Origin of the sequence: Streptococcus sp. KCJ4932 (assembly GCF_004352745.1) — a bacterium.
In the GTDB taxonomy this organism is placed as follows: Bacteria; Bacillota; Bacilli; order Lactobacillales; family Streptococcaceae; genus Streptococcus; species Streptococcus ruminicola.
Window position 1 is genome coordinate 1 of record NZ_SJWW01000017.1, and the last position, 47680, is coordinate 47680.

Annotated in this window: 43 protein-coding genes and 1 pseudogene; 16 read left to right on the forward strand and 28 right to left on the reverse strand. The window is 36.6% G+C overall.

Annotated elements, in window-relative coordinates:
• From E0E02_RS07850 to ffh, 4 genes and pseudogenes are all read left to right on the forward strand, one after another.
• Positions 1-398, forward strand: a pseudogene (locus E0E02_RS07850) (DNA-binding protein); the annotation flags it as partial.
• A gap of 159 nt (positions 399-557) precedes the next feature.
• A complete protein-coding gene (locus E0E02_RS07855; RefSeq protein WP_074964666.1) occupies positions 558-1256 on the forward strand; it encodes a GntR family transcriptional regulator in 699 nt (232 codons plus the stop codon).
• Positions 1257-1392: 136 nt separating this feature from the next.
• Positions 1393-1725: a putative DNA-binding protein gene (locus tag E0E02_RS07860; protein ID WP_004231629.1), complete on the forward strand. Its 333-nt coding sequence runs from the start codon at positions 1393-1395 to the stop codon at positions 1723-1725.
• 45 nt (positions 1726-1770) lie between these two features.
• Positions 1771-3336: a signal recognition particle protein gene (gene ffh / locus E0E02_RS07865; RefSeq protein WP_133018282.1), complete on the forward strand. Its 1566-nt coding sequence runs from the start codon at positions 1771-1773 to the stop codon at positions 3334-3336.
• Positions 3337-3381: 45 nt separating this feature from the next.
• On the opposite strand, the gene E0E02_RS07870 is transcribed toward ffh, so the two are convergent.
• Positions 3382-4404, reverse strand: coding sequence for an AraC family transcriptional regulator (locus E0E02_RS07870; protein ID WP_133018283.1), 1023 nt, complete (start codon positions 4402-4404; stop codon positions 3382-3384).
• Positions 4405-4575: 171 nt separating this feature from the next.
• Here E0E02_RS07870 and E0E02_RS07875 point away from each other — a divergent pair, with 171 nt between their 5' ends.
• The 6 genes from E0E02_RS07875 (at position 4576) to xerS (ending at position 12339) form a co-directional block, all read left to right on the forward strand.
• The gene (locus E0E02_RS07875; protein WP_206282024.1) at positions 4576-6312 is read left to right on the forward strand and encodes an ABC transporter ATP-binding protein; all 1737 of its coding nucleotides are present in this window, start codon (positions 4576-4578) and stop codon (positions 6310-6312) included.
• A complete protein-coding gene (locus E0E02_RS07880) occupies positions 6309-8042 on the forward strand; it encodes an ABC transporter ATP-binding protein (protein ID WP_133018285.1) in 1734 nt (577 codons plus the stop codon). The genes E0E02_RS07875 and E0E02_RS07880 overlap by 4 nt, the downstream gene beginning before the upstream one ends.
• Positions 8043-8051: 9 nt before the next feature.
• A complete protein-coding gene (locus E0E02_RS07885) occupies positions 8052-8639 on the forward strand; it encodes an MptD family putative ECF transporter S component (RefSeq protein WP_133018286.1) in 588 nt (195 codons plus the stop codon).
• A 66-nt stretch (positions 8640-8705) separates the two neighbouring features.
• Complete coding sequence (locus E0E02_RS07890) at positions 8706-9395, forward strand: energy-coupling factor transporter transmembrane component T (RefSeq protein WP_133018287.1); 690 nt, start codon at positions 8706-8708, stop codon at positions 9393-9395.
• A 4-nt stretch (positions 9396-9399) separates the two neighbouring features.
• Positions 9400-10782, forward strand: a complete 1383-nt coding sequence (locus E0E02_RS07895; RefSeq protein WP_133018288.1) for an ABC transporter ATP-binding protein — start codon at positions 9400-9402, stop codon at positions 10780-10782.
• 486 nt (positions 10783-11268) lie between these two features.
• Positions 11269-12339, forward strand: a complete 1071-nt coding sequence (gene xerS / locus E0E02_RS07900) for a tyrosine recombinase XerS (RefSeq protein WP_133018289.1) — start codon at positions 11269-11271, stop codon at positions 12337-12339.
• A gap of 100 nt (positions 12340-12439) precedes the next feature.
• Here xerS and E0E02_RS07905 read toward each other — a convergent pair whose 3' ends face one another.
• The 14 genes from E0E02_RS07905 to ylqF form a co-directional block, all read right to left on the reverse strand.
• Entirely contained in the window at positions 12440-13120 is a 681-nt protein-coding gene (locus E0E02_RS07905) for an XRE family transcriptional regulator (protein WP_133018290.1), read from the reverse strand.
• Positions 13121-13202: 82 nt separating this feature from the next.
• On the reverse strand, positions 13203-14150 hold the full coding sequence (locus E0E02_RS07910; RefSeq protein ID WP_133018291.1) for a sensor histidine kinase: 948 nt from the start codon (positions 14148-14150) through the stop codon (positions 13203-13205).
• Positions 14147-14809 carry a response regulator transcription factor gene (locus tag E0E02_RS07915; protein ID WP_074563669.1) on the reverse strand — a complete coding sequence of 221 codons (663 nt, stop codon included), beginning with the start codon at positions 14807-14809 and terminating at the stop codon, positions 14147-14149. Before E0E02_RS07915 ends, E0E02_RS07910 begins: the two co-directional genes overlap by 4 nt.
• A gap of 99 nt (positions 14810-14908) precedes the next feature.
• Positions 14909-16894: an ABC transporter permease gene (locus E0E02_RS07920; protein ID WP_074563671.1), complete on the reverse strand. Its 1986-nt coding sequence runs from the start codon at positions 16892-16894 to the stop codon at positions 14909-14911.
• 1 nt (position 16895) lies between these two features.
• Positions 16896-17648 carry an ABC transporter ATP-binding protein gene (locus E0E02_RS07925; RefSeq protein WP_133018292.1) on the reverse strand — a complete coding sequence of 251 codons (753 nt, stop codon included), beginning with the start codon at positions 17646-17648 and terminating at the stop codon, positions 16896-16898.
• Between the two features lie 447 nt (positions 17649-18095).
• Positions 18096-18917, reverse strand: coding sequence for a TIM barrel protein (locus tag E0E02_RS07930; RefSeq protein ID WP_133018293.1), 822 nt, complete (start codon positions 18915-18917; stop codon positions 18096-18098).
• 27 nt (positions 18918-18944) lie between these two features.
• Positions 18945-20282 carry a methylenetetrahydrofolate--tRNA-(uracil(54)-C(5))-methyltransferase (FADH(2)-oxidizing) TrmFO gene (trmFO, locus tag E0E02_RS07935; RefSeq protein WP_133018294.1) on the reverse strand — a complete coding sequence of 446 codons (1338 nt, stop codon included), beginning with the start codon at positions 20280-20282 and terminating at the stop codon, positions 18945-18947.
• A 199-nt stretch (positions 20283-20481) separates the two neighbouring features.
• The gene (locus tag E0E02_RS07940) at positions 20482-21204 is read right to left on the reverse strand and encodes a DUF3307 domain-containing protein (RefSeq protein ID WP_133018295.1); all 723 of its coding nucleotides are present in this window, start codon (positions 21202-21204) and stop codon (positions 20482-20484) included.
• Positions 21204-21869, reverse strand: a complete 666-nt coding sequence (locus E0E02_RS07945; RefSeq protein WP_133018296.1) for a SatD family protein — start codon at positions 21867-21869, stop codon at positions 21204-21206. Before E0E02_RS07945 ends, E0E02_RS07940 begins: the two co-directional genes overlap by 1 nt.
• A 144-nt stretch (positions 21870-22013) precedes the next feature.
• Positions 22014-24152, reverse strand: a complete 2139-nt coding sequence (gene topA, locus E0E02_RS07950; RefSeq protein ID WP_074601924.1) for a type I DNA topoisomerase — start codon at positions 24150-24152, stop codon at positions 22014-22016.
• 94 nt (positions 24153-24246) lie between these two features.
• Positions 24247-25089: a DNA-processing protein DprA gene (gene dprA, locus E0E02_RS07955; RefSeq protein ID WP_133018297.1), complete on the reverse strand. Its 843-nt coding sequence runs from the start codon at positions 25087-25089 to the stop codon at positions 24247-24249.
• 70 nt (positions 25090-25159) lie between these two features.
• Positions 25160-25711: a sugar O-acetyltransferase gene (locus E0E02_RS07960; RefSeq protein WP_133018298.1), complete on the reverse strand. Its 552-nt coding sequence runs from the start codon at positions 25709-25711 to the stop codon at positions 25160-25162.
• Complete coding sequence (locus E0E02_RS07965; RefSeq protein WP_133018299.1) at positions 25712-26491, reverse strand: ribonuclease HII; 780 nt, start codon at positions 26489-26491, stop codon at positions 25712-25714.
• Positions 26478-27332, reverse strand: a complete 855-nt coding sequence (ylqF, locus tag E0E02_RS07970; protein WP_074563685.1) for a ribosome biogenesis GTPase YlqF — start codon at positions 27330-27332, stop codon at positions 26478-26480. The genes E0E02_RS07965 and ylqF overlap by 14 nt, the downstream gene beginning before the upstream one ends.
• Before the next feature lie 189 nt (positions 27333-27521).
• On the opposite strand from ylqF, the gene E0E02_RS07975 reads away from it, so the two are divergent.
• On the forward strand, positions 27522-27929 hold the full coding sequence (locus E0E02_RS07975; RefSeq protein WP_133018300.1) for a DUF4231 domain-containing protein: 408 nt from the start codon (positions 27522-27524) through the stop codon (positions 27927-27929).
• Positions 27930-28147: 218 nt separating this feature from the next.
• Here E0E02_RS07975 and E0E02_RS07980 read toward each other — a convergent pair whose 3' ends face one another.
• From E0E02_RS07980 to E0E02_RS08020, 9 genes are all read right to left on the reverse strand, one after another.
• Positions 28148-28465 carry a hypothetical protein gene (locus tag E0E02_RS07980; protein WP_133018301.1) on the reverse strand — a complete coding sequence of 106 codons (318 nt, stop codon included), beginning with the start codon at positions 28463-28465 and terminating at the stop codon, positions 28148-28150.
• A gap of 293 nt (positions 28466-28758) precedes the next feature.
• A complete protein-coding gene (locus E0E02_RS07985; RefSeq protein ID WP_133018302.1) occupies positions 28759-30096 on the reverse strand; it encodes a HAMP domain-containing sensor histidine kinase in 1338 nt (445 codons plus the stop codon).
• Entirely contained in the window at positions 30089-30775 is a 687-nt protein-coding gene (locus tag E0E02_RS07990) for a response regulator transcription factor (RefSeq protein WP_074601937.1), read from the reverse strand. Before E0E02_RS07990 ends, E0E02_RS07985 begins: the two co-directional genes overlap by 8 nt.
• Positions 30776-30826: 51 nt before the next feature.
• Positions 30827-31495, reverse strand: coding sequence for an ABC transporter permease (locus tag E0E02_RS07995; RefSeq protein ID WP_133018303.1), 669 nt, complete (start codon positions 31493-31495; stop codon positions 30827-30829).
• Positions 31488-32207, reverse strand: a complete 720-nt coding sequence (locus E0E02_RS08000) for a lantibiotic ABC transporter permease (RefSeq protein ID WP_133018304.1) — start codon at positions 32205-32207, stop codon at positions 31488-31490. Before E0E02_RS08000 ends, E0E02_RS07995 begins: the two co-directional genes overlap by 8 nt.
• Entirely contained in the window at positions 32204-32899 is a 696-nt protein-coding gene (locus E0E02_RS08005; RefSeq protein ID WP_133018305.1) for an ABC transporter ATP-binding protein, read from the reverse strand. The genes E0E02_RS08000 and E0E02_RS08005 overlap by 4 nt, the downstream gene beginning before the upstream one ends.
• 93 nt (positions 32900-32992) lie before the next feature.
• Positions 32993-34531 carry an ABC-F family ATP-binding cassette domain-containing protein gene (locus tag E0E02_RS08010; protein WP_133018306.1) on the reverse strand — a complete coding sequence of 513 codons (1539 nt, stop codon included), beginning with the start codon at positions 34529-34531 and terminating at the stop codon, positions 32993-32995.
• Positions 34532-34689: 158 nt separating this feature from the next.
• A complete protein-coding gene (locus E0E02_RS08015) occupies positions 34690-35247 on the reverse strand; it encodes an ECF transporter S component (RefSeq protein ID WP_133018307.1) in 558 nt (185 codons plus the stop codon).
• Positions 35244-36104 (reverse strand): pyridoxamine kinase, encoded by an 861-nt coding sequence (locus tag E0E02_RS08020; RefSeq protein ID WP_133018308.1) that lies wholly within the window; start codon positions 36102-36104, stop codon positions 35244-35246. Before E0E02_RS08020 ends, E0E02_RS08015 begins: the two co-directional genes overlap by 4 nt.
• A gap of 138 nt (positions 36105-36242) precedes the next feature.
• On the opposite strand from E0E02_RS08020, the gene E0E02_RS08025 reads away from it, so the two are divergent.
• Entirely contained in the window at positions 36243-37508 is a 1266-nt protein-coding gene (locus tag E0E02_RS08025) for a PLP-dependent aminotransferase family protein (RefSeq protein ID WP_133018309.1), read from the forward strand.
• A 54-nt stretch (positions 37509-37562) separates the two neighbouring features.
• Here E0E02_RS08025 and dapA read toward each other — a convergent pair whose 3' ends face one another.
• The 4 genes from dapA to E0E02_RS08045 form a co-directional block, all read right to left on the reverse strand.
• Positions 37563-38498 carry a 4-hydroxy-tetrahydrodipicolinate synthase gene (dapA, locus tag E0E02_RS08030; protein WP_014334769.1) on the reverse strand — a complete coding sequence of 312 codons (936 nt, stop codon included), beginning with the start codon at positions 38496-38498 and terminating at the stop codon, positions 37563-37565.
• Positions 38499-38585: 87 nt separating this feature from the next.
• On the reverse strand, positions 38586-39662 hold the full coding sequence (locus tag E0E02_RS08035) for an aspartate-semialdehyde dehydrogenase (protein WP_133018310.1): 1077 nt from the start codon (positions 39660-39662) through the stop codon (positions 38586-38588).
• A 343-nt stretch (positions 39663-40005) separates the two neighbouring features.
• Positions 40006-41595: a cardiolipin synthase gene (gene cls / locus E0E02_RS08040; RefSeq protein ID WP_133018311.1), complete on the reverse strand. Its 1590-nt coding sequence runs from the start codon at positions 41593-41595 to the stop codon at positions 40006-40008.
• 114 nt (positions 41596-41709) lie between these two features.
• Positions 41710-43380, reverse strand: a complete 1671-nt coding sequence (locus tag E0E02_RS08045) for a formate--tetrahydrofolate ligase (protein WP_133018312.1) — start codon at positions 43378-43380, stop codon at positions 41710-41712.
• A gap of 367 nt (positions 43381-43747) precedes the next feature.
• Here E0E02_RS08045 and E0E02_RS08050 point away from each other — a divergent pair, with 367 nt between their 5' ends.
• From E0E02_RS08050 to E0E02_RS08065, 4 genes are all read left to right on the forward strand, one after another.
• Positions 43748-44434: a phosphopantothenate--cysteine ligase gene (locus tag E0E02_RS08050; protein ID WP_133018313.1), complete on the forward strand. Its 687-nt coding sequence runs from the start codon at positions 43748-43750 to the stop codon at positions 44432-44434.
• Entirely contained in the window at positions 44427-44966 is a 540-nt protein-coding gene (gene coaC / locus E0E02_RS08055) for a phosphopantothenoylcysteine decarboxylase (RefSeq protein ID WP_133018314.1), read from the forward strand. Before E0E02_RS08050 ends, coaC begins: the two co-directional genes overlap by 8 nt.
• Before the next feature lie 89 nt (positions 44967-45055).
• On the forward strand, positions 45056-45628 hold the full coding sequence (locus tag E0E02_RS08060) for an ECF transporter S component (RefSeq protein WP_014334774.1): 573 nt from the start codon (positions 45056-45058) through the stop codon (positions 45626-45628).
• Between the two features lie 217 nt (positions 45629-45845).
• The gene (locus E0E02_RS08065) at positions 45846-47561 is read left to right on the forward strand and encodes a phospho-sugar mutase (protein ID WP_074625722.1); all 1716 of its coding nucleotides are present in this window, start codon (positions 45846-45848) and stop codon (positions 47559-47561) included.
• Positions 47562-47680: the final 119 nt, after the last annotated feature.

Genomic DNA, 47680 nt, shown 5'->3' on the forward strand with positions numbered 1-47680 from the left:
ATCTTTTAGCGAATTATGATAATTTGGACGAGCCAACTAAACGAATCACAGAAAGTATTTTTTCAGAGTGGTATGAAACAGTATTAACTGAAAAGTATCCAATAAACAAACATTTACTATATGCAGCATTAAATAACGAAGAAGTAAATGTTGAGAAAAGAAAATTGATTTTATCTGAATTTTTATCTGAATTTACTGATTCTGAAGTTGTTGATTTACTTAAAGTTGTTGGATTAGATACAATAATTATTGCCATTAACGGAAATGGTAAAAGACCTAGGATTCAAAAAATGCGTTATAATAAAAAAATTCTTGATTATTTAGATAAAAATAACAAAATTTCTACATATAGCGAACATGGTGAGTACTATCAAATCAATTCATATAAGAACAACTAATCTTCTCAGCACTCATAAAAAATTCAAACAAACATTGTTCTCTGAAAATCATCTATACAGCCCCGCCATTTTCCAAAAGAAATAATACCGTGACTAAAAACTTCCTTGATTTTATGCTAAAATAGAGCTAAGTTATTTAGAACAGAATGGGAGTAGGGTATGGTTCCAGCGTATATTAGAATTCATGATGCGATTAAGAAAGAGATTGATGGGGGCGTTTGGGAGATTGGTCAGCGTTTGCCAAGTGAGCGTGATTTGGCAGATGACTATGAGGTGAGTCGTATGACGCTTCGTCAGGCGATTACGCTTTTGGTGGAAGAAGGGATTCTTGAGCGTCGTGTGGGTAGTGGGACTTATGTGGCTAGTCATCGTGTGCAAGAGAAGATGCGCGGGACAACGAGTTTTACAGAGATTGTGCGTTCGCAAGGTAAGACGCCATCTTCACAGTTGATTTCTTATCAACGTAAGCCAGCTAATGACACTGAGATTCAGCAGTTACAGCTTAAGGCTAGCGATTATGTGGTGCGTATGGAGCGCGTGCGTTATGCGGATAATGTGCCTTTAGTTTTTGAGGTGGCATCAATTCCTGAGAAGTTGATTCAGTCGTTTAATCGCGAAGACATTACAGAGCATTTCTTCCAGACTTTGACGGATAATGGCTATGAGATTGGTAAGAGCCAGCAAACCATTTATGCTAAAAATGCGAGTGAGCGCGTGGCTAATTATCTTAAAGTGCCTAAAAATCACGCGGTGCTTGCCTTGACTCAGGTGTCATATTTCTCAGATGGACGTCCATTCGAGTATGTTCACAGTCAGTATGTTGGCGACCGCTTTGAATTTTATTTGGAGAATAATTAAAAGTTGGACACTTGTCCAGCTTTTTTTGGTTAAATGATGGTATCGCTTACCATTTTTTTGAAATAATCTGCCATATCTAGTGTGATTAACCAATTCTGACTATTAAAATCAGTCAAAATATGGTAAAATAAAGGCTATGGAAATTGAAAAAACCAATCGTATGAATGCTCTTTTTGAGTTCTATGCTGCTTTGTTAACGGACAAACAGATGAATTATATTGAACTGTATTATGCGGATGACTATAGCTTGGCTGAGATTGCTGAGGAATTTGGTGTTAGCCGTCAAGCGGTTTATGACAATATCAAACGAACTGAAAAGATTTTAGAAGCTTATGAGATGAAGCTACACATGTATTCGGACTATATTGTTCGTAGTCAGATTTTTGATGAGATTTTGGATAAATACCCATCAGATGACTTTTTAAAAGAAAAAATTGCGATTTTGAGCAGTATTGATAACCGAGATTAGACAAGACAATCGAGAAATTAATAGATTTAGTAGGAGAATAATATTATGGCTTTTGAAAGTTTGACAGAACGCCTACAAGGGGTTTTTAAAAATATTCGCGGAAAGAAAAAGCTATCTGAAAAAGATGTTCAGGAAGTAACCAAAGAGATTCGTTTGGCTTTGCTTGAAGCCGACGTTGCTTTGCCAGTTGTTAAAACATTTATCAAACGCGTTCGCGAACGTGCAGTTGGTCATGAAATCATTGATACACTTGACCCAACTCAACAAATCGTTAAAATCGTTAACGAAGAATTAACAGAAATCCTTGGTTCTGAAACAGCTGAGCTTGAAAAATCACCTAAAATTCCTACAATCATTATGATGGTCGGTCTTCAAGGTGCTGGTAAAACGACATTTGCTGGTAAATTGGCTAACAAGCTGATTAAAGAAGAAAAAGCTCGTCCAATGATGATTGCGGCTGATATTTACCGTCCAGCAGCCATCGACCAATTGAAAACTCTTGGTAGCCAAATCAATGTTCCAGTTTTTGACATGGGAACTGACCATTCAGCCGTTGAAATCGTGACAAATGGTTTGGCAAAAGCTAAAGAAAACCACAACGATTACGTTATCATCGATACAGCTGGTCGTCTGCAAATCGATGAAGCTTTGATGCAAGAACTTCGTGATGTCAAAGCTCTCGCTAAACCAAATGAAATTCTTTTGGTTGTTGATAGCATGATTGGTCAAGAAGCTGCCAATGTCGCTGACGAATTCAACAAACAATTGGATATCACAGGGGTTGTCTTAACTAAGATTGATGGTGATACACGTGGTGGTGCGGCGCTTTCTATCCGCGAAATCACTGGTAAACCAATCAAATTCACTGGTACTGGTGAAAAAATCACTGATATCGAAACATTCCACCCAGACCGTATGTCAAGCCGTATCCTCGGCATGGGTGATTTGCTCACATTGATTGAAAAAGCAAGTCAAGAATACGATGAAAAACGTTCAATGGAACTCGCTGAAAAAATGCGTGAAAACACCTTTGACTTTAACGATTTCATCGAACAACTTGACCAAGTGCAAAATATGGGACCAATGGAAGATCTTCTTAAGATGATTCCTGGTATGGCTAATAACCCTGCACTTAAAAACTTTAAAGTTGATGAAAAAGCTGTCGCTCGTAAACGTGCTATCGTGTCATCAATGACACCTGAAGAACGTGAAAATCCTGATTTGCTAACACCTAGCCGCCGTCGTCGTATTGCAGCTGGTTCAGGTAACAGCTTTGTTGATGTCAACAAATTTATCAAAGATTTCAACCAAGCAAAACAAATGATGCAAGGTGTCATGTCTGGTGACATGGAAAAAATGATGAAGAAAATGGGTATCAATCCAAATAACCTTCCTAAAAATATGCCAAACGGTATGGATATGTCATCACTTGAAGGCATGATGGGTGGAAATGGTATGCCAGACCTATCAGCGCTTGGTGGAGACATGGATCTTAGCCAAATGATGGGTGGCGGATTCAAAGGTAAAATCGGCGAATTTGCCATGAAACAATCAATGAAACGCATGGCAAACAAAATGAAAAAAGCTAAGAAAAAACGCAATAAAAAATAATTGTTAAAAAACCGAGAAGTAGTTCTCGGTTTTTTTGTGCTTGATTTAGTTATTTCTTTCTACCTTTGCTTCACAAAACTTGTTAAGGCAATCATGGCATGGGCGTTTTTCTTTGTTAGGAGTAGTTTGTTTCTTGATATCATGCGGGTAAACACCGATATACTTTTTAAATAGGCTAGCAAAACGGCTGTGAGAGGTATAGCCGACCGCAATAGCCACTTCCTTAATTTCTAGTTGGGTTGTCATTAATAAGTGCTCTGCTAGCGCCATACGACGTCGTTGGATGTATTCGGTAATTGTCATATGATACTTGATCTTAAAGGCTGTTTTGAGCTTGGTTTTACTCATCATAGCAATTTTAGCCAGTAAATCTTGTGGAATTGTTGCCATCAGATGATCATTGATATAATGGCGGACATTATCCAAAGCGAGGCTATCTTCTTGACTCATTTCTTGTTCATCTTGTGCGGCATAATAGTTATTAATAATGACGCTTAGCCATTCTTTAGCCTTGATTTCATAGAAAAGTTCGCTGGCAGAAGATCCCAACTTATAGTGTAAAATATCATCAGCAATTTTTCCAAGTCCTGCTCCCAGAAAGTGATTGGCTTCTTTGAAAATATGACATAAATCATCAGGGTTTAATTGGTAGCGTCCGACAAGGCAGTCATCGATGATTTTTTGTTTAAAGTCAAAGCAAACGGCTTGAAAATTAGTGTGCTCATGTAGTAAAGTCTGAAGAATTTGATGTTGATTGCAAATCACAAAGCTATCGTTACTTGAGAGTTGCTGGTAAGGTGGCAAGATTTCACCATTAGCAGAAATGACATGGGCTGAAAAGAGGGCAGTATCAGGAAAAGCCGACAAATCGCAACAATAGATAGTTTCCTTTTTTAGAGTAAAATCAAAAATACTAACTCGGAAGTATTCAGTCTCATAGGTCCAATAAAATCCTTCTAAATCATCACATGACAAGTAATAGCTTTGACCGTGTGGAGCGAAGCGGCTGCAATTAGGGAGTAAAATAGCTTTTTGCTTGATGTTATCATTGAAAAAGATGGCTGACATGAAATCTCCTTTTTAAAATAACACGATTGGACGAATAGCACAATTCGCCAATATTGCTGAATATGCATTGAATACATAATTATTACATGCTAGAATGTATGTCAAATCCATTATAATGTTTAAATGCCTATTTATCAATATTTTGGATAAAAATAAGAAGGAGCTCATATGATTAAGGTTTATAAAAAGTTATTTTCTTATGTGCCTGAGTTTAAGTATTTGGCTTATCTTGCTATTTTACTAGCAGCTTTGTCAACTGTTTTTACGATTGGTGCTTTTTATGACATGTATCTCTTTTTAAACCATCTAATTGTTCAGAATAATGCGACAAATATTGCCCATTATGCAAAAACGGTTGTTGGTTTTATGATGACTGGGATTGGTATTTACCTCATTTCAGGGCTATTAACCCACATAGTAGCTTTTCGTTTGGAAACTAATCTTAGAAAAAAAGGGATTGACGCTTTGAGTCAATCAAATTTTGCTTATTTTGATACTCATACATCAGGATACATTCGTAAAACCATTGATGATAATGCTGCAGAAACACATACGATTGTTGCTCATTTGATTCCTGATAATACAACAAGTGTCATGACTTTGCTATTACTGGTCCTTGCAACTTTTGCAGTTAATGTTTATCTGGGACTTGCTTTAATTCTGTTAGCAGTCGTTGCTTTGTTGCAGATTAAACAGATGATGGGAGACGCTGAGTTCATGGATGCTTATATGAAAGCTTTGGAAAAAATGAATAGTGAAACCGTTGAATATGTTCGCGGGATGCAAGTTATCAAGATTTTCAAAACTTCTGTACAATCCTTTAAAGCTCTTTACACAGCTATTAAATCTTATTCAGATTATGCTCTCAATTATAGCTTTTCTTGTCGTACAGCCTTCATTATCTTTCAAGTAATGTTTGCGACTTACGCAACTTTGATTGTGCCAATTTACTTATATTTCGTATCGAAATCACAACAATTAACTTTGCTACCAAAATTTATTTTCTTCTATTTTGCGGTTGGTTTGCTTTATGTTACCTTTATGAGAATCATGTATGTTTTCATGTATCAGTATAAAGGAAGTGTCTCGGCAGAAAAGATTGAAACTTTGTACAATGATATGACTAGCCAGCGTGTAGCTCTTGGAGATGAAGAACTTCTTGAAAATGGTAATATCATCTTTGATCACGTAAGTTTTGGTTATGAAGATCAAAAAGTTATTGACAATCTGTCATTTGAATTGGAAGAAAACAAGGTCTATGCCTTTGTTGGAAGTAGCGGTAGTGGGAAATCAACAATTGCCAAATTGATTGCTGGACATTATCGAGTTGATAGCGGAAGTATCAAATTAGGTGGAAAACCCATTGAATCCTATAGTCAGGATGCTTTGATGAGACAGATTGCATTTGTCTTTCAACAATCAAAACTTTTTAAAATGTCTATTTTTGACAATGTCAAAATCGGTAATCCAAATGCAAGCGATGAAGAGGTTATGAAAGCCTTGGAATTAGCCTCATGTGAAGAAATTCTTGATAAATTCCCTGAACGTGAACAAACGATGATTGGTTCCAAAGGTGTTTATCTTTCAGGTGGTGAAAAACAACGCATTGCTATCGCACGCGCCATTCTAAAAGATGCTAAAATCGTTATTTTAGATGAAGCATCAGCTTCTACAGACGTTAATAACGAATACCAAATTCAAAAAGCTTTTGCTAATTTAATTGCTCATAAAATGGTTATTATCATTGCACACCGTTTGTCATCAATTAAAGGTGTTGATGATATTTTAGTGATTGATAAAGGTCAAATTATTGAACGTGGTAACAGTAATGAATTACTGGAAAAAGGTGGTAAATATAAAGCCTTTAGCGATCTTTACGCATTAGCAAATGAATGGAGGGTGTCATGAAAAAGAAATTACAAGAACTTTTTGCCTTGACTGAACACGGTGCAAGTCGTTTATTATATGCTTGCGTCACGGGATTATTTGTATCAGCAGCAGAATTAACACCGATTATCTTGATGATGTACTACATCAAGCATATCTTGGCACAGGAAACTCTTTCTTTTTGGACAGTTATTCTAGGTTTAGTTTTAGTTGCTGCAGAGACTTATGGCTTTTTCTACATCGATTATAATGCGACTTATACGGCTACTTATCAAGAAAGTGCTGATCTTCGGATCGATATTGCTGATACTTTACAAAAAATGCCTTTATCGTATTTCTCACAACGTGATTTGACAGATTTGTCACAAACCTTGATGAGTGATGTGGAACGTCTTGAACATGCTCTTAGCCATGCGATTTCTAAAACTATTGGCTTTGTCCTTTACTTTATTTTATTAACGATTACGCTTTTTTTCATCAATCTTCCTTTAGCTTTGTGTATTTTTGTCCCCATTTTTCTAGCTTTTTTAGCACTTATTTTGTCAAAAAATATGCAAAAGAAAGCTGTTAAGAAATACTGGAAACAGCTCCGCGAAAACTCTGATAGTTTCCAAGAAGCCATTGAATTACAGGAAGAAATAAAAGCTTACAATTTAAGACAAACCATCCATGATAAGCTTTATCAGCAAATGGAAAAAAGTGAAAAAATCCATATTATCTCTGAAGTTCTTCAAGGTATTCCAATTAATATATCCAACTCAATTATCAGATTGACAATTGGATTGGTGATTTTGGTTGGAACAAATCTTTATTTCCAAGGTCAAGTGAGTCTTCTGGTTTTGCTGATGTTTATTCTACTTGCTATCAAAGTTTCTGACAGTACTGAAAACATTGTTTTAAATGTCGGTGAAATTCTCTACATTGACTCAGCTGTTAAAAATATTAAAGAACTTCGTGCAGTCAAACAACAAAGTGGACAAGATGTTACTCTCAAGCATTTTGACATCGAACTCAAAAAAGTTGGCTTTGCTTATAAAGATGGACAAAAGATCATCGACGGTGTATCTTTTGTTGCCAAACAAAATGAAATCACAGCACTTGTTGGACCATCAGGATGTGGTAAAACAACCCTATTAAGACTTTTATCTCGCTTATATGATTATCAAGAAGGGCAAATCACTATTGACGGCAAGAACATCCAAGACATTAGCACCAATAGTTTATTTGATAACATCTCAATTGTCTTTCAAGACGTTACGTTGTTTGATAATACGATTTTGGAAAATATTCGCCTTGGTCGACCAGATGCAACAGATGAAGAAGTAAAAGAAGCTGCTCGTCTTGCAAATTGTCAACATTTTGTTGAAAAATTACCAGAAGGTTATGAAACAAGAATTGGTGAAAATGGTGCAAAATTATCTGGCGGAGAACGTCAACGTATATCTATTGCACGTGCCATTTTGAAACAGGCACCAATTGTTATCCTTGATGAAATCACTTCATCACTCGATATTGAAAATGAAAAAATGATTCAAGAAAGTTTGAATTATCTTTTGAAAGATAAGACCGTGATTATCATCTCACACCGTCTTAAATCCATTGAAAATGCTGATAAGATTGTTGTGATGAAAGATGGTCAGGTTGACGGTATTGGTAAGCATCGTGATTTGCTTGAAAAATCAGCTGTTTACCGTGATCTCATTGAAACATCGCAAAAAATTGAAGAGTTCAAATATCAAAAGAATGCTTAGGAGAAAAAGATGAAAACAAATTCCTTCACTGTTAAAGATTTGATTAATGCTGGTTTATTTTCACTCTTAGTTTTTATAGCTATTTTTGCTAGTGGGATGTTTGGGTTGATTCCGATTTTTATGCCATTCATTCCTTTTCTATGCGGGCTTTTTGCTGGTCCTGTCTTTATGCTTTACAGCACCAAGATTCACCGTTTTGGTATGGTTTTAATTATGGGAGTCATTATCGGACTTGTTTTTACTGTCACAGGTCACGGAATTTATATCCTACCAGGAATGACTCTCTTGTCTTTAGTAGCTGAATACATTTTGAAAAAAGGTAGCTATGCTAGCGTAAATCACACGAAGTGGGCTTTTACCGTCTATTGTTTATCATTTGGTTTCAATATGATTCCGATTTATGTTTCTAGGGTTGCTTATGTGCAACGTTTGGTCGAAGAAGGCTATGGTCAAGCTTACGCTGATAAAATGATGAGTATCTTACCTTATTGGTCATTCTTCCCAGTTCTTGCCCTAGGAGCAGTAGGTGGTTACCTAGGATCAACAATTGGTGTCAAGATGCTGAAAAAACATTTCCAAAAACTTGAAATGGCGTAAAATACAAAAAAATGAATACAAGCTTGGTCGCCTGATGCGGCCAAGATGCATTTGAGAGTGAATGAGATGAAGTTAGATTTTCGAACAAAATTACTAATGACAGTTGTCATTTCCTTTGTTTTGCTATTTGGCAATTTGCAAAGAAGCTACCCGATTATTGGTTTGATTGTAACCTTTTTGCCTTATGCTTTTTTACTGCTAGAAAGAAAAGTAAGCAAAGCCCTTAAGGGAGCAAGTTTAATGATTTTTGCTTTAGTATTGCAATACTATGCAGGATTGCATGCGTTTAGCGGCATTGGAGCGTCTGTTGTGTTATTCTTTTCTATTATCGTTTTACGGATGGGACCAGGGCTTGCCATGGGAGAATACAGTCTTTTAACGACAACCATGAGCGACTTAGTAGCTTCTTTAAAGAAAATGAAGTGTCCAGATAGTTTAATTATTCCTTTATCAGTCATGTTTCGCTTTTTTTATACGGTAAAAGAAGATTATCGCCAAATCAAGGAAGCTATGTACTTGCAGGGTTTGGTGACTAGTCAATTCTTCCGTCAACCTTTACGCATGATTGAATACCGATTTGTTCCGCTTTTGATGTGTTTGTCCCGCACGGCAGATGATGTGGCTATTTCGGCAACAACCAGAGGGATGGCAGTCGGTCAGGAACGTTCAAGTATTTCAAAGAGTCGCTTGAGATTACTTGATTATTTTTGGATGTTTGCCATGTTGACCATTTTAATCTTAATGATTTGGAGTTAAAACTATGCTAAAACTCAACCATTTTTCACTAACTTATGACCAGCCAATCTTAGAAGATATCAATTTAAGTTTTAAACCAGGTGAGATTACTGTTTTAACAGGGAGTTCAGGTTGCGGAAAGAGTAGTCTTTTGAAGGCGATTAATGGGGTAATTCCTTATTTTCAGCCTGCTAAGTTATCTGGTGATATGACTTATGATGGAGAAAGTTTGCTTGATTTGGATATGGCTGAAAGAAGTCAAGTAGTGGCTAGTGTTTTTCAAAATCCTAAAACGCAATTTTATGCCGTTAATTCAACGGATGAAATGGCTTTTGCGCTTGAAAATCGCAATATTCCTGCCAAAGACATTTTTGATCGTATCAACTATTATACGGATTTATTAGAAATGCAGGATTTGTTTGACCGTGATATTTTTACTTTATCAGGTGGTGAGAAGCAATTGCTTGCTATTACTAGCGTTGCTTGCATGGATAATGACATTTATCTCTTTGATGAACCGTCGTCATCGTTGGACCGTGAGGCAATTTCTCGCTTTAAACGCGTTTTGATAAAGCTTAAAGAGCTTGGAAAAATCATTATCATTGCTGAACATCGACTTTATTATCTGAAAGACTTGATGGACCAGTTTGTCCTTATTTCTGACAATAAAGCGCATGTTTATCCCATTTCAGCGGTTAATGATGACTTGATTCAAGCGAAAAATTTGCGCGCATTGACAGAAATCAGCAAATCTGAGCTCATCAAGATTTGCTCGTACCAAAAACAATCAAAATACTCTTCAAATCAGGCAAATGGCAAGTTGATTTGTCAACGTTATAGCTATCAACACGACGACCAGCCAAAGAAAATTTTTGATTTCAATCTAGGTATCGATCAAGGCATTAACTTTATCATCGGGAAAAATGGTATCGGGAAAACAACTTTTTTAAGATGCCTATCGGGGTTAAATAAGAAATTCAAAGGAAAAACATACTACGATAAGAAACTCGTCAAACCAAGCTATAAATGGCTAAGTGAGGTCGTTCAAGATGTGAATTATCAGCTTTTTACCGAGTCTGTTTGGTCAGAAATTTCGCTGGTTAGTGACAGTGACCAAGCTAAAAAAGATGCTCTAACGCAGTTTGGTTTAATCAGCAAGCTAAATAGACATCCGCAAAGCTTATCTGGAGGCGAAAAACAACGTTTATTACTAGCTATGGCAAAAGCTTCCAATAAACCAATTATTGTCTTAGATGAGCCAACAAGCGGCTTATGTCATGGTCAAATGAACAAAATGATTGAAGACTTACAAGAAATGGCGAAAAACGGAAAAACGATTATCGTCGTGACGCACGATTATGAGTTAATTAAGCATTGCAAAGGAAGAATCATAGAATTCGTCGAATAAAAAAATTCCCGCAGTTAAAAGCTGTGGGATTCTTTAATGTGTGAAAAAACAATGAATTCGCTTACAAATACTAAAAATCAAGTCTAAAAAGCCAAAATAGAAGGTATTTTTAACAAATTTCATGATCAATGACACGAAGAAAAGCCAAAAAAACGCATAAAAACGGCATTTTAAAAGCTAAAAATGCGAAAAAAACGATAAAAAAACTTAAAGTAGGTAAGCTATAAAACCTAAAAAACAGATAACCAGTGAAAATTTTTTCGAAAAAAATTTTGAGCATGAGAATAGGAAGAATAAGTAGTCAATAAAAACTAATGAGCAGAAAAACGCATAAAATCAAGTGTTTTTGACGATAATATAAATTTAATATAAATCAGCTCTTTCTAAAATTTTCTATAACATCTTTCCGAAAAACTGTAATTTTCTTGAAAAACAAATCAGTCTATGATAAACTACTATTATAAAGACATCTAGGGAGATTTTTAGATGAAACGTGAAAAATTACTCGAAAAAATTGATGAACTCAAAACAATCATGCCTTGGTATGTCCTAGACTATTACCAATCAAAACTTTCTGTGCCATACAGCTTTACAACCTTGTACGAATACCTCAAAGAATATAGACGATTTTTCGAATGGATTCTCGAATCTGGTATTTCAAATGCTAATCAGATTGCTGACATTGATTTAAGCACTTTGGAGCATTTATCCAAAAAAGATATGGAATCCTTTGTTCTTTATCTTCGTGAACGACCTTCTTTAAATACCTATTCAACCAAGCAAGGGGTTTCACAAACCACTATCAATCGTACCTTATCAGCACTTTCAAGCTTATTTAAGTACCTGACAGAAGAGGTCGAGGATGAAAATGGTGACCCCTACTTCTATCGAAATGTCATGAAAAAGATATCAACGAAGAAAAAGAAAGAAACCCTTGCTGCTCGCGCTGAAAACATTAAAGGAAAGCTCTTCTTAGGTGATGAAACAATGGCCTTTATCGAGTATATCGATAAAGAGTACCAAAATAAGCTCTCTCACCGTGCCCTCTCCTCCTTCCAGAAAAACAAGGAGCGAGATTTGGCAATTATCGCCCTTCTTCTTGCCTCTGGTGTTCGTCTTTCTGAGGCTGTTAATCTTGATTTGAAGGATTTACATCTGAACATGATGGTTATCGAAGTCACTCGTAAAGGCGGCAAACGCGATTCTGTGAATGTTGCTGCTTTTGCCAAACCTTACCTTGAGGAGTATTTAAAAATTCGAGCGCCACGCTATAAAGCAGAAAAACAAGATCAGGCATTATTTTTAACGGAATACCGTGGTGTTCCAAATCGTATCGATGCATCAAGTATCGAAAAATTAGTAGCCAAATACTCACAAGATTTCAAAGTACGTGTAACTCCCCATAAACTTCGCCACACCTTAGCAACCAGATTGTATGGCGCCACTAAATCTCAAGTTTTGGTCAGCCACCAATTGGGACATGCAAGTACTCAGGTAACTGACCTATATACCCATATCGTTAACGATGAACAAAAGAATGCTCTTGATAAATTGTAAAAAGTAATCTGGACTGTAATGAGTCCAGATATTTTTATATATAAGCTTATTTTCAAAGTCCTTAAAATCTTTGTTTTACATAAATATTATTATGTATTATTTAGATTTCTAAGGGTTTGAAGTTACCAACGATTTTTCCGATGATTCTTGGGTTTTCATCATAAGGTGCAAATTTGTCAGCATAATGTTTATTGAGAGAGACTAAACGCAATCCCTTTTCTTCACGGTAAACTTTTTTGATATAGGTTTGCCCATCCCAATCAACCGCATAAATGGCACCATCGTAATCAAATCCTGTTTGTTTGATGAGAACGACTTCTCCATTAAGATAAGTTGGTTCCATTGAATCACCAAATACCCAAGAGGCAAAGTCATGATCTAGTTGTTCATCGTAAAAGACGGTATCGTAATTGCCATCCCCAAAATAAGAATAACCAGTACCTGCAGATAATTTTTCAAAGACCTTGTAGGCGTAAAGTTTTGGTAAAGGTTTGACAGCTTCTTGCTTGTGTAGCAAATCTTGCGCGTAATTTTCTAACTTAGTCTGGTTATCAGGTGTTAATTTTAAATAGGTATTGACAATATCGTATTCTGAGAGGAAATATGTTGTATCAACCTTAAAAATCTGGCTTAGTTGTTCTAAGTTTTTTTGGTTAGGTTTAGTTTTTCCATTCTCCCAATTAAAATAGGAAGCTCTTGATAACTGTAATAACTTTGCTAAATCAGCTTGCGAATAGCCTTTTTCTTGACGTAGTTTTCTTAACTTTTCTCCAGAAAACATGAGCTCCTCCTTTGTGTTAGTTTATAAACTAACACTATTATAAAAAATAATCAGCAAAAAAGCAAGATGTAAGAATCTTGCTTTAACGTTTTTTGGGAGTGATAAACACATGAGTTCCTTGATCGATTTGGCTTTGAATGCTGATGTCGAGATTAAGGCTATCTAGAACTTGTTTTGTCATGTAAAGCCCCAATCCTGTAGCTTTTTGGTGTTCGTGCCCGTTAAAACCAGTAAAGCCTTCTTCAAAAATCCGTGGCAAATCCTCTTCTAGTATTCCGATACCATTATCTGATATTTCAATACTAGCCTGAGAAATGCGGATGCTGATTTTACCACCATCTTTTGAATACTTAATAGCATTATCAATTACTTGTGTCAGTGCGAAGGTCACCCATTTTTTATCAGACTTGAGCTGCCAATCACCTGTCACCTCAACAGAGAGATGTTTTAATAAACAAGGAATGCGGTATTTTTTGATGATTGAGGTTGTAATCTCTTTGACGGATAGTCTTTCAAAACGAAAATCATCTTTATTTTGACTGAATTTTAAATAATTTAATAGGGTGTCTAAATAGTTTTGAAGACGATTTAGTTGTTGTTCGACTTCTTTTGATTCAAGTTGATTAGTCTGTGCCATCAATGATAGAGCTGACAGAGGAACTTTCATTTGGTGAGACCACATTTTGATGAGATTCTGAGTATCTTCCATCTGTGTCTGAATGGCTAGAACATCACTGGCATGCGCTTCTTTTTGCTTACAAATAATAGCTTTAAAGGCTTTTTCTGATGGAAGATTGAAGTCGTCTAATTCTTTTACATAAATAAATTGTTGTAAAATATCCTGTTTCTTTTTAAATTTGAAGTACTGCCAAATGCTAATGAAAATTAGTATTGTGATACTAATGCTAAAGCTTACTCTGAAGTAAGTTACTGGCAAGTGAAATAACATAAAGGTCAGGAAAAATGAAATGGTCAATATAGCATAGGTAAGGTACCAAATGCCGTATTCTTTAAAAAACTGTCGAATCATTTTAACAGATAACCTACTCCTCTCACGGTATGAATGCGGTCAAATCCTAGTGGCTGTACTTTTTTACGCAAGCGAGTCATGTTGACACTTAGGGTATTTTGGTCAATAAAGCTCTCATTTTCCCACAGTTTTTCTAGCAAATCTTCTTTTGGCACCACTTGATTTTGGTGCTCAAATAAAATGCTAAGAATTTTGTTTTCTGTTGGCGAGAGATTAATTTGTTTGCTCCCATTTGAGAGAATGCCCTCGCGAGATAATGAAAATTCGTCAAGTTGATAATTATCAGAGGTGAATTGGTGGGCTCTGCGTAAGAATGCTGCAATCTTAGCATCTAAAATGGTTAAGGAGAATGGTTTTGAAATAAAATCATCTCCTCCCATATTTAACGCCATAACGGTATCCATCTCGTCATCACTTGAGGAAATAAAAATGATTGGTAAAGTCATGGTTTTACGAATCTCAGTTGTCCAATAAAAGCCATTAAAATAGGGCAAAGTAATGTCCATTAGAATCAAATCGGGTTTTATTTCTTCGATTTCTTGTTTAATGGCACGAAAATTATTAACGCTAAATACGTCGTATGCTTTGTTTAAATGTTGTTTTAGTAAGTTGACGATGGTTTTATCATCTTCAACGATGTAAATCTTTCCTTGTTTCATAGGTTCATTTTAGCAAAAAATGGCCTTTACGACCATTTTCAGCTGGAGTTTCTTATCAAAATTTTTTTGGAGTTTTTATTTAAAAGAGTAATTTTATGATTAGCGCTCGATTGCTTTGTAGTATGTTCGACTAGTAAATTTATAGATTAAGAAGTAAATGATAATGAGGCCTAGTATTGTAATACCACTCACAATAATCATACTTGAGCCAGTTACACCAAAGAGTAAGAGCATTTGTTTTAACATTGTTAATGCAAAAATAAAGTGTACAATTGCAACTCCAAGTGGCATGAAGAAAACAAGTAAGGTTTGTGAATTGATGGCTTTTTTCACAGCTTCTTTACTCATACCGACTTCTTGTAAAATCTTGTATGATTTTTTATCTTCGATTCCTTCTGTTAATTGTTTATAGTAGATGATTAGGGCGGCGCCAAGTAAGAAGCTAAGGCCAAGTAAGAATCCTGTAAAGAGGAATCCTCCAGTAATAGCATACATTTCATTTCTGAAGTTTTCTTTCGTTTCAACGATACCTTGAACTTCTTGATGAACATCATCGTCAGGCAATACCATATTTTTAGAGATTTGGTTAACTTCATTTTTTGTCAAATTACCATAGGCAATTAAGTTCTCTTGCATTGGCATACGATGCGCCTTAAAAAGGTTCTCAACTTCTGTTAATTCTGAATCACTACTAAAGATGATGACACATGGATTGTAAGAATTTCCGAATTCTGGGAATGTTGCTGACTTGAAGTTTTTAACATTTTTAAATGTCTTATCAAATAAAGTTAATCTCTCAAGTTGGCTATCTCCTTTTTGTTTGAAAAAAGCGATTTGACCGTCTTTTAGTATTGGAGTATCATTCCCTAGTGCTCTGAAATCATCTTGTGTTGTCATATAAACAGATCCAAATGCATTGACATTAGGGTGTTTAACATCATTATCTGTAAGTTTCATTGACTTTTCTGTCGGAACAGAGAAAGCTGCCATATCGGATTGATAAGTTAGAAAATCATCATTTGATTTTCCGAGTTTATCACTAACTTGTCTTTTGAGAATATCAGTGAAATCACCTTCAGTGAGCGTTTTTGAATCGTCATTTGAGTTAATATAATTAGTCAACGTAATCTGTGTATGTTCAGGAAACAAGGTATCAAGTTGATTTTGTCCACTGACGTACAATGACGTTGTTGTCGCAATCGCTACAAAAGACATGATGGCAAGTAACGTGATATTAGCAAGACCAACTGCATTTTGTTTCATTCTGAAAATCATTTGTGAAGTTGTTACAAAATGTTCGGGCGTGTAAAAATATTTTTTATTTTTGCGACGATGTTTTAGGTACCATGCCATAAAACTAATGTAAAAGAGATAGGTACCAATAATAACTAAAACTACCGCGATAAAGAAACGATATACGACTACTAGCGCAGCTATTTTTTCAGAAGTTACTGATAGATAATAACCAGAACCGAGGCAGATAAGACTGAGTAATGCAAAAATGATATTGCCTCGGGGTTCTTTTTCACCTTTTTCTTGGCGTTTAAACAAACTAAGAGGTGATGAATGATGAATGGTGATGAGGTTTACGATTTCTAGTAGGGCAAAAATTACCGCAAATGCAACGATATTTAGGATAAATGCTACAGGTGATAAAGACAAAATGAGCTTATCATAATGTAACAGGTTGACAAAGATGAGGTAGAAAAGCTGAGAAAAAATTGCGGACAGCACACTACCTAGTATGATAATACCAATGAATGACAGAATTAATTCAATCGTTGATACTAAGCTAACCTGCTTACGATTCATCCCTAAGATATTATATAGACCAAATTCTTTACTTCTCTGCTTCAGCAAGAAATTGTAACTATAAATTTCCATGATGATTGTGAAAATCATTAGGACAATAATTGCAAGACCAAGAACGGAATTGCTATACTGCATGTCATCAGAGATTGGACTGTAAAGAATCAATAGTGTAGAACAATCTAGGATAAACAGTACAATACTTGCTAGTAAGAATGGGGCAAAGATGTTGAATGATTTTTTAAGGTTTGACCAAGCTAATTTAGCATAGAACATCTTACTCACCTCCTAGAAGGGCTGTCATCGCAAGTGAAATGTCTTTACTGAATTCTTGATTGGTTTTATTTCCACGGTAAATTTGGTGGAAAATACGCCCATCTTTGATAAAGAGCACACGTTTGGCATGACTTGCTGCATTTGCGGAGTGAGTTACCATAAGAAGTGTTTGACCATCGTTATTGATTTCTTCAAAAAGATTTAGAATATCTTCTGAATTTTTGTAGTCTAGTGCTGCTGTTGGTTCATCAGCTAAAAGAAGTTGCGGATTGGTTATCAAACTACGAGCGATAGCAACACGTTGTTTTTGACCACCAGAAAGTTCAAAAGGACGTTTTTCAAGCAGCTCTTCAATGTGCAATTTTGGAGCTAGCCTTGTGATACGTTTTTCCATTTCTTGATAAGGAAGGCGCCCAAGTACTAATGGTAAGAAAATGTTATCCTTGACTGATAAGGTATCTAGCAAGTTAAAATCTTGAAAGACAAAGCCGAGATTTTTCAAACGGAATTCAGCAAGTTTACTTTCTTTGATTTTAGTGATTTCTTCTCCGTTTAAAATAACTGACCCATTGGTTGGCTTTTCTAGTGTTGCTAAGATGTTTAGCAAGGTTGTTTTACCTGATCCTGATTCTCCCATAATGGCGATGAACTCATTTTCGTCAACTTTAAAGTCGACATCTTGCAAAGCTCGTGTCACTTCTTTTGAAAAGCGTGTGCGAAAAACTTTCTCGAGGTGATTGATTTCCAGTAACATAATTTCTCCTTTTTTTCATTATACCTTTTCAAGCTCAGAAATGCTTAGTTAGTCTTTACTTTTTAAAACTTTTTAGTGCTTTTTAACGGTCTTCTCCCACTCCAGTACCAAAAAGCTAAGCCTGCTACTCCTGCTATGATGATAAGTAGAATAGTTATCAGACTATATAGCTCAATCATACTAAACACCTCCTTCTACTTTGTTATGCGAAAGGCATATGAGATGATATAAACAATAGATCCCAGAAATAGCAATACAATCCAAATGAAAAAATGAATCCATAGGCTAAGATAGTGTTTAAATTCTTCTTTCATACTGCTACTCCTTTCTTATTGACATCTTTAGTTTATCGGAAATCAGCTCTTTTTTTCTTACAATTTCGGGGATGAAACCTTACAAAAATGTAAGAAAAACACAGAAGCCAATACTTCTGTGTTTTATATTATCTTACAAGCTTTGTGCGATCTGTTTTAGGTAAGCATGACTTTCGAGTTGTTCAACTGGATTTGTCAAATCTTTTAAGTTAATTTCGTAGATGCTACTTGCTTTCTCATTAAAGAGTGGCAAAGCTTTCGCCCAATCAATTTTTCCATGTCCCAGTGTTAGACTGTCATGCGTTTGTCCAAGAGAATCTACCAAATGGTAATGAACGATATGATCTTTCAAAGTCTTTAGAGACTGTTGAAGGGCCTCATTATCACCGTGGAGATAGATAAAAGCATGGGAAACATCATAGGCAAGCGGGTAAGCTTTTTGGGCAAGTAAGCGATCAAAGTCAGGATTTCCATAGGCATAGAGTTTTGAAATCCCGTTTTCAAACATGATATAACCTTTACCGATATGGCAAAAATGATCCATGCGAGAGAAAAGATACTGACGAGCCTCTTCAAGCGAAGCAAAAGGTTCTAATAGTTCAGCTTCTTCTAACTCGTAAGAGCCGTGAACCAGCACTTTACAGTCGTATTTTTTTGCTAAATCAAGTAATTTTTGTGTTGAAAAATCGATAAAGTTAACTAATTCAGCATTATTTTGGGGATGAGCTACCAATTCCAAACGTTTTCCTTGGTATTTCATAGGGTGATGAAGGACAATAGTCTTTACACCACTTGATTTGACCTTTTGAATGGCTTCTTCAAGTTTTTCTAATCCATCAGCCGTATAATCAGCTTCGCTTGTAAAAAATTCAAAAACATCTGGATGATATTTTAGACGACTAGCTACTTGTTCTGGAGCGCAGCTAGCTTTTAATCCTAATTGAATTGGAAACATGATGTCACCTCTTCTTTAATTGATAGATTAAACGTTAAGGTATTCTTCTAAATCCTTCAAGGCACGTTCAGCAACTTTTTCGTAACGTTCTTTTTTATCACGGATACGTGGTCCTTCAAGCTCTTTAACGATACCAAAGTTAACGTTCATTGGTTGGAAATGTTTGCTTTCAGCATGAGTGATGTAGTGTGGTAAAGCACCGATAGCTGTTGTTTGAGGGAAAATAACTGGTTCTTCACCCTTGAAACGACGCACAGCATTGATACCAGCTACAAGACCTGATGCAGCAGATTCTACATAACCTTCAACACCTGTCATTTGTCCAGCGAAGAAAAGATTTGGATTTTGACGTGTAGCAAATGTTTCTGTCAAAAGATTTGGAGAGTCCATGTATGAGTTACGGTGCATAACGCCGTAACGAACAAATTCAGCATTTTCTAGACCTGGAATCATGCGGAAAACACGTTTTTGTTCACCCCATTTGAGGTGTGTTTGGAAACCAACGATATTAAATAGGCTACCAGCAGCGTTATCTTGGCGTAGTTGAACAACGGCATATGGTGTTTTAAATTCACCGTCACGTGGACCTTTGTAGTCATCTGGATATTCGAGCCCAACTGGTTTCATAGGACCGTAAAGCATTGTTTTAATGCCGCGTTTAGCCATTACTTCAATTGGCATACAACCTTCGAAGTATTTTTCTTTTTCAAATGAATTAAGCGGAGCTTCTTCAGCATTGACAAGAGCTTCGTGGAAAGCCATGAATTCTTCTTTTGTCATTGGGCAGTTAAGGTAAGCAGCTTCCCCTTTATCGTAACGTGATTTAAGGTAAACTTTGTTCATGTCGATAGAGCTTTTATCAACGATTGGTGCTGCCGCGTCGTAGAAGTAGAAACCGTCGCCGCCATTTAATTCGTGGATTTTTGCAGCCAAGGCATCAGATGTGAGGGGACCGCTTGCGATAACTGTGATAGCATCGTCAGGAATTTCAGTGATTTCTTCTCGAATGACTTCGATAAGTGGGTGATTTGTGACTTCGTCTGTCACCATTTGTGAAAAGCCATCGCGGTCAACCGCAAGTGCACCACCAGCTGGGACGCGCGTGCTTTCAGCTGCTTTCATGATAACAGAATCCAAACGACGCATTTCTTCTTTCAAAAGCCCAACGGCATTTGTCAAACTGTCGCCACGAAGCGAATTTGAGCAGACAAGTTCAGCGAATTTATCAGTTTTATGCTGAGGTGTTGGTTTAACCCCACGCATTTCATAGAGTTTAACTGGAATACCGCGCTTAGCAATCTGATAAGCGGCCTCAGAGCCAGCTAAACCAGCTCCAATAACGTTAATGTATGATGATTGAGACAATATACTAATACCTCCAAAAATGAGCTTAGAAAAGCCTAAAACTCATTTTCCAGATGTGGGAGTTGGCCCATATCTGAATCTTTCTATTTTTGATACTTGACTATCATAACATAAAATCAGTGAAATACAAATAAAATATTGAATTGCATGACATAACTTAAATTATGTAAATACTACTAACCAATTTAAGCTCTAATCATCAGAAGAGACAAATCCAAGCAGCTAGTAGAATACTTAAAATGCTAAAGAGTGACCCAATCAAGTAATACTCTGCAAAAGTTGGACTCTCAGAAATTTTATTGTAGCGAGCAATTGATTTTGCAGTAAAAACAAGACCGATTGAGGCAAATTGATTAAAAATAATGCAAATACTCATAACGATGCGTTCTAAAAGTCCGATGGTTGCTCCTGCACCTGGAATGGTATCCATTTTTTGATTGTCTTGTGGCTGATATTTTTGAAAGAAAATCTTGAAAACAACATTTGTTGGCTTAGTGATGAGAACAAGAAATAGAATCATGTTTAAAACTTGTGCTGTTGTAGCATTGACAGTCAGATAAGGACAAAAAATGCTTCCTGTCAATAACACGATAATCACTAAGTGAAGTATCTGATCTGATAAAAAAGTCGACATAGCGTTGAGACGAAGCCACTTAGCGACACTTGATTTTCCAAAATCGATGATAGCATGGCTAAGTAAGATAAGCAGACTCGTCAACCATAGACTTGGTAAAAAGCAAGTTAGTAAAATCAGAGGAAAAGCTACTCCTAGAAGATGAACCAAAAGGTACTTTTTATCAGTATTTTTACGGTCAGCCACCTTTTGACTTTGCAAATGAAAGTCTGATAAAAAATGACAGATTAACAAAAGGGTCAAAACAGGATGTTGCGTCAAATATTGTGAAAGTCCAGTAATAGGCATTAAGCTAACTCCTCTCCATGATGTTTAAGGCATTTTAAAGCCGTTTTACGTGCGCGAAGGTAGACTTTGATATTGCTGCTTTTTAGCCGTTTTGATAAAGCACTGGTCGTTAATTCTAATCGTTTAGCAAGCATTTGTTGGTCGAACTGCTCATCGTAAATTCCAAGCGCTAATAACTCTTTTAAGATAATTTCTTGACTTGCTCGCCAGTCTGATTTAATAGCTTCGCTGCTTGCAATCAAGGTATTAACAACGCTGACTTGATTCTCATCATCAAAAGAAACCGCAATTTGTGTATTGCCGTAGTCATTTTTTTGATGAATATAATTAATTGCTTTTCTAGCGTGCCAATAAGCTGGGCCATCAGCACCAATGCTTTGTTCTGGGTTAATATCTGTTAGAATCTTACCTAATCCAATTCCAAAACGAACTTGATAAGGTTGCATAGCGAGATTGATGCGGTCAATAATTTGAAATAAAGGGGCATCAAGCGTCAATAATCCTTGAAATTCATCTCCCAATGTAATAGATAATTTTGAAACCAATACTTCTTTAAATTCTGTATTCAAATCATTTAAGCAAGTTTCTAATATTTTTTGAACTTGGTATCGATTATCGATTTTCTTTGAATCAATAATGTCGCCAATTAATGCAAAATAATTCATAGGCCACCTCTCTTATAGGTCTATTATAACAGACTTATCAAAAAAAGTCCGTTATAACGGAAATTATTTAAAAAGTCTATTATAATGGCAATGAAAACTGACCTAAAAAAACCTCACAAAGAAAATTTGCAAGGTTTGAAAGATTTATTTAACTTTTGCTTCTTCGTAGTCACATTCTTCATTGCTGCAGACGACTTGTTTACCACCGCCACGAATTTTCTTCTCAACGAGGAATTGACCACATTTTGGACAAGAACGTCCAACTGGTTTATCCCATGAAGTGAATTCACACTCAGGATATCGGTCACAGCCATAGAAAAGACGATTACGTTTTGTCTTACGTTCAATCACTTGACCTTCGCCACAAATTGGACAAGTCACACCAATTTCTTTTGTGATGGCTTTGGTATTGTGACATTCTGGGAAATTGCTACAAGCGTAGAATTTACCATAGCGTCCTAATTTGATTACCATTGGATGTCCACAAACATCACAGTCAAAACCAGCAGGCTCATCTTTGATTTGAATTTTTTCAATCTCAGTTTCTGCTTTTGCCAATTCTTTTTCAAATGGCTTGTAGAAAGCATCGATGACTTTTTGCCATTGTTCTTTACCTTCTTCGACTTCATCAAGTTTACCTTCCATGTCAGCGGTAAATTTGACATCAACGATATCTGGGAAGAATTCAACAATCAAGTTATTAACGATTTCACCCAATTCAGTTGGTTCGAAGCGTTTTGAAACCAAGCGAACGTAGTAACGTCTTTGGATAACATCAAGTGTTGGTGCATAAGTTGATGGACGTCCAACACCGTTTTCTTCAAGCGTTTTGATTAATGTGGCTTCAGAATAACGTGCTGGTGGTTGAGTGAAGTGTTGTTCAGGATTTGTTGAAACTTTCTTAACAACATCGCCTTCAACCATGTCGGGCAACATTTTATTCTTATCAGAATCATTGTAGACAGCCAAGTAACCGTCAAATTTGACTTTACTACCGTTAGCTGTGAAGCGAACGCCATTTTGCTCCAAGTTAACTTTCATGGTATCAAACACCGCAGCTGTCATTTGACTTGCGACAAATCGATTCCAAATCAATGTGTAGAGTTTCAATTGGTCTTTGTCCAAGTGTTTTGCGATAGATTCTGGTGTTAAGTTAACGTTTGATGGGCGAATAGCTTCGTGGGCATCTTGAGCACCTGAAGCATTTTTCACACGACTACCGTGTTTAGAATAATTTTCGCCGAAACGTTCTGTAATGAAACCTGCGGCATCATTTTGCGCAACAGGACTGATACGTGTAGAGTCGGTACGCATGTAAGTAATCAAACCTTGTGTACCACTCTTACCAAGACTAATCCCTTCGTACAACTGTTGAGCAACCATCATAGTTTTACGTGTACGGAAGTTGATTTTGTTAGCAGCATCTTGTTGAAGAGATGATGTTGTATATGGAAGTGGTGCGTTACGACGACGCTCTTTCTTTTCAACTTTTGCTACGTTAAACTCGTCACTTGTAAGTCGAGCAAGAACTGCTTGGACATCTTCGTTAGTGTTGAGTTTTAATTTTTTGCCATCAATGCCATAAAAGGCTGCTTGGAATTTCTTAGTTCCTTTTTTGAAGAATCCATCAATTGTCCAGTATTCTTCAGGTTTAAAGTTTTTAATCTCATTTTCACGGTCGATAATGAGTTTCAATGCGACAGATTGAACACGACCTGCAGAAAGACCTTTTTTAACCTTTTTCCAAAGTAATGGTGAGATAGAATACCCAACAATACGGTCAAGAACTCGACGGGCTTGTTGCGCATCTACCAAATCCATGTCAATCTGACGTGGTTCAACGAAGGCATTTTTGACAGCATCTTTAGTGATTTCATTGAAAACAACACGGTTTTTATCATTTTCGTCAAGTCCCAAAATGTGTGCCAAATGCCATGAAATAGCTTCTCCTTCACGGTCCGGGTCACTTGCGAGATAAACTTTTTTAGATTTTTTAGCCTCTTTTTTCAAATCGTTAATCAGAGGACCTTTACCGCGGATATTAATGTATTGCGGTTCATAATTATTTTCAAAATCAATAGACATGCTTGATTTTTTCAAATCACGGATATGACCAACTGAAGCGACAACTTTATAGTTGCGTCCTAGATATTTTTCAATGGTTTTTGCTTTAGCTGGTGATTCCACAATAACCAAGTTTTTCTTGGCAGCTGTTTTTTTCTTTGTTGTTTTTTTACTTGTCTTTTTAACAGCTGTTTGGGCTTTTGTAGTAGTCGTTGCCATAAGCTCACTTCCTATCAGTAATAAACTTATAACATGATACCCCGCTTTTTCCAAACTGTCAATAAAAAAGTTGTATTTAATAGAAAAAACTTGTTTACAATTGGTATTCTGAAAGGACGTCTAAGCCTGATGTGATGCACTTTGCACCCTCTTTGATTAAATGATGACATCCGTCAGATTTTCCATCTAAAATGTTACCTGGGATGGCAAAAACATCTCGGCCTTCTTCTAGGGCGCGCTCACAAGTAATTAAGCTGCCAGATCGCATTTTAGCTTCTGCTACTATGACGCCCTGAGATAAGCCTGCAATAATGCGATTTCGTTCTGGGAAATGGTATTTTAGTGGCGCTTCTGCTGCTGTGTATTCACTTAAAATCAAATGATTTTTTCCAAGGTAGTCCTGCAACTGCTTATTTTCTTTGGGATAATAGACATCAAGACCACAACCAATAACTGCTATTGTCGCTCCGCCATTTTTTAGTGCTGAAATATGTGCACTGGTATCAATTCCCCTAGCTAAGCCACTAACAATGACGAATTGATTTCCAAGTTCTTTGATGATTTTTTGAACAGACTTTGTCCCTGTCTGTGTGGCTGTCCGCGCTCCTACTACTGCCATTTTTGGACGATTGAGTAGCTCAATATTGCCTTGATAAAAAAGTAATACAGGCGGATTATAAGAGTGTTTTAATTCCAGCGGATAGTCGTCATCTAGTATTGAAATACTAGGGTATTGGTTAAAGACTTTTCGCAGAGTTTTACTATCCAAATCTTTGTATTTTTCCATAAATAAAATAGGATTCTTACATTTGGACACAACTGCCATATCTCGCAAGGAAAGAGATTTCTTTTCTTGCTTTTGATATTCTAAAATGGCTAGAATGTTGAGATTTGTTAGTCCTGCTTGTTTTAATTTAAATAGTTCAAAATTATTCATTAGTCACCTCACTACTTTTCTATTCGAAAAAAAGCCCTATAATCATAGGACTTTGTGAGATTTTTTTGAGTTAATCTAATGTTTTGATGATTTTAGCTGGATTTCCAGCGATAACCACATTATCTCCGAATGACTTAGTCACAACAGCGCCAGCACCAACGACAACATTATCACCTAAAGTGACACCTGGTAGAATGGTTGCTCCACCACCAAGCCATACATTGTCACCGATAGTGATTGGTGCTCCATATTCCAAACCAGAAATACGTTCTTTCGCATCTAGTGGGTGAAGAGGAGTTAAAAATTGACAATTCGGACCAATCATAGCGTTGTCTCCAATGTGAATCTCGCAGACATCTAACATGGTACAGTTATAATTAGCGAAAAAGTTCTCACCAACGTAGATATTTGACCCATAATCGCAGACAAAACGCTGCTCCATTAGCAAGTTATCGCCTGTGGAACCAAATAATGATTTGATAATTTCTTTACGTTTCTGACGGTCTTCTTCATTATTAAATAGGGCGATTTGTTTACGGGCGTGTAAACGCATGGCAAGTAGCTCACTGTCACCAGCATCGTATAGCTGACCAGCTAGCATTTTTTCTTTTTCGCTTGTCATTTAGTTCTCCTTCAACATAGATTTAATTGGTTCAAATGTTTTACGGTGAATTGGTGTAATACCGTGTTCTTTAAGACCTGCAAGATGGTCTTTAGTACCGTAACCGACATTTTTTTCAAAAGCATAGCCAGGGTACTCTTTGGCGTAATCCGCCATCATGCGGTCACGAGTGACTTTGGCAACGATAGAGGCTGCCGCAATTGATAGAGAATTAGCATCTCCTTTGATGAGTGATTGCTGTGGGATGTCAGTGTCTAAGTGCATGGCATCAATCAAAAGATAATCAGGTTTAGTCACTTGTCCCTTGATTTGGTCAATTGCTTGGAGCATACCAACTTTTGTCGCTTCATAAATGTTGATATCATCGATGACAGTATTATCAATCACACCGATACCAATTCCTAAAGCACGCGCAAGGACTTCTTCATAAATTTCCTCGTGATGCTTTTTAGGGATTTTTTTAGAGTCATTAAGATGTTTGATTTTACAATTCTTAGGAAGGATGACGCAAGCAGTCACCACTGGTCCAGCAAGAGGGCCACGGCCAACTTCATCAATTCCTGCGATAGCTTGATAGCCTGCTTGATAAAGCTCTTTTTCGTAGCGCAGCATATTTTCCAAACGCAAGTCTTCGTCGATATCGGCTTGAATAGCCTTTTTACGCTGGATGATAGCTTTTTGCACGCCTGCTCGGCTATCTTCCTCGTAGGCTTGCCAGCGTGTATCGTCAAGACTGTCAATGTCAGCTAGCGCTTCTTTGATTTCTTTAACGGTCGCCATTTTCAACCTCTTCTACAATGTCTAATGTATAGCGTCCAAGTTTACCTTCACGAACATCTTTGACAAAAAGAGCGTAGAAACGGTCATAGTCATCACGGAAACCAAGTTTTTGTGTCATAGCCATGATAATTTCTGGTGCTTCTTCTTCCAAGTCAATGCCTTTATAACGTTCAATCAAACGTTCTGGATAATGTTCTTTGAAGAAATTAAGTCCAAAGATAGTTACTTCGTCCATTGGTAAGAGTTGGTCTTTGATGGCTCCGGTAAGAGCGAGTTTTAAGCCGACCACTTCGTCTTCGAATTTTGGCCAAAGAATCCCTGGGGTGTCAAGGATTTCCAAATCTTTATTAGATTTAAGCCATTGTTGTCCTTTTGTGACACCAGGTTTATTTCCGACAACGGCGATTTTCTTACCAGCTAAGCGGTTCATAAGAGTTGATTTACCAGCGTTAGGAATACCGATAATCATCGTACGAAGGGTTTCTTTTTGAATACCACGTTCACGCAATTTAGCCAATTTGTCAGCCATTAAAGATTTAGCTGCTTCTGTAACTAATTTTACAGTTGCTTGTTCTTTTGAGTTGACAGCAAGAGTTTTAATCCCTTGGCTTTCAAAATAACGACGCCACTCTTTTGTACGATTGCTATCAGCTAAATCAGCTTTATTTAAAATCATGAGTTTTGGTTTATCACCAACGATTTTAGTTAGCATCGGATTTTGACTTGATAGTGGCAAACGCGCATCGACCAAAATAGTCACGAAATCCACGTGTTTAATATTTTCTTGCACCTGTCTACGAGCTTTAGACATGTGACCTGGGAACCATTGAATAGTAGCCATTAAGATATTTATCCTTTCATAGTAAGCTTTATTTGCTTGTGTTTGATACTCTATTTATTCTTGTTTCATTAAGACCTTTAAAATCTTAAACCACGTTCTATTATACCATAAAGTCAATTCTTGACTATCTCTTAGCAAGGCGATACAATAAAATCACATAGGAAAAAGCTTTCAATCAAGGAGATTCAAATGGACGATTACAAAGGAATGACAAGTAAAACGTATCTTTCAGAACGTTTAGAGCAAGCGATTAAAAGCTATGATAAGAAAGCTCGTTTTCACCGTGCTTGGTTTATTGTGTTTAAAGTCATTCAAATCATTACTTTAGCTTTAATTCCAATTTTGTCTACTTTACCAATTCCTTGCTTTAAATTGTTGGCAGTGATTATTGCTTCTTTAGTACTCGTTCTCGAAGCTCTCATTGCACTTTCAAGTCATAAAGATAAATGGCAACTTTATCAAGAAACTTCAAAAACACTCGCTTCAGAGAAATTTGCCTTTGAAACTAAGGCTGGTATCTATCAGGAAAAATCAGATGCTGAACGTTTTTCACTCTTTGTTGAACGTTGTGAAGTGATTATTAAGTATCGCAATTAATTAAAAGAACCCCGTGTTTTCAAAAACATGGGGTTTATTTTTTCTTTTGTAGTGAAATTAGTATTGGAATACTAGTAAGCGTTAGGTAATATAAAACATAAAACCATTTGTGACTTCGACCAAGCATAACGTAACTCATGATTAAATAAAAAACGCAGTATCCTAGCCATAATTTCGCTGTCGTTTTAGGATGATTCGTGATAAACGAAGTGACTTTTTTAATCAATAATCTGATATTCCTTTTCAAATGTTTTTTGAGCAATAATACGGCGATTGGTAATGTCGATGTAATCGCCTAAGTATGCCAACTCATACATACCGTAGCCAGCAAATCCGCCACCTAGGCTTCCAATTGCTCCTGTTTTAAGGTTTTTAACTGTTGATGGCTTTAAACCAGCCATTAAAATACGAAGGTGGTTATCTAACCAGCAAAAATACCTTTTTGCAAAAGTTTCTTTTACCCAGTCAGGGCTATTTTGATTGTCTTTGCTGACTTGCCAAACATCTGCAACTTTTCCCTTATAAGTAGCTTTCATTTTTTCTCCTTTTTTATTTCCCTTTTCATGATTTGTTAAAAGATTACAGTGACTATCAGTTTCACTAGGACGATGATACTTAGAGACTTTTGAATATTAGATTTAAGTTTTCTAGACCACTTCATTAATCGCGTGATAGCTAGACAAATGCTTAAAAAACTTAAATAACTAACTATTGTTATCAATTGTTGCATCTAATTTACCCCAAAGTAATACTTCTATCCTCTATTTTACCAGATTAATCATTAAAAAAACGACCATGTCGTAAACAGTCGTTTTTTCGTCGTGAACGGTTATTTTTTAATGGAAAGAATGACTTCTGCTCCACCTCTACTAGGATTTGAAATTCTTAAACCTCCATGATGTTTTTCAGCTACGCCTTTCGCAAAAGATAGTCCAATACCATAGTGTTTTCCGCTTCTGCTATTATGTTCAGTGAAGAAAAATTTTGCGGCATTTTTAAGAGCTTCATCTGAAAATGGTTGACCATCATTCCAAATGGAGAATATGAGATGACTATCATCTTCTGAAATGCTAAGGCGAATTTTTCCTTTTGGGGCATGTTGAGCAGCGTTTACTAGGATATTAATCAGTGCACGTTTAAGATTTAAGCTATTTGCTAAAAAAGAATCGGTAGCACAGGTATTTCTCATCTTGAAATCAATTGCATTTGGTTTTAGAATATCTTCAATTTTTACCGATAAATCAGCTAAAAAAGGCTTTAAGAATAGCTTTTCTTTATGGTCGTTATCGCTTAATTGACGACTATAGTTAAGCATTGCGTTGAAATAGTTTTCAAATACTAAAAGGCTATTATTGATTGATGTTAGAAAACTTGCTTGTTGTTCATTAAGTGATGTCATTTCAAGTAGTTCAATATTTCCCTTAATGACTGTTAAAGGAGTTTTGACATCGTGAGCTAAGGCAGCGATTTGAAAAGATAAATCTTTCTTTTCACTTCTTTCTCTTTCAATCAGTTCAGCTAATTCATCACATTTTTGTGCTAAAACAGTTAAGGTGTCATCAAATTCCGCAATTCTAGAATGCTCTAGGAAATCTGAGTGAGACTTAGTTCCCATATTTTGAGTTGATTTTTGGATAGCATAAAAATTTGAAGTGAATTCTTTGAGCAGTCTTGTGATTGCAAAAATAAGGACCAGCAAAAAGCCGATGATAAGGATGATGTAAGTCAGCGTATTGTACGAAATTGAGCGAAGCGCATGATTTGAAAACTCTGGTATGCTAGATTGTCGGACAACTAAAACGTAGTGCGGATTTTGAGCAAGGTAATAGCTAACCCCGTTTTCGTTTAAATTTTTTCTCTCTTTAAAAGCTTTTTGGTAATACATCAAATCCTCAGGAACGTTTGTTTGCTTAATGACCTTTCCGGTTTGATCATACAAAACGTAGTCATAAGGTACTTTCGTCATTTCTTTGACAATCATATCTTTAGAGACCTTATCTGAAAGACTAATGTTTAGCTGATTACTGAGACTGATTTGTTTAGTATAGGCAAGGACACTTGTTAAGGTTAAAATCAAACAGATAACAAGGACGATTCCGACAATCACTTCAATGACGGTTTGAAAAATGCGTTGTTTTAATGTTTTAATCTTTTTTGCTTTAATCATGCCACTGATATCCCACTCCTCGAACTGTTTTTATAGGATTAATGTCATAGAGAGAAAATTTTTGACGAATTTGATAAACATATTCTGAAATAGATCTAAAAAGAGTATCCGAATCATCGTTATATACGCTTTCGTAGATATTTTCACGTGTAAAAACTTTTTTAGGCTGGCTAGACAAGAGCTCTAGAATATGGTATTCACGACTGGTTAGAGGAACGCGTTCACCATTAATGTAAATGCTTTTTTCCTGCAAGTAAAATGTCATTGTAGAAAATTCACGTTTAAATTCTTGAAAGTCTTTTTTTGCCTGCTTAAAGCGTTCTTCCCTTTTTAAATGTGCTTCCACTTTTGCGACTAGTTGTTTAATACTAAATGGTTTGGTGATGTAGTCATCGCCGCCGAGTTTGAGACCAGAAATGATATCTTCTTCGCTATCTTTAGCACTAACAAAGATAATTGGTGTTGCAATACGATGGCGAATTTCTTGGCAAAGAGCCATACCATCCACATTTGGCATCATAACATCGAGTAAAATTAAGTCAAATCCCATAAAATCATTGATATCAATAGGAGAGTTTACTACTTGATAAGTTGTTACAGCATAATTTTGCATTTCAAAAATATTAGTCATTAGTTTTAAAATCTCAAAATCGTCGTCCACAACTAAAATTTTGTACACTTTTGTCACCTCAATTGTATTTGTTTCTATTTTACTATAAGAAACATGATTTCACTCATTTTTATTGCGTTTAAGTGTTAAAACGGCTATAACATCTAACATCAGTATCAAAGCTAACAAGATGAAAATGGTCTTAATCATTAGCTTTTTTTCAGGCATTAAGATAGCATTAACTGGCAAAATGATAGGAATCCAGAAATTGCCCACAAAAGCATGATTTGAAGCAAAAATGATAAAAAGACACTCCACGAATGAGATAATGAGATTAAGACCTTTTCCTGCCCATAAGCTAAGTAAATGATGAAAATGATTGAGAAAGACAAGTAAAAGCCAAGTCAAGCTTCCTGAATAAAAGGCATAAGAGACATCATTGATCACATATCCAATGTTCCCCCATAAAATAAGACAAGGCAGAATAACAATAAGATCACGCGCTAACAACTTAAGCAACCAGATTTTAGCTCTATTGTGACTACTGTTGATATTTTGGCAGTGATTAGCTTGTTCTTCTTGCTCTATTGTTAGCAGCGAGACAATAGTAAGCATTAAACAATAAGCTAGCATGGGTAAAAAGGTCATCGCCTCTAGGGCGTAGGAGGTTTGATGATTTGATAAATAAACTGGTATGGTTAACCATTCTAAAGCAAATAAGCCAATCATCAGGTATAAAATAGCCGAATTTTTTAATTTTAAGAACTCGCTTTTTAAAATCTTAACCACGTTTTTTCTCCTTTAGTGCTTTGATGAAGATAAGAAATAAAAGGACGGATAAACTGATTGCTACAATGCATAGTCCTACAGGATGAGGGTGATTTAGTACTTCTACTTCTCCAGAAGGTTTTAAGTGGAGAAGAGCTTGGGCGATTTTATAATGATATGTGTAGGGAAATAAATACCAAAAAGACGTTTGTGCTAAAAATGGCGCAACGAGCAAACATAAAAAAGAATTTAGAACGAAGACCAAATAACAATTAATCCATTTTGAAAGGTAAAATAAGAGAGGGACATTCCATGCAGAAGCGATAAGCATCAATAATAGTACCCAAGCGTCACGAAAAAAGTGGACAGTCATCACACCGCAAAAAACAAATGAGACAAGATAAAGAAAAAGTAACAGAACACAACTTGCTAAAAATAGGTTTTTTAATGCCGTCATGACTTTTGCGACTTTGATTTTTCCAGTTAATTTACCTTGAAGTGTGTTTTGAAAATGTCCAGCTCCTTCTTCAGCTTTATAATCATAAACAAATAACAATCCTGCCAAAGTAAATAAAAACAATGTTTCCCACCAATAAATTGAAAAACTCTCTAGAATCGTTGGTCCGCAAAGCAAAAAAGCGATAAACAGAGAGATAAATGGTAAGACTAAACATAATTTAAAGTAAGCACCATGTTTTTGTTTTAGGCATTCTGATTGAAGTATTTTTCTCATTTTTCATAACCTCCATGGACAATAGAAAAGAAGAGTTTTTCTAAATCTTGTTTGTCTTGATTGGGCTGATTGTAATGAATTTTTCCTTGATGCAGGATAACAATATCATCTGCAATCTTACTAACTTCATGTAATTGGTGACTTGAGATGAGAATCGTCATTCCTTTTTGCTTGAGAGAGTTGATTAAATCTAAAAGTTCTTTGATACCATCTGGGTCTAAGCCGTTAGTTGGCTCGTCTAAAATCAGAAATTCTGGATTGGTAATGATTGCAATACCAAGTCCTAAACGTTGCTTCATTCCTAAAGAAAATTTGCCAGCTTTTTTGCGACCAGTATTTGCTAAACCAATTAAGTTCAAGGTTTTTCGTATGGTTTCATCTGGAATATCATAAAGCAGTGCTTTAGTTTTTAAATTATCAAAAGCTGATAAATTCATGTAAATAGCTGGTGACTCAATTAAAGCACCAAATTTTTTATCATCTTTTATCTCTTTACTCGTTTTTCCATCAAATAAAATTTCACCAGCACTCTGACTTTCTAAACCATAGAGTATTTTCATTAATGTAGATTTCCCAGCTCCATTGACTCCCAAAAGTCCACAAATCGAACCTGATTCGATGGTAAATGAAATATCATTTAAAACTTCCTTATCCTTGAAGACTTTCTTGATATGTTTAATTTGAATTTGCATGAGCTAACCTCCTTTTTTATCAAGGATACATTAGTTTTTTCAGAATTAGTTCAGAAAAAGAAAAAAGCTTGAGAAATTTCTCAAGCTTTTTCATTACATTAATTCATTGAAGTCCCAAACTTCTGTCCAACCTTCATAGAAATCAGGCTCGTGGCAAACCATTAGGACGCTACCCTTGTAGGCTTTAAGAGCACGTTTCAATTCTTCTTTAGCATCAACGTCTAAGTGGTTGGTTGGTTCGTCAAGTACTAGCACGTTGTTTTCACGGTTCATAAGCAGGCAAAAACGCACTTTTGCTTGTTCTCCACCAGAAAGTACTTGAATTTGACTTTCGATATGTTTTGATGTCAAACCACAGCGAGCAAGAGCAGCACGAACTTCTGCTTGGTTCAATGCAGGAAAGGCATCCCAGACAGCTTCAAGCGGTGTTTGACGATTACCAGCAGCGACTTCTTGTTCAAAGTAACCAAGTTCAATGTAATCACCACGTTCAACACTTCCTGAAATTGGCGGAATGATTCCTAGTAAGCTCTTAAGAAGTGTTGTTTTACCAATACCGTTGGCACCAATGATGGCAACTTTCTGATTACGTTCAAAAGTTAGGTTAAGTGGTTTTGTCAATGGACGATCGTAACCAATTTCCAAGTCTTGTGTTTGGAAGATAAAGCGACTTGGTGTACGTGATTCTTTGAATTCAAAGGATGGTTTTGGTTTTTCGGCTTGCAACTCAATGCGGTCCATCTTGTCCAATTTTTTCTGACGTGACATAGCCATATTACGTGTGGCAACACGCGCTTTGTTACGATTAACAAAGTCTTGCAAGTCAGCAATTTCTTTTTGTTGACGTTCGTAAGCAGCTTCAAGCTGTGCTTTTTTCATAGCATAAACGGCTTGGAAGTTATCATAGTCACCAGTGTAACGAACCAAATCGTGATTTTCCACGTGATAAACAATATTAATCACGTCATTTAAGAATGGAATATCGTGTGAAATCAAAACGAAGGCATTTTCATAGTTTTGAAGGTAACGTTTCAACCATTCAATGTGTTCAGCATCAAGGTAGTTTGTTGGTTCATCAAGAAGCAAAATATCAGGTTTTTCAAGCAAAAGTTTTGCTAAAAGAACTTTGGTACGTTGACCACCAGATAGTTCTGTGACGTCAGACTCCATGCCAAAATCCATAACACCAAGAGCGCGTGCAACTTCATCAATTTTGGCGTCCAAAGTGTAAAAATCGCGTAATTCTAGACGATCTTGCAACTCTCCTACTTCTTCCATCAGAGCATCCATATCTGCGCCTTCATCAGCCATAGACATGTAAATGTCATTGATACGTGCTTCTGTTTTGAAAAGCTCATCAAAAGCTGTACGTAAGACATCACGTACTGTCATCCCTGCTTCAAGTACAGTATGTTGGTCCAAGTAACCTGCAGTGACGTATTTTGACCACTCAACTTTTCCTTCATCAGGTTGTAAATGTCCAGTTACGATACTCATGAAAGTTGATTTTCCTTCACCGTTTGCTCCGACAAGACCAATATGCTCTCCTTTCAACAGACGGAAAGACACATCCTCAAAAATCGTACGCTCACCAAAGCCATGGCTTAAATGTTTAACTTCTAAAATACTCATCTCTTATATTCTTTCGTTTATTTTCTTTTTGAAAATAGCTGCGCAAACAGCCTATTTATAATAATCTTTTCAATTATAGCATGACTTTAAGCGCTAAAGCAATGACTTTAGCTGTTGAAAACGCAAACTAAAAAGCCTTTTTAAAAGGCTTCTGTGATTTAATCAGAGATAGGTTTAGCATGGCTTTTTTCTGGAATGAAGAATTGTTTTAAGATTGGGTATAAAATTGGCACAGAAATAATTGTGACAAGCGCTGAACCAAATGTTCCACCGATTTTAACTAAAGCTGTCAAAAAGGCTACTTGCAAATGAAGACCACCCACAAGACTGTTAATCAAAGTGTATTTAACAAGATTACTGATGATTTTTGTAATGGCAGCTACGATCCCAACAATGATCACATTGCGTGTTTTAGTATCAGAATGCAAAAGTTTTTCAAAAACAAAATGAAGAACTAAACAAACAATTAATGATTCTAAAATCGTAATCCAAACTTCCGCAGCATAGCCATTAAGCACATCGAACAAGCCTAGCCCGATAGATGCAACAAGTGCTGCAATTCTTGAACCAAATAGTAGAACCGCTATTACAACCAAGGCATTACCAAAATGAACAAACTGAGCACCCAGCGGAATACGTAAAAACTGAACACTGATAAAGATTAATGCTGAATAAAAACTAAGTTCAACCAGTTGACGTGTGGTAAGATTTTTCATGCTTTTTCCTCCATTAATTGTTTGATTTGTAAAGCTAAGTCTGGCAAATAAGGTTCATATGACAAGCCAAAACGCAAATCTCGCTTTAATGACAAAGTCCTTTGTAAGGTCTTATCGATAAAGTTTAGAGCAACTTTGGTAACATCATCTAGACTTAAGTCGTGAAAATAACCAGCCCCAAGAACTGCCGTTACTAAATCCCCTGTTCCAAAGAAATGATATGGATAGGCTTTCGAAAAATGATAAGTGATTTCTCCACTCTCGCTATCATAATGCGCTAATCCAACATTATCAGCTTCAAAAGAAACTCCGGTTAAGATAACGTGTTTATTATGAAGATGGGATAAACGCTCACAGAGTTGCTCAATATCAGTTCTATCATAAGTTTCACCAAGATAGGGATAATCGGCCAAAAGACAAGCTTCTGTTAAATTCGGCGTAATCACATCGGCATTTTTACAAAATTCTCGCATAGCTAGCACAAAATCTTGCTCATATCCAGCATACAGATGACCCTTATCAGCCATAATAGGATCAACAAAGCGTGGTAGCTTATGCTCACTAGCAAATTTAGCTAAGTCTTCTAACTGTATTTGATTCTTAAAATACCCTGTAATTAAACCATGACATGGGAAATCAAGCGTCTCCCATTGCTTGATGAAACCTTGTGTTGCTTGAGTTAAATCTGTAATAGCAATCCTATCAAATCCCCCCGTATGAGATGATAGCAAAACTGTTGGCATAGGAATGACTTCAATTTGACAAGTTGATAAAACGGGCAAAGCACTGGATAGCGCCACTTTTCCCACCCCAACAATATCATTTGCAACAATCACAGAACGTGTAATTTGATTCATAATAAACGACTTTCTAATCTCGCCTCAAAACCACATTCAATAACTTGAAAAGGTTTTAAATTAAGAGTTTAGAAATATTGTAAGAAAATTCAATTTATTATACAATAGGTATCATAAGAAACTGTATGGGGACAGATTATGCCTAGTAAATACCAAGAAATCTTAACAACTATCATCGACCAAATTGAAAATGGCAAATTGCAAAAAGGTGAACGTATTCCTTCCATTCGCCGTCTAAGCCAAAAATTCCACTGCAGTAAAGACACTGTTCAACGGGCTTTGCTAGAATTAAAGTTTAAAAACTACATTTATGCTGTTGAAAAAAGTGGTTATTATGTCCTTGAAGGAAAAAGCCAAAAGGAAACACCGCTGAATCTCAGTTTATCTGACTACAACAACATGGCTTATGAAGACTTTACAACGTGCCTAACAGAAACCCTTGTGAATCGTGAGAATTACCTCTTTAACTACTACTATCAGCAAGAAGGATTACAAGAATTAATCGATTCCTTGCAAGATTATCTTGAAAAGAGCGCTATTTACGCAAAAAAAGAAGACATTCTAGTTACTTCAGGGACCCAACAAGCCCTTTACATCCTTTCGCAGGTGACTTTTCCAAATCACAAGAAGACAATTCTTTTGGAACAGCCAACCTACCATCGAATGAATGATTTGGTTACTTCTCTAAAACTGCCTTATCAGACCATTGAACGTGATTTTGAAGGGATTGATTTAGCAAGGCTAGAAGAATTGTTTAAGACTGGTGATATCAAGTTTTTCTACACTATTTCACGCTTTTCAAATCCCCTTGGTTTATCGTATTCGACCAGTGAAAAGCAAAGGATTGTTGAATTGGCTGAACGCTACGATGTCTACATCATCGAGGATGATTACATGGGAGATTTTGCAAAATCAACGGATTTGCCTCTCCATTATTACGACACTTCTGGTCACGTTATTTACCTTAAGTCCTTTTCAATGACCATTTTTCCTGCTTTGCGTTTGGGGACCATCATCTTGCCACCGGCTTTAACAAAAGCTTTTCTTGACCATAAGAAAATGATTGACTATGATACCAACCTTATCATGCAAAAAGCGCTATCGCTTTATCTGGATAGCGGTTTGTTTGAAAAAAATCTGAATTACCTTAAGCAAGTTTTTCAAAAACAAAGGCAGAAAATTGATATCGTTCTTGCTGACTTTCCAAGGATTCAGCATTTCAGCAGCTCTCTTCAAGGATTGGTACTTGAACTTCCTAAGGACCAACACTTAGGTGACCTAAAATTCACTGATAAAATCAACTATCTGGAGGATAACTACCTTTCTTTGACAGAAAAACGATTCATTAAGCTTTCAAATAATCAGGATATTTTCAGCATTTTAAGAATGGTAAGTGAGCGATAAAATAAAAAGCCAGAGAAACAGAATCTCTGGCTTTTTATATCGTTAATAGGAAAATTAATAATCAGGACGCAAAACACCTTTGACGGTTTCTTTTGTTGCTTCCACATCTCCATCGATAACAACATCGATGATACGTTTAGCATCTTCTGGTGGACAGCAAACCAAAGGCAAACGTAATGGTCCAGTTTCAAATCCAAGATAATTAAGCACGGCTTTAACTGGTGCTGGACTTGGATATGAGAATAAAGCATTAACTTTTGGAATGAATTGACGTTGGATAGCTGCAGCTTTCTTGATATCGCTGTTTTCGATAGCTGTTAGCATTTCGTGCATTTCATCACCGTTAACATGAGAAGCAACAGAAATTACCCCATCAGCACCTAAATTCATAGCGTGGAAAGCATCACCATCTTCACCAGTATAAATCAAGAAATTATCTGGTTTGTGTTCGATAAGATAAGCCATGTTAGCAAGACTCGTACATTCTTTAACACCAATGATATTTGGGTGCTCTGCCAAACGTAACATTGTTTCTGGCGTCATTTCAACAACAACACGTCCAGGTATGTTATAAATAATGATTGGAAGGTCACTAGCATCAGCAATAGCTTTAAAGTGTTGATACATGCCTTCTTGTGATGGTTTGTTGTAGTATGGAACGATGGCAAGACCAGCAGCGAAACCACCAAATGCAGCAACTTCACGCGCAAATTCGATAGAATCGCGGGTATCATTGGTACCAACACCAGCAATTAATGGCACACGACCTTTAACAATCTTTTGCACTGCAGCAAAAAGTTCCAATTCTTCATCGTGTGTCAAAGTTGGACTTTCAGCAGTTGTTCCAGCAAGCAAAAGAGCATCTGTGTGATGTGCAAGCAAATGTTCAATTAATTTTGGTAGCGCGTCAAAGTTAATTGAACCGTCTTCGTTAAATGGGGTAATCATCGCGGTGATGATTTTAACATCTCTTAAATCTTCAATAGACATAACAATCTCCCTCTTTGTCTAAGAATTTATACCTGTTTGATTAAAAATGCTCAAATACCAGCTTCTAAAAGAAACTGGTTTGAGTTATTATTTGAGTTCGAATTTAAGCTCTTTAGTTGGGTGGACAAGACCGCGTTCGTGAAGTGTTTCAGCAATTTGAACAGAGTTCCATGCAGCACCTTTAAGAAGGTTATCAGAAACAACCCACATGTGAATACCATTTTCAACATCAAGGTCTTTACGGATACGTCCAACAAATGTTTCGCGTTTGCCCACAGCGTTAGCTGCTTGTGGGTAAACTTGGTTAGCAACATCATCTTCAAGGACAGCACCTGGGAAAGCTGCGATAGCTGCTTTCACTTCTTCGATTGGAGCTACTTCTTTTGTTTCGATGTAAACTGATTCTGAGTGTGAGAAAAGAACTGGCACACGAACACATGTTGCTGAAACTGGAAGTTCAGGCTCTTCCACGATTTTCTTAGTTTCGTTTGTCATTTTCATTTCTTCGTAAGTGTAGTCATTATCTGTGAAGACATCGATTTGTGCAAGAGCGTTAAATGCGATTGGGAAGTGTTTTTTATCACCACCACATGGCAAGATGTCAGCGTGAACGTCTTTTGGTTCAACACCATCATTAACAACTTCTTTGATTTCACGAAGTGTTTCATTGATAGCTGATTGACCAGCACCAGAAACGGCTTGGTAAGTAGAGACGATGATACGGCTCAAGCCCCATTTTTGACGAACGGGTTCCAAAGCAACCATCATTTGGATAGTTGAACAGTTTGGACAAGCAATGATACCATTGTGAGCATCTAAAGCGTGAGCATTGACTTCAGGTACGACAAGTGGCACATCTGGATTTTGACGGAAATAAGATGTGTTATCGACAACAACTGCTCCTGCTTTAACAGCGTATGGAGCGAATTTTGCAGAAACAGAACCACCTGCAGAGAAAAGAGCAATATCAACGCCTTCAAATGAATCTTCAGTTGTTAATTCAACAGTAACATCTTGTCCCTTATACTTCAAAACTTTCCCAGCAGAACGTGAAGATGACAAAAGACGTACTTTGTCAATAGGGAGTGTTGATTGTTCTAATTGTTGAATCATGCGAGTTCCAACGGCACCTGTGGCACCAACGACAGCGACTGTATAGCCCATTTCAATACCTCTTCCTGGAAAATAGTATACTATTCTCAATTTTCTAAAAATTTATAGTAGCTACATTATACAATTTTTTAACTCAAAAGAAAAGTCTGAATTTTATTTAATTTTAAAAATATTTTGACAACAAAAAAATCCCCACCAAAATTGGTAGGGATATGAGGCATTCAAAAATGAATGTGGCAAAAAGGTTCACACAGATTGCCAAAGTCCGCTCCTGCGTTTCTAGTCGAACTAGAATGACCTCCTCCTGCGCAAATAAACTCTCAAATCGAGTTAATTCGGCTCATCGCATGTTCCTAGTATACCATAGAAGGCAAGATTTGCAAATACTTTGTTTCTACATCAAGGGTGCGATGGTTTTGACCAGTAATCCAATGAGTTTTTCATGGGTTGGTCGACTATCAAGCGTCTCTTGAGTGACGCGTTTACTTTTTCGCATGGTTTGAATGCAATCATCATAAATATCTCGAATAGCATCAACTTTATACATATAAGTTGCACATTCAAAATGGTGATATAAACTACGATAGTCAAGGTTAATCGTTCCGACTACTGCTTTGCTGTCATCGCTGATAAAGACTTTAGCATGGACAAATCCTGGTGTGTAGAGATAGATTTTAACACCTGAGCGCATGAGTTTGCTAAAGTAAGTTTTTGCCAGCATATATGGGACTTTTTTATCTGGAATTCCAGGCATGATAATTCGCACATCTACACCACGTTCCGCGGCAAAACAAAGCGCATGCTCCATTTCGCTATCAAGAATGAGATAAGGTGTCATGATGTAGACGTATTCTCTGGCGTGGTTAAGAATATCAATATAAACATTCTCACCAATTTTATCGGTATCAAGTGGCGAATCACCATATGGAATAACATAACCATTTGCTTTTCGTTTTTTATTATGCTTAGCAAGGTAAGGTTTGACAACCATTTGTCTTTCGGTGATTGACCACATTTGTAAGAACAGTACTAAGAAACTATCAACTGCCTCACCCTCAAGCATCAGAGCAGTGTCTTTCCAATGACCAAAACGATTGATTTTGTTAATATACTCGTCAGCTAAGTTCACTCCGCCGGTGAAACCTACTTTACCATCAATCACAATGATTTTTCGGTGATCACGGTAATTGTAATAAGTTGAGATAAAAGGTGAAATTGGTGAAAAAGCTTTGGCTTTGATACCAATTTTCTCTAAGCGTTGTGTGTAATCAAAAGATAAGGTTGAAAATTCAATCATGCCATCGTAGAGGACACGAACTTCCACTCCTTCCCTGACTTTTTGCTCTAGAATTCGTAGAATTTCACCCCACATCTTACCTTCTGCAATGATGAAAAATTCCATGAAAATGTATTCTTCAGCCTTGAGCAATTGTTTTTTTAGTTCTTCGAAAAACTTTTCTCCACTTGGGAAATAAGTCACTTCGGTATTTTGATAAGCTGGAAAGTCACCGCGACTACGGTCAAAATACTGAACCAGATGATAGGTCGTCGACGTATTACTTTTCAAAACTCTCAATGTTTCCAAATTATCTTGCAAATATTGGCTGCTAGCATCAACCAAATGGTTCATTCGAAGTTTGAGACCGCGATAACCCCAATCAAGCTTGGTATAAATGAGAAAAAGTGACCCTAACAAAGGTGCAATCATTACCAGAATAAGCCAAGTCACACGTGATAGAGCGTCCATTTCACTGTTTACAAGATATAATACAGTTGCAATGGCAAGAGCACGTTCAATTATAGCGACCCAAATACGATAGTGATCTAGCCAAGCAAATGATGCAATGATGAACAAAAGTTGCAAGATCAACAAGATAGAAATGACAGTTGTCCGACTAAAAATTCCTCGAAGAAAACTGCGTCGGCTTTTATCTAATAAGCGTAATGCTTTGATTTTATTAGTGCTTTTATTGTCGATAATCATAACCTCCACATCATTTTTTCTTCATTTACTTCTATTATATCATACTTTACTGGCTGCTTTTTTCTGGAAAAATAGAAAAAGCCGGCAAAAGCCGACCTTTTAGTGGTAAGTTTATTAGAACAATCCGATAGCTGTTCCATCTTCAGCAACGTCCATGTTAAGCGCTGCTGGTTTTTTAGGAAGTCCTGGCATTGTCATCACATCACCAGTCAAAGCAACGATGAATCCAGCACCAGTTTTTGGAACGAATTCACGAATTGTGATATCAAAGCCTTCTGGTGCTCCAAGAAGTGTTGGATTGTCAGAGAAGCTATATTGTGTTTTAGCCATACATACTGGCAATTTGTCCCAACCAAATTGAGCAAATTGTTTCAATTGGTTTTTAGCTTTTTTGCCGAAGATAACTTTGTTACCGCCGTAGATTTCAGTAACGATTTTAGTGACTTTTTCTTCAAGTGAATCGTCATCAGAGTAAAGACGTTTGTAGTTGGCATTGCCATTTTCAACAGCATTAACAACGGCTTTAGCAAGGTCAACCCCACCGTCAGCACCATTTGCCCAAACACTTGCAAGTTCAACTGGTACATCAATTTCAGCACAAAGTTCTTTAAGGGTAGCGATTTCTGCTTCTGTATCAGCTACAAATTCATTGATAGCAACAACTGCTGGAACACCAAATTTACGGACGTTTTCAACGTGACGTTTAAGGTTAGCAAATCCAGCACGAACAGCTTCAACATTTTCTTCACCAAGATCAGTCTTAGCTACGCCACCATGCATTTTAAGGGCACGAATTGTAGCGACGATAATCACAGCATCTGGTGTTGTTGGAAGATTTGGTGTTTTAATATCAAGGAATTTTTCAGCACCAAGGTCAGCACCAAAACCAGCTTCTGTAATTGTGTAATCAGCTAAGTGAAGAGCTGTTGTTGTTGCGAGAACAGAGTTACAACCGTGTGCGATATTGGCAAATGGTCCACCATGAACGAAGGCTGGTGTTCCATAGATAGTTTGAACAAGGTTTGGTTTGATAGCATCTTTAAGGATAAGTGTCAAAGCACCTTCTACTTTAAGGTCACGCACGTAAACTGGTGTACGGTCGTAACGGTAAGCAACAACGATATTTGCCAAACGTTCTTTTAAGTCTTTAATATCTGTTGCCAAGCACAAGATAGCCATGATTTCTGAAGCAACTGTGATATCAAAACCATCTTCGCGAGGAATACCATTAACTGGGCTACCAAGACCAACAGTGACATGACGAAGAGCGCGGTCATTAAGGTCGACAACGCGTTTCCAAATGATACGACGTTGGTCGATACCTAATTCGTTTCCTTGGTGCATGTGGTTATCGATAATTGCTGAAAGGGCATTATTTGCAGTTGTGATAGCATGCATATCACCTGTGAAATGAAGGTTGATATCTTCCATTGGAAGAACTTGAGCGTAACCACCACCTGCGGCACCACCTTTAATCCCCATAACAGGACCAAGTGATGGTTCACGAAGAGCAAGCATTGTTTTTTTGCCGATTTTATTCAACGCATCAGCAAGACCGATAGACATTGTTGATTTTCCTTCACCAGCTGGTGTTGGGTTGATAGCTGTGACAAGGACAAGTTTACCAGGTTTGTTTTCTTGAACAGATTTGATTTTATCAAAAGATAATTTTGCTTTATATTTACCATAGAGTTCAATATCATCAAATGTGATACCAACTTTTTCAACAACTTCTGTGATTGGTTTAAGCTCAACGCTTTGTGCAATTTCGATATCTGATTTCACGGGGACTCTCCTCTGATATTTTTTGATTGATAAAAACATTATAACACACTTTTTCAAAAACGCACGATATTTATTAAAATAATTATTATTGTTCGTGTTTTATCGTTGTGAAACAACTTTTTTTATTAATTGTTATAGTTATTTACTATAACAAGGAACGTTTTTAAAATCCTTGAAATAACAGAATTCGTTAGCAATTGTTCGTTTTGAAAACCATTGAAATCAATTATTTCATTCTTCAAACTTCTCAGGAGAAAAGGTTGTTATTGTTCGTTTTTAGGTAAATATTTGTGAAAAATAGGCACTTTCTAAATTAAAAGTGTGTCAAACAATTTACGAAAAAAATGTTTTTGTGTAAAATAAGGCTATGAAAATTTTAATAACATCCGGTGGAACAACCGAGAAGATAGATTCTGTGCGTGGCATTACTAACCACGCTACTGGAACTTTAGGAAAATACATTGCAGAAGCATTTTTAGAAAAAGGGTACCACGTAACTTTGGTTACAACTAAAGAAGCTGTTAAACCAGTAGACCATCCGTTACTAACAGTACATACTATTACGAATGTTGATAGTTTGCTAAGTACGCTTGAGCCGCTCGTCAAAACGCATGATGTCTTTATTCATAGCATGGCGGTGTCTGATTATACGCCTGTTTATATGACAGATCTTAATGAAGTTGAACAAGCTGAACACGTTTCGGATTTGCTAAATCGTCAAAATACAGAATCTAAGATTTCTTCTAAGGAAGACTACCAAGTGCTTTTTTTGAAGAAAACGCCAAAAGTGATTTATTTAGTGAAAACTTGGAATCCTGATATCTGCCTAATTGGCTTTAAATTGTTGGTTAATGTCGGCAAAGACGAGCTTTTTGCTGTTGCGCGTGAAAGTTTACAAAAAAATAAAGCACGCTATATTCTTGCCAATGATTTAACAGAGATTAAGGGAGATAAGCACCATGCTTATTTGCTAGATGAGTCTCATGTCTATGAAGCGGACACTAAAAAAGCTATTGCAAACTTGATTTTTGAAAGGGTGACAAATCATGTCTAAAAGTATTTTATTAGCTGTTTCTGGTAGTATTTCTGCCTACAAAGCGGCTGATTTAACTAATCGATTAACGAAACTTGGCTATGATGTTCATGTTTTAATGACCAAGGCAGCTACTGATTTTATCACGCCACTGACGCTTCAGGTCTTGTCAAAAAATACTGTTCATCTTGATGTTATGACCGAAGAGGATCCTAAGAGCGTTAATCATATCGAATTAGCTAAAAAAGCTGATTTATTTATCCTTGCCCCTGCTTCTGCTAATACTTTAGCAAAATTAGCACACGGTTTAGCTGATAATATGGTTACAGCTACTGCTCTTGCTTTGCCAGCTGAAACACCTAAATTAATTGCGCCAGCCATGAACACAAAAATGTATGAAAATCCCTTAACGCAGCGTAATTTATCGATCTTAAAAGAGGTTGGATATGAGGAAATTGAGCCACGCTCAAGCCTTTTAGCTTGTGGAGATCTTGGTCGCGGTGCGCTGGCTGAACTTGACACAATTATCGAGCGTATCGAAAAACGTCTATAATTTTTACCCTTGTCAAGACACCTGTAAATTTGTATAATGTATTGGGCTTTCAAAAGAAAAGCCAAAAAAGTCATCTCTTAGGAGGAGTTATGAAAAACAGTAAAGCAGCAAGTAATATTGCCACAGTTGCGATTTTCTTTGCTATCATGCTTGTTATTAATTTCTTAACAAGCCTTGTCTTTAACCTTTGGCCTGTGCCAATCAAGCCGACACTTATTCACGTTCCAGTAATCATTGCATCTATTGTTTACGGACCACGAATCGGTGCTACGCTTGGTGCTTTAATGGGAGTTATCAGTGTAACAGTGAACACTTTGACTCTTCTACCAACAAGTTACCTCTTCTCTCCATTTGTTGAAAATGGTAATCTTTCTTCATTAATTGTTGCCATGGTACCTCGTATTCTGATTGGTATCACACCATATTTTGTTTACAAATGGCTTCATAATAGATTTGGTATCATTGTCGCTGGTGCTATTGGTTCTATGACAAATACAATTTTTGTTTTAGGTGGTATTTTCTTCCTCTTTGCAAATGTGTATAGTGGAGATATCAAAGCACTACTTGCGGTTGTCTTTGGTACAAATGCGATTGCGGAGATGATTATTTCAGCTATTTTAACGCTTGCAATTGTTCCAAAATTACAGAAAATCAGAGCATAAATAATGAAAATCACGGGAAAACCGTGGTTTTTTTAGTCACATGAAGTTAAAAAATTGGTTAATTTTTACCTTACACAAACGTTTGCGTAACTAGACAAAAGTACTCAAAAAGCTTGATTTAACAATATTTTCACTAATATTAAATTTTTACTAGAAATAATTTTCGCAAAGTGGTATAATGAAAGCGTTTATAAGAACATATAAAGGAGTTCCATTAATGACTTACACTGAAAACTATCAAAAATGGCTCGATTTTGCGGGGCTTCCCGATTATCTCCGTGAAGAATTGTTAGCCATGGACGAAAAGACAAAAGAAGATGCTTTCTACACAAACCTTGAGTTTGGTACAGCAGGTATGCGTGGTGTTATCGGCGCTGGTACTAACCGTATCAACGTTTACGTTGTTCGCCAAGCTACTGAAGGTCTTGCAAAACTTATCGAAACAAAAGGTGAAGATGTTAAAAAACGTGGTGTTGCTATCGCCTACGACTCACGTCACTTCTCACCTGAATTTGCTTTTGAATCTGCTCAAGTTTTAGCAAAACATGGCATTAAAGCATATGTTTTTGAATCACTTCGCCCAACTCCAGAATTGTCATTTGCTGTTCGTCACCTTGGTACTTTTGCAGGTATCATGGTTACTGCAAGTCACAACCCTGCTCCATTTAACGGATACAAAGTTTATGGTGAAGATGGTGGACAAATGCCACCTGCTGATGCTGATGCCTTGACTGACTTCATTCGTGCTATCGATGATCCATTTGCCATCGAATTAGCTGATCTTGAAGAAAGCAAAGCTTCTGGTCTTATTGAAGTTATCGGTGAAAATGTCGATGCTGAATACCTTAAAGAAGTTAAAGACGTTAACATCAACCAAAAATTGATTGATGAATACGGTAAAGACATGAAGATTGTCTACACTCCACTTCACGGTACTGGTGAAATGCTTGCTCGTCGTGCTCTTGCACAAGCTGGTTTTGAATCTGTACAAGTTGTTGAAGCTCAAGCTGTTCCAGACCCAGACTTCTCAACTGTAAAATCTCCAAACCCAGAAAATCAAGAAGCATTTGCTCTTGCTGAAGAACTTGGACGCAAAGTTGATGCTGACGTTCTTGTTGCAACTGACCCAGATGCTGACCGTCTTGGTGTTGAAATTCGTCAAGCTGACGGTTCATACCGTAACCTTTCTGGTAACCAAATCGGTGCTATCATTGCTAAATACATTCTTGAAGCACATAAAACAGCTGGAACTCTTCCAGAAAATGCAGCTTTGGCAAAATCAATCGTATCAACTGAATTGGTAACTAAAATCGCTGAAAGCTACGGCGCTAAAATGTTTAACGTCTTGACTGGTTTCAAATTCATCGCAGAAAAAATTCAAGAATTTGAAGAAAAACACAACCACACTTATATGTTTGGTTTCGAAGAAAGCTTCGGTTACCTTATCAAACCATTCGTACGTGATAAAGATGCCGTTCAAGCTGTTCTTATCGTAGCTGAAATTGCTGCTTACTACCGTTCACGTGGTTTAACACTTGCTGATGGTATCGAAGAAATCTACAAAGAATACGGATACTTCGCAGAAAAAACTATCTCAGTAACACTTAGTGGTGTTGACGGTGCTGCAGAAATCAAGAAAATCATGGATAAATTCCGTGACAACGCTCCAGTTCAATTCAACTCAACTGATGTTGTTAAAACTGAAGACTTCTTAGCACAAACAGCTACTAGCGCTGCTGGCGTTGAAAAATTGACAACTCCACCAAGCAACGTTTTGAAATACACACTTGCTGATGATTCTTGGATTGCTGTTCGTCCTTCAGGTACAGAACCAAAAATCAAATTCTACTTCGCAACAGTTGGTTCTGACTTAGCTGATGCTGAAGCTAAAATTGCTAACATCGAAAAAGAAATTAACGCATTTGTTAAATAATTTTAGTTAGATATTCTAAAACTCCTTCTATTCTAGAAGGAGTTTTTTTACGTATTTAGATTAGATCCTTTAATATAAAAAGGTAAATTATCAATCGTTTTACATAAATATATTTATAT

Excerpts from the sequence above, each read along its gene's own strand:
- E0E02_RS07855 (WP_074964666.1), top strand. The coding sequence starts at position 558 with ATGGTTCCAGCGTATATTAGAATTCATGATGCGATTAAGAAAGAGATT.
- E0E02_RS07860 (WP_004231629.1), top strand. The coding sequence starts at position 1,393 with ATGGAAATTGAAAAAACCAATCGTATGAATGCTCTTTTTGAGTTCTAT.
- ffh (WP_133018282.1), top strand. The coding sequence starts at position 1,771 with ATGGCTTTTGAAAGTTTGACAGAACGCCTACAAGGGGTTTTTAAAAAT.
- E0E02_RS07870 (WP_133018283.1), bottom strand. The coding sequence starts at position 4,404 with ATGTCAGCCATCTTTTTCAATGATAACATCAAGCAAAAAGCTATTTTA.
- E0E02_RS07880 (WP_133018285.1), top strand. The coding sequence starts at position 6,309 with ATGAAAAAGAAATTACAAGAACTTTTTGCCTTGACTGAACACGGTGCA.
- E0E02_RS07885 (WP_133018286.1), top strand. The coding sequence starts at position 8,052 with ATGAAAACAAATTCCTTCACTGTTAAAGATTTGATTAATGCTGGTTTA.
- E0E02_RS07890 (WP_133018287.1), top strand. The coding sequence starts at position 8,706 with ATGAAGTTAGATTTTCGAACAAAATTACTAATGACAGTTGTCATTTCC.
- E0E02_RS07895 (WP_133018288.1), top strand. The coding sequence starts at position 9,400 with ATGCTAAAACTCAACCATTTTTCACTAACTTATGACCAGCCAATCTTA.
- xerS (WP_133018289.1), top strand. The coding sequence starts at position 11,269 with ATGAAACGTGAAAAATTACTCGAAAAAATTGATGAACTCAAAACAATC.
- E0E02_RS07905 (WP_133018290.1), bottom strand. The coding sequence starts at position 13,120 with ATGTTTTCTGGAGAAAAGTTAAGAAAACTACGTCAAGAAAAAGGCTAT.
- E0E02_RS07910 (WP_133018291.1), bottom strand. The coding sequence starts at position 14,150 with ATGATTCGACAGTTTTTTAAAGAATACGGCATTTGGTACCTTACCTAT.
- E0E02_RS07915 (WP_074563669.1), bottom strand. The coding sequence starts at position 14,809 with ATGAAACAAGGAAAGATTTACATCGTTGAAGATGATAAAACCATCGTC.
- E0E02_RS07920 (WP_074563671.1), bottom strand. The coding sequence starts at position 16,894 with ATGTTCTATGCTAAATTAGCTTGGTCAAACCTTAAAAAATCATTCAAC.
- E0E02_RS07925 (WP_133018292.1), bottom strand. The coding sequence starts at position 17,648 with ATGTTACTGGAAATCAATCACCTCGAGAAAGTTTTTCGCACACGCTTT.
- E0E02_RS07930 (WP_133018293.1), bottom strand. The coding sequence starts at position 18,917 with ATGTTTCCAATTCAATTAGGATTAAAAGCTAGCTGCGCTCCAGAACAA.
- E0E02_RS07940 (WP_133018295.1), bottom strand. The coding sequence starts at position 21,204 with ATGCCTATTACTGGACTTTCACAATATTTGACGCAACATCCTGTTTTG.
- E0E02_RS07945 (WP_133018296.1), bottom strand. The coding sequence starts at position 21,869 with ATGAATTATTTTGCATTAATTGGCGACATTATTGATTCAAAGAAAATC.
- topA (WP_074601924.1), bottom strand. The coding sequence starts at position 24,152 with ATGGCAACGACTACTACAAAAGCCCAAACAGCTGTTAAAAAGACAAGT.
- dprA (WP_133018297.1), bottom strand. The coding sequence starts at position 25,089 with ATGAATAATTTTGAACTATTTAAATTAAAACAAGCAGGACTAACAAAT.
- E0E02_RS07960 (WP_133018298.1), bottom strand. The coding sequence starts at position 25,711 with ATGACAAGCGAAAAAGAAAAAATGCTAGCTGGTCAGCTATACGATGCT.
- E0E02_RS07965 (WP_133018299.1), bottom strand. The coding sequence starts at position 26,491 with ATGGCGACCGTTAAAGAAATCAAAGAAGCGCTAGCTGACATTGACAGT.
- ylqF (WP_074563685.1), bottom strand. The coding sequence starts at position 27,332 with ATGGCTACTATTCAATGGTTCCCAGGTCACATGTCTAAAGCTCGTAGA.
- E0E02_RS07975 (WP_133018300.1), top strand. The coding sequence starts at position 27,522 with ATGGACGATTACAAAGGAATGACAAGTAAAACGTATCTTTCAGAACGT.
- E0E02_RS07980 (WP_133018301.1), bottom strand. The coding sequence starts at position 28,465 with ATGAAAGCTACTTATAAGGGAAAAGTTGCAGATGTTTGGCAAGTCAGC.
- E0E02_RS07985 (WP_133018302.1), bottom strand. The coding sequence starts at position 30,096 with ATGATTAAAGCAAAAAAGATTAAAACATTAAAACAACGCATTTTTCAA.
- E0E02_RS08000 (WP_133018304.1), bottom strand. The coding sequence starts at position 32,207 with ATGAGAAAAATACTTCAATCAGAATGCCTAAAACAAAAACATGGTGCT.
- E0E02_RS08005 (WP_133018305.1), bottom strand. The coding sequence starts at position 32,899 with ATGCAAATTCAAATTAAACATATCAAGAAAGTCTTCAAGGATAAGGAA.
- E0E02_RS08010 (WP_133018306.1), bottom strand. The coding sequence starts at position 34,531 with ATGAGTATTTTAGAAGTTAAACATTTAAGCCATGGCTTTGGTGAGCGT.
- E0E02_RS08015 (WP_133018307.1), bottom strand. The coding sequence starts at position 35,247 with ATGAAAAATCTTACCACACGTCAACTGGTTGAACTTAGTTTTTATTCA.
- E0E02_RS08020 (WP_133018308.1), bottom strand. The coding sequence starts at position 36,104 with ATGAATCAAATTACACGTTCTGTGATTGTTGCAAATGATATTGTTGGG.
- E0E02_RS08025 (WP_133018309.1), top strand. The coding sequence starts at position 36,243 with ATGCCTAGTAAATACCAAGAAATCTTAACAACTATCATCGACCAAATT.
- dapA (WP_014334769.1), bottom strand. The coding sequence starts at position 38,498 with ATGTCTATTGAAGATTTAAGAGATGTTAAAATCATCACCGCGATGATT.
- E0E02_RS08035 (WP_133018310.1), bottom strand. The coding sequence starts at position 39,662 with ATGGGCTATACAGTCGCTGTCGTTGGTGCCACAGGTGCCGTTGGAACT.
- cls (WP_133018311.1), bottom strand. The coding sequence starts at position 41,595 with ATGATTATCGACAATAAAAGCACTAATAAAATCAAAGCATTACGCTTA.
- E0E02_RS08050 (WP_133018313.1), top strand. The coding sequence starts at position 43,748 with ATGAAAATTTTAATAACATCCGGTGGAACAACCGAGAAGATAGATTCT.
- coaC (WP_133018314.1), top strand. The coding sequence starts at position 44,427 with ATGTCTAAAAGTATTTTATTAGCTGTTTCTGGTAGTATTTCTGCCTAC.
- E0E02_RS08060 (WP_014334774.1), top strand. The coding sequence starts at position 45,056 with ATGAAAAACAGTAAAGCAGCAAGTAATATTGCCACAGTTGCGATTTTC.
- E0E02_RS08065 (WP_074625722.1), top strand. The coding sequence starts at position 45,846 with ATGACTTACACTGAAAACTATCAAAAATGGCTCGATTTTGCGGGGCTT.